The 57,671-nt window shown below is 70.0% G+C and carries 43 protein-coding genes and 1 pseudogene (1 of these 44 running past the window's edge); 30 read left to right on the plus strand and 14 right to left on the minus strand.

Translation table 11 applies throughout. From position 1 onward, the window contains the following. Window positions 1-847, plus strand: a pseudogene (locus M4D77_RS04470) (HNH endonuclease signature motif containing protein); the annotation flags it as partial. 32 nt (window positions 848-879) lie between these two features. On the opposite strand, the gene M4D77_RS04475 reads toward M4D77_RS04470, so the two are convergent. Further along, a complete protein-coding gene (locus tag M4D77_RS04475; protein WP_068972464.1) occupies window positions 880-2,007 on the minus strand; it encodes an HAD family phosphatase in 1,128 nt (375 codons plus the stop codon). Between the two features lie 180 nt (window positions 2,008-2,187). Between M4D77_RS04475 and M4D77_RS04480 the strand changes: the two genes are divergently transcribed. The 9 genes from M4D77_RS04480 to M4D77_RS04520 all read left to right on the plus strand — a co-directional run bounded on the left by M4D77_RS04480 (window position 2,188) and on the right by M4D77_RS04520 (window position 10,259). Further along, a complete protein-coding gene (locus M4D77_RS04480; protein WP_068972465.1) occupies window positions 2,188-2,442 on the plus strand; it encodes a glutaredoxin family protein in 255 nt (84 codons plus the stop codon). Window positions 2,443-2,592: 150 nt separating this feature from the next. Continuing rightward, complete coding sequence (locus tag M4D77_RS04485; RefSeq protein ID WP_055475198.1) at window positions 2,593-3,399, plus strand: redox-sensing transcriptional repressor Rex; 807 nt, start codon at window positions 2,593-2,595, stop codon at window positions 3,397-3,399. Beyond that, complete coding sequence (locus M4D77_RS04490) at window positions 3,396-4,775, plus strand: glutamyl-tRNA reductase (protein WP_226512568.1); 1,380 nt, start codon at window positions 3,396-3,398, stop codon at window positions 4,773-4,775. Before M4D77_RS04485 ends, M4D77_RS04490 begins: the two co-directional genes overlap by 4 nt. Next, window positions 4,772-5,716, plus strand: a complete 945-nt coding sequence (hemC, locus tag M4D77_RS04495; RefSeq protein WP_068972463.1) for a hydroxymethylbilane synthase — start codon at window positions 4,772-4,774, stop codon at window positions 5,714-5,716. Before M4D77_RS04490 ends, hemC begins: the two co-directional genes overlap by 4 nt. A gap of 49 nt (window positions 5,717-5,765) precedes the next feature. Next, a complete protein-coding gene (locus M4D77_RS04500; protein WP_259935635.1) occupies window positions 5,766-7,457 on the plus strand; it encodes a bifunctional uroporphyrinogen-III C-methyltransferase/uroporphyrinogen-III synthase in 1,692 nt (563 codons plus the stop codon). A gap of 17 nt (window positions 7,458-7,474) precedes the next feature. After that, window positions 7,475-8,452 carry a porphobilinogen synthase gene (gene hemB, locus M4D77_RS04505; protein ID WP_259935636.1) on the plus strand — a complete coding sequence of 326 codons (978 nt, stop codon included), beginning with the start codon at window positions 7,475-7,477 and terminating at the stop codon, window positions 8,450-8,452. Between the two features lie 48 nt (window positions 8,453-8,500). Then, complete coding sequence (locus M4D77_RS04510; RefSeq protein ID WP_259935637.1) at window positions 8,501-9,262, plus strand: hypothetical protein; 762 nt, start codon at window positions 8,501-8,503, stop codon at window positions 9,260-9,262. Next, window positions 9,259-9,684, plus strand: coding sequence for a hypothetical protein (locus M4D77_RS04515; RefSeq protein ID WP_078113010.1), 426 nt, complete (start codon window positions 9,259-9,261; stop codon window positions 9,682-9,684). The genes M4D77_RS04510 and M4D77_RS04515 overlap by 4 nt, the downstream gene beginning before the upstream one ends. 5 nt (window positions 9,685-9,689) lie before the next feature. Then, a complete protein-coding gene (locus M4D77_RS04520; protein WP_065629209.1) occupies window positions 9,690-10,259 on the plus strand; it encodes a DUF3093 domain-containing protein in 570 nt (189 codons plus the stop codon). Here M4D77_RS04520 and M4D77_RS04525 read toward each other — a convergent pair. From M4D77_RS04525 to M4D77_RS04535, 3 genes are all read right to left on the minus strand, one after another. Next, complete coding sequence (locus M4D77_RS04525) at window positions 10,241-10,945, minus strand: hypothetical protein (RefSeq protein WP_159370159.1); 705 nt, start codon at window positions 10,943-10,945, stop codon at window positions 10,241-10,243. The two genes, M4D77_RS04520 and M4D77_RS04525, sit on opposite strands and share 19 nt — an antisense overlap. Before the next feature lie 95 nt (window positions 10,946-11,040). Further along, entirely contained in the window at window positions 11,041-11,955 is a 915-nt protein-coding gene (locus M4D77_RS04530) for a manganese catalase family protein (RefSeq protein WP_165630528.1), read from the minus strand. 233 nt (window positions 11,956-12,188) lie between these two features. Beyond that, window positions 12,189-14,282 (minus strand): acyl-CoA dehydrogenase, encoded by a 2,094-nt coding sequence (locus M4D77_RS04535; protein ID WP_165630527.1) that lies wholly within the window; start codon window positions 14,280-14,282, stop codon window positions 12,189-12,191. A gap of 157 nt (window positions 14,283-14,439) precedes the next feature. On the opposite strand from M4D77_RS04535, the gene M4D77_RS04540 reads away from it, so the two are divergent. After that, window positions 14,440-15,135: a TetR family transcriptional regulator gene (locus tag M4D77_RS04540; RefSeq protein ID WP_165630526.1), complete on the plus strand. Its 696-nt coding sequence runs from the start codon at window positions 14,440-14,442 to the stop codon at window positions 15,133-15,135. 170 nt (window positions 15,136-15,305) lie between these two features. After that, window positions 15,306-16,469: an acyl-CoA dehydrogenase gene (locus M4D77_RS04545; protein ID WP_165630525.1), complete on the plus strand. Its 1,164-nt coding sequence runs from the start codon at window positions 15,306-15,308 to the stop codon at window positions 16,467-16,469. 142 nt (window positions 16,470-16,611) lie between these two features. Here M4D77_RS04545 and M4D77_RS04550 read toward each other — a convergent pair whose 3' ends face one another. Both M4D77_RS04550 and M4D77_RS04555 read right to left on the minus strand, forming a co-directional pair. Next, entirely contained in the window at window positions 16,612-17,100 is a 489-nt protein-coding gene (locus M4D77_RS04550) for a YdcF family protein (protein WP_238995077.1), read from the minus strand. A gap of 195 nt (window positions 17,101-17,295) precedes the next feature. Beyond that, on the minus strand, window positions 17,296-18,765 hold the full coding sequence (locus M4D77_RS04555; RefSeq protein ID WP_165630524.1) for an NAD-dependent succinate-semialdehyde dehydrogenase: 1,470 nt from the start codon (window positions 18,763-18,765) through the stop codon (window positions 17,296-17,298). Window positions 18,766-18,901: 136 nt separating this feature from the next. Here M4D77_RS04555 and M4D77_RS04560 point away from each other — a divergent pair, with 136 nt between their 5' ends. The 7 genes from M4D77_RS04560 (at window position 18,902) to ccsB (ending at window position 26,132) form a co-directional block, all read left to right on the plus strand. Continuing rightward, window positions 18,902-19,843, plus strand: coding sequence for an SGNH/GDSL hydrolase family protein (locus tag M4D77_RS04560; protein ID WP_165630523.1), 942 nt, complete (start codon window positions 18,902-18,904; stop codon window positions 19,841-19,843). An 83-nt stretch (window positions 19,844-19,926) separates the two neighbouring features. Further along, complete coding sequence (hemL, locus tag M4D77_RS04565) at window positions 19,927-21,276, plus strand: glutamate-1-semialdehyde 2,1-aminomutase (RefSeq protein ID WP_165630522.1); 1,350 nt, start codon at window positions 19,927-19,929, stop codon at window positions 21,274-21,276. Beyond that, window positions 21,276-21,902 (plus strand): histidine phosphatase family protein, encoded by a 627-nt coding sequence (locus M4D77_RS04570; protein ID WP_078113019.1) that lies wholly within the window; start codon window positions 21,276-21,278, stop codon window positions 21,900-21,902. The genes hemL and M4D77_RS04570 overlap by 1 nt, the downstream gene beginning before the upstream one ends. A 15-nt stretch (window positions 21,903-21,917) precedes the next feature. Further along, window positions 21,918-22,511 carry a TlpA disulfide reductase family protein gene (locus M4D77_RS04575; protein ID WP_165630521.1) on the plus strand — a complete coding sequence of 198 codons (594 nt, stop codon included), beginning with the start codon at window positions 21,918-21,920 and terminating at the stop codon, window positions 22,509-22,511. After that, the gene (locus M4D77_RS04580) at window positions 22,511-23,323 is read left to right on the plus strand and encodes a cytochrome c biogenesis CcdA family protein (protein WP_065629218.1); all 813 of its coding nucleotides are present in this window, start codon (window positions 22,511-22,513) and stop codon (window positions 23,321-23,323) included. The genes M4D77_RS04575 and M4D77_RS04580 overlap by 1 nt, the downstream gene beginning before the upstream one ends. A gap of 11 nt (window positions 23,324-23,334) precedes the next feature. After that, the gene (locus M4D77_RS04585) at window positions 23,335-25,092 is read left to right on the plus strand and encodes a cytochrome c biogenesis protein ResB (protein ID WP_205333500.1); all 1,758 of its coding nucleotides are present in this window, start codon (window positions 23,335-23,337) and stop codon (window positions 25,090-25,092) included. A 20-nt stretch (window positions 25,093-25,112) separates the two neighbouring features. Next, complete coding sequence (ccsB, locus tag M4D77_RS04590; protein WP_165630519.1) at window positions 25,113-26,132, plus strand: c-type cytochrome biogenesis protein CcsB; 1,020 nt, start codon at window positions 25,113-25,115, stop codon at window positions 26,130-26,132. A 36-nt stretch (window positions 26,133-26,168) separates the two neighbouring features. Here ccsB and M4D77_RS04595 read toward each other — a convergent pair whose 3' ends face one another. The 3 genes from M4D77_RS04595 to M4D77_RS04605 all read right to left on the minus strand — a co-directional run bounded on the left by M4D77_RS04595 (window position 26,169) and on the right by M4D77_RS04605 (window position 27,348). Next, window positions 26,169-26,645, minus strand: coding sequence for a helix-turn-helix domain-containing protein (locus M4D77_RS04595; protein ID WP_058252664.1), 477 nt, complete (start codon window positions 26,643-26,645; stop codon window positions 26,169-26,171). A gap of 123 nt (window positions 26,646-26,768) precedes the next feature. Further along, complete coding sequence (locus tag M4D77_RS04600) at window positions 26,769-26,987, minus strand: hypothetical protein (RefSeq protein ID WP_058252665.1); 219 nt, start codon at window positions 26,985-26,987, stop codon at window positions 26,769-26,771. Window positions 26,988-27,123: 136 nt separating this feature from the next. Then, a complete protein-coding gene (locus M4D77_RS04605) occupies window positions 27,124-27,348 on the minus strand; it encodes a BldC family transcriptional regulator (RefSeq protein ID WP_058252666.1) in 225 nt (74 codons plus the stop codon). A gap of 190 nt (window positions 27,349-27,538) precedes the next feature. Between M4D77_RS04605 and M4D77_RS04610 the strand changes: the two genes are divergently transcribed. The 6 genes from M4D77_RS04610 (at window position 27,539) to M4D77_RS04635 (ending at window position 33,570) form a co-directional block, all read left to right on the plus strand. Further along, a complete protein-coding gene (locus tag M4D77_RS04610) occupies window positions 27,539-27,916 on the plus strand; it encodes a DUF4229 domain-containing protein (RefSeq protein WP_058252667.1) in 378 nt (125 codons plus the stop codon). Between the two features lie 12 nt (window positions 27,917-27,928). Next, window positions 27,929-29,062: a PLP-dependent cysteine synthase family protein gene (locus tag M4D77_RS04615; RefSeq protein WP_137809713.1), complete on the plus strand. Its 1,134-nt coding sequence runs from the start codon at window positions 27,929-27,931 to the stop codon at window positions 29,060-29,062. Window positions 29,063-29,107: 45 nt separating this feature from the next. Further along, window positions 29,108-29,809 (plus strand): ABC transporter ATP-binding protein, encoded by a 702-nt coding sequence (locus M4D77_RS04620; protein WP_165630906.1) that lies wholly within the window; start codon window positions 29,108-29,110, stop codon window positions 29,807-29,809. After that, window positions 29,809-32,373 (plus strand): FtsX-like permease family protein, encoded by a 2,565-nt coding sequence (locus tag M4D77_RS04625; protein WP_259935638.1) that lies wholly within the window; start codon window positions 29,809-29,811, stop codon window positions 32,371-32,373. Before M4D77_RS04620 ends, M4D77_RS04625 begins: the two co-directional genes overlap by 1 nt. Window positions 32,374-32,465: 92 nt before the next feature. Continuing rightward, window positions 32,466-32,747 carry a hypothetical protein gene (locus M4D77_RS04630; protein ID WP_065629224.1) on the plus strand — a complete coding sequence of 94 codons (282 nt, stop codon included), beginning with the start codon at window positions 32,466-32,468 and terminating at the stop codon, window positions 32,745-32,747. After that, a complete protein-coding gene (locus tag M4D77_RS04635) occupies window positions 32,740-33,570 on the plus strand; it encodes a Clp protease N-terminal domain-containing protein (RefSeq protein WP_259935639.1) in 831 nt (276 codons plus the stop codon). The genes M4D77_RS04630 and M4D77_RS04635 overlap by 8 nt, the downstream gene beginning before the upstream one ends. Before the next feature lie 30 nt (window positions 33,571-33,600). On the opposite strand, the gene M4D77_RS04640 is transcribed toward M4D77_RS04635, so the two are convergent. After that, window positions 33,601-34,470: a 1,4-dihydroxy-2-naphthoate polyprenyltransferase gene (locus M4D77_RS04640; RefSeq protein WP_159370170.1), complete on the minus strand. Its 870-nt coding sequence runs from the start codon at window positions 34,468-34,470 to the stop codon at window positions 33,601-33,603. A 146-nt stretch (window positions 34,471-34,616) separates the two neighbouring features. On the opposite strand from M4D77_RS04640, the gene M4D77_RS04645 reads away from it, so the two are divergent. Beyond that, window positions 34,617-35,492: a type IV toxin-antitoxin system AbiEi family antitoxin domain-containing protein gene (locus tag M4D77_RS04645; RefSeq protein WP_259935650.1), complete on the plus strand. Its 876-nt coding sequence runs from the start codon at window positions 34,617-34,619 to the stop codon at window positions 35,490-35,492. A gap of 42 nt (window positions 35,493-35,534) precedes the next feature. On the opposite strand, the gene menE is transcribed toward M4D77_RS04645, so the two are convergent. From menE to M4D77_RS04665, 4 genes are read right to left on the minus strand one after another with little or no spacing between them, the layout of a single operon-like run. Further along, window positions 35,535-36,659: an o-succinylbenzoate--CoA ligase gene (menE, locus tag M4D77_RS04650; protein WP_396266526.1), complete on the minus strand. Its 1,125-nt coding sequence runs from the start codon at window positions 36,657-36,659 to the stop codon at window positions 35,535-35,537. A 38-nt stretch (window positions 36,660-36,697) separates the two neighbouring features. Further along, a complete protein-coding gene (locus M4D77_RS04655; RefSeq protein WP_259935640.1) occupies window positions 36,698-37,042 on the minus strand; it encodes a DUF3349 domain-containing protein in 345 nt (114 codons plus the stop codon). A 29-nt stretch (window positions 37,043-37,071) separates the two neighbouring features. Further along, window positions 37,072-37,353, minus strand: coding sequence for a hypothetical protein (locus M4D77_RS04660; protein WP_259935641.1), 282 nt, complete (start codon window positions 37,351-37,353; stop codon window positions 37,072-37,074). 2 nt (window positions 37,354-37,355) lie between these two features. After that, entirely contained in the window at window positions 37,356-38,651 is a 1,296-nt protein-coding gene (locus tag M4D77_RS04665; RefSeq protein WP_259935642.1) for an inorganic phosphate transporter, read from the minus strand. 143 nt (window positions 38,652-38,794) lie between these two features. Here M4D77_RS04665 and M4D77_RS04670 point away from each other — a divergent pair, with 143 nt between their 5' ends. From M4D77_RS04670 to M4D77_RS04685, 4 genes are all read left to right on the plus strand, one after another. Continuing rightward, complete coding sequence (locus M4D77_RS04670) at window positions 38,795-39,859, plus strand: LLM class F420-dependent oxidoreductase (protein WP_068970733.1); 1,065 nt, start codon at window positions 38,795-38,797, stop codon at window positions 39,857-39,859. Window positions 39,860-40,462: 603 nt separating this feature from the next. Next, a complete protein-coding gene (locus tag M4D77_RS04675) occupies window positions 40,463-55,399 on the plus strand; it encodes a non-ribosomal peptide synthetase (RefSeq protein ID WP_259935643.1) in 14,937 nt (4,978 codons plus the stop codon). Next, window positions 55,393-56,016 carry a low molecular weight phosphotyrosine protein phosphatase gene (locus M4D77_RS04680; RefSeq protein ID WP_240198862.1) on the plus strand — a complete coding sequence of 208 codons (624 nt, stop codon included), beginning with the start codon at window positions 55,393-55,395 and terminating at the stop codon, window positions 56,014-56,016. The genes M4D77_RS04675 and M4D77_RS04680 overlap by 7 nt, the downstream gene beginning before the upstream one ends. After that, a protein-coding gene (locus M4D77_RS04685) for a DUF4012 domain-containing protein (RefSeq protein WP_259935644.1) crosses the window boundary here: on the plus strand, window positions 56,013-57,671 show its 5' portion. Its footprint extends 102 nt past the window's final position; the window shows 1,659 of its 1,761 coding nt (coding positions 1-1,659); its start codon is at window positions 56,013-56,015; its stop codon lies off the right edge, out of view. The genes M4D77_RS04680 and M4D77_RS04685 overlap by 4 nt, the downstream gene beginning before the upstream one ends.

Below are 57,671 nucleotides of genomic sequence, written 5' to 3' on the forward strand. Positions count from 1 at the left end.
GTCGTGATCCATGTCGTCACCGATGCCTCCACCCTGGCCGGAGCACCCGGGGTCGGGTTCCTCGACGAACACGGCATCATCAGCGACGAACACGTCCGTGACCTCGCCGCCCGCCCGGACGCCACCCTCACCCCGGTCACCCCCGCCCGCACCCAACCCACCTACGTCGCCGGCAGCAACAATGATGACCAGCGGCGGACCGCGCAACGCCCGGCACCAGCCGAGGACACCCGCGCCGACAGCGAGAATCATTCCACCGCAACCCACTTCGGCGACTCGGCCGATGCCACCGCGCTATCGGTCGCAGTGGTCTACCCGGCAACCCATCCCGGCAACGGGTACCGGCCCACCACGTCGTGTGCTGATTTCGTACGCGTCCGGGACGGATATTGCACCGAACCCGGCTGCACCCGTTCAGCGTTCGCGTGCGATCTCGACCACGTCACCGAGTACGACCACACCGACCCCGCCCGGGGTGGGGCGACGTCGAGTGAGAACCTCAACGCAAAATGCCGTCCCGGTCACCTGTTCAAAACCCACGGGGACTGGGTCGATGTGCAATACCGCGACGACGACGGCCGCCTGGTCACCGAATACGAAACCCCCGAAGGGGTCACCCTGCCCGGCGACGCCGAAACGCTGGAAGACACCTTCGGCGAACCTTCGGCGGATCCGGTTCGAACAAGCCGCCCAAGCCCCACCCACCCCACGCGTCATCGCCCCGGCCGACAACCCGGAGCGCACCACCAGCCGACTGGACGCCAAACTGGCCCGCCGGCGACACGAACGCGCCCGCAACAAACGAGCCCGCGAAGAACTCGACCGCCTCGACCCACCGCCCTTCTGATCCGGGGAGCCAGGGCCGTCGGCGTCGAACGGTCAGCGCTGCCGCAGGAACCGCGCCGCGGCTGCGGCCCCACCGCCCGCGGCGCCGAGCACGATCGCGGTGCCGGCGCCGTACTTCGCGGCCTTTCGCGCGGTACGGAAGTCGTACATCTCCCAGCCGCGGACCTTGGCGACGTCGCGCAGGTCGGTGTCGGGGTTGATCGCCACCGCGCGGCCGACGAGCGACAGCATCGGTACGTCGTTGTGTGAATCCGAGTACGCCGTACAGCGTTTCAGGTTGAGCCCCTCGCGGATCGCGAGCGCGCGCACCGCATGGGCCTTACCGGGGCCGTGCAGGATGTCGCCGACGAGCCGCCCGGTGAAGACCCCGTCGACGCTCTCGGCGACGGTGCCCAGCGCACCGGTCAACCCCAGCCGGTCGGCGATGGTCTGCGCGAGTTCGACGGGTGTCGCGGTCACCAGCCAGACCTGCTGTCCGGCATCGAGGTGACGCTGGGCCAACGCCCGCGTACCCGGCCAGATCTTGTCCGCGATGTAGTCGTCGAAGATCTCCTCGCCGAGCTCGACGAGTTCGGAGGTCGGCTTGCCCGCGATGAACGACAACGCCTTCTCCCGGCCCTCCGCGACGTCGCGCGCGTTCTCCTTGCCGGTGATCCGGAACTTCGCCTGCGTCCACGCGAAATCCATGATGTCGCCGTAGGTGAAGTACTTCCGCGCGGCGAGACCGCGAGCGAAGTGCACGATCGACGCGCCCTGGACCAGGGTGTTGTCGACGTCGAAGAAGGCGGCGGCGGTGAGGTCGCGGCGGGGTTCGCCCGGGATCTCGGCCGTCGGGCGCGAACGCAGCGAGTCGACGGCGGCCTTCGCGCTCGCCTCACCGGCCAGGGTCTGACGGAGTTCGTGCGCGGTCTGCCGGAAGCGGCCGGTCGCGGCGGTCGCCCGCTGGGAGATCCAGGTGGTGACCCGGTTGGTCTCGTCGTCGACGAGTTCGTGGAGTTCGGCGTCCTCGTCGAAGTCGTCGGTGAACTCCACGCTCGCGGCGTGGGCCTCCCAGTCGTCGCCCGTCGGGCCGTCGCCCTGCATCGGATTCGGCGGGAGAAGTGCGGCGTCGTCGGGCGTCTCGTCGTCCTGCCGGTCTTCCGGGCCCGGGGTCTCGCCCACTGCCCACCTCCCACGCGTAGCGCCAGCACTGCTTGCCGGGTACAGCCTAGTGGTGCGCCTCGGAAACGGGCGACTGGTCTCCGGCGTTCGATCTCCACGCCCGGTGACGGACCGCACACCGTCGGCGGGGGAGGGTCACCCGGCTGATCCCGCGGGCGCTGCGCTGGGAGGATGGTCGGCATGACGGTGGAACTGTTGACCCGTGCGGGGTGCGCGGCGTGCGCGGCGGCCCGCTCCGAACTGACCCGGATCTGCGCCGACATGGGCGTGGAGTTCACCGAGGTCGACGTCGACGAGGCGGCCGAAGGGGGTCGGCCGGACGTGCGCGCCGAGTTCGGCGACCGGCTCCCGGTGGTCCTTCTCGACGGTAACGAGCACAGCTACTGGGAGGTCGACGAACCGCGTCTGCGGGCGGATCTCGCGGCGCGGCGGTGATCGGCGCCCACGTTCGACGAGACGCCTAACACAGCTCGGCCGATCCCGAGGGGCCGTGTGAACAGATTCACAGGGAAGTTATATCCTCCCTTGGTCGGGAAGAGTCGGGTCCCGGTGTCTGGTGACGCCGGCAGATGTGTGGGAGTGCGAGTGGGCGCGGAGAGTGCGAAGTCGGCCGACGCCGACCCTCCTGCGTCCGCCGTCCCTCCGGTCGACGGCCCCGCCACCGACATCCCCGGTCCCACGGTCGCCCGGTTGGCCACCTACCTGCACGTACTGCGCTCGTTCAGTCGTCGGGGCATCCTGCTGGCGTCGAGCGGCGAGCTCGCGACGGCAGCCGGGGTCAACCCGGCCATCCTGCGCAAGGACCTCTCCTACGTCGGCGCCAACGGCGTGCGCGGCGTCGGATACGACGTGGGCAGGCTGACCGCCCGGATCTCGATGACGCTGCACACCGACAGCATCCACACCGTCGCGCTCGCGGGCGCCGGCTCGCTCGGCCGTGCGCTGCTGTCGCACGCCGGCTTCGGACGCGGCTTCCGGGTCGCCGCGATGTTCGACGCCGATCCGGCCCTGACCGGCGCGGTTCTCGAGCCGGGCGGCCCGCGGGTCGCCCCGCTGACCGACATCGCCGCCGTCTGCGCACAGGTGGTCCCGGCCGTCGAGATCGCGGTGATCGCCACCGCCGACGACGACGCCCGACGCGTCTTCGATGCATTCGTGGCCGCGGGTGTCCGGCAGGTGCTCAACGTCACGCCCGTGTCGCTTCCGGCGGAGTCGGATGTTGTCGTCAGACAAGTTGATCTAGCCTTGGAACTACAGGTGTTGGCTTTCCAGGCCTCTCGCGGGCCGCGCGACGACGTCAAGGAGGCGCGCGAGGCGAAGCCGACGCGGGGGCACCGGGGAAGTGCCGGACACCAGGGAAATGTGATGGGTGAAGAAACGGTGACAGCGTGAGTGTTCTGTTGTTCGGGGTATCGCACCGCAGTGCTCCCGTCGAGGTGCTCGAGCGGTTGGCGGTCTCCGACCACGACCGCCCCAAACTGATCGACGAACTGCTCTCCTCGCGGGCGATCTCCGAAGCCATGCTCGTGTCCACGTGCAACCGCGTGGAGATCTATGCCGTCGTCGACGCCTTCCACCCGGCGCTCGAGGCGGTCGGCTCGGTCCTCGGCGACCACTCCGGCATGACCGTCAACGAGATGACCCGCCACGCCTACGTCCGTTACTCCGAGGCCGCCGTCGAGCATCTCTTCACCGTCGCGGCGGGCCTCGACTCGCTCGTCGTCGGCGAGCAGCAGATCCTCGGTCAGATCCGCAACGCCTACCTCAGCGCCGACGCCAACGACTCCGCCGGACGAGTGCTGCACGAGCTGGCGCAGCAGGCGCTGCGGGTCGGCAAGCGCGTGCACACCGAGACCGGCATCGACCGCGCGGGTGCCTCCGTGGTCTCCGTCGCGCTGCACCGTGCGAAGTCGCTGCTCGCCGATCCCGCGACGGGCGCGCATCGCCTGCGCCGCGCGGTGGTCGTCGGTGCCGGCGCCATGGGCGGTCTGGCGACCGCGCAGCTGGCCCGTGAGGGCGTGACCGAGATGGTCGTCGTCAACCGGACCGTCGACAAGGCCGACCACCTCGCGGGCAACATCGCCGCCAACCACGGCATCAGCGTCCGCGGCGTCGGGCTCGACGACCTGCCGGAGGCGATGGCCACGGCCGACGTCGTCGTCACGTGTACGGGCGCGATCGGCGCGGTCGTCGGCGTCGGGTCGGTGCACTCGGCGCTCGCGGCCCGTACCGGGGACGCAGCACCGCTCGTCATCTGCGACCTCGGGCTCCCGCGCAACGTCGACCCCGCCGCGGCCCGCCTGCCCGGCGTGCACATCGTCGACATCGAGGGACTGCGCGGCGACTCCGAGACCCAAGCCGCCGAGAATGACACCCTCGCGGCCCGGTCGATTGTCGCCGCCGAGCTCGCCGACTACCTCACGCACCAGCGTCAGGCCGAGGTCACCCCGACCGTCGCGGCCCTGCGCCAGCGCGCGGCCGACGTCGTCGAGGCCGAGATCCTGCGCCTCGAGACCCGCCTGCCCGACCTCGAGGGCGCACAGCGCGACGAGGTCGCCAAGACCGTCCGCCGCGTCGTCGACAAGCTGCTGCACGCACCGACCGTGCGCGTCAAGCAGCTCGCCTCGACCCCCAACGGGGATCACTACGCCGAGGCGCTGCGCGAGCTGTTCGAACTCAAACCCGGTGCAGCCGAAGCGGTTTCGGCTCCCGACCATCTCGGTGGCCTGCCTTCGGGCGACGCGGCCGGCGATCTGGGTGACCGATGAGCGAACCCTCCACCGCGCCGATCCGGATCGGTACGCGGGGCTCGCTGCTGGCCCGGACCCAGTCGCAGACCATCGCCGACGCCCTGACCGCCGCCGGACATCCCGCCGAACTGGTCATCATCAAGACCGCCGGTGACGCCTCGGCGGCCCCCGTCGCCGAGATCGGCGTCGGGGTGTTCACCACGGCGATCCGCGTCGCGCTGCGGAACAACGAGGTCGACGTCGCGGTGCACTCGTACAAGGACCTCCCGACCGCCCCCGAAAGTGACCTCACGATCGCGGCCGTCCCGCCGCGGGTCGATCCCCGGGATGCGCTGGTCGCACGCGACGGAATGGTGCTCGGCGAACTGCCGCCCGGCTCGGTGATCGGTACCTCGGCCCCCCGGCGAGCCGCGCAGCTTAGAGCACTGGGTCTCGGTTTGGAAATCCGCCCCCTACGAGGCAACCTAGACTCTCGGTTGGGCAAAGTCGCCAGCGGCGAACTCGACGCAGTCGTGGTCGCCCGCGCCGGACTCGTGCGGATCGGACGGACCGACGTGGTCTCCGAGGCGCTCGAACCGGTGGTCATGCTGCCGGCGCCGGCGCAGGGTGCACTCGCTGTGGAGTGCCGCTCAGACGATGCCGAACTGGTGAGAATTCTCGCCGAGTTGGACGACCAGTCCACCCGCGCGGCCATCGAGGCCGAACGGGCGGTACTCGCGGCTCTCGAAGCCGGATGTACCGCACCGGTCGGTGCGATCGCCGAGGTGGTCGAGTCGATCGACGAGGACGGGCGCATCTTCGCCGAACTGTCGTTGCGTGCGGCGGTGGCGGCCGAGGACGGGTCGGACGTGATCCGCGCTTCGGCGGTGGGTCCGGTCGATCGTGCCGTTCAGCTGGGCAAAGACCTCGCCGCCGAACTGCTGGAGCTGGGAGCGGGCGACCTCGTCAACTCTCCCTAGCAGAGAACGAACTGCAGCCCTCGCCGAGAGGGCAGGAGAGTGCGAACCCATGAGCCGTACGAAGAAGGCAAATCCCGGACGGATCCTGTTCGTGGGGTCGGGTCCAGGGGACCCAGACCTGCTCACCGTGCGGGCACGCACCGTGATCACCAACGCGACCACCGCCTACATCGACCCCGATGTACCCGGGCCGGTGGTGTCGCTGATCGGCAGTGCGCATCGCGACGAACCCGCCGCCGATACTCGCCGATCCACCAAGAAGGCCGAGAAGCCCGCTGACGACGCCGCGTCGACGCCCGCCGCACCGGCCGACGATTCGCAGGCCGCCGGTGACGAGGCCGGCGCGACCGATGCCGGGCAGACCGACGAGGAGTCGGTGGTCCGGCCGGCGCTCGGCGATCCGGCCGAGGTCGCCAAGACCCTCGTGGCCGCGGCCCGCAACGGCGACGACGTCGTGCGCGTGGTCGCCGGCGATCCGCTGACCACCGATTCGGTCCTCGCCGAGGTCAACGCCGTCGCCCGTACGACGGTCACCTTCGAGGTGCTGCCGGGCCTGCCCGCCGCATCCGTGGTCCCGAGCTACGCCGGCATGCCGCTCGGTTCCACCCACACCGAGGCCGACGTGCGCGGCGAGGTCGACTGGGCCGCGCTGGCCGCGGCCCCCGGCCCGCTGGTGCTGCACGCGACATCGGGCCACCTGGCCGAGACCGCCAGCGCGCTCACCGAGCACGGCATGGCCCCCCAGACCCCGGCCGCCATAACCATCAACGGCACCACCTGTGCGCAGCGCACCATCGAGGCCACGCTCGCGACGCTCAACGAGCAGGGCAACGCGCTCACCGGTCCGCTGATCGTCACGGTCGGCAAGGTCGTGGGTGCGCGCGGCAAGCTGTCGTGGTGGGAGTCGCGCGCCCTGTACGGCTGGACCGTCTTGGTGCCGCGGACGAAGGACCAGGCCGGCGACATGAGCGAACGCCTCGTCAGCCACGGTGCGATGCCCAAGGAAGTGCCGACCATCGCGGTCGAGCCGCCGCGGAGCCCCGCGCAGATGGAACGCGCCGTCAAGGGTCTCGTCGACGGGCGGTACCAGTGGGTGGTGTTCACCTCCACCAACGCGGTGCGCGCGGTGTGGGAGAAGTTCGCCGAGTTCGGGCTGGACGCCCGGGCGTTCTCCGGCGTCAAGATCGCCTGCGTCGGTGAGGCCACCGCCGAGAAGGTGCGCTCCTTCGGCATCAACCCCGAACTCGTGCCGTCGGGTGAGCAGAGCTCGCTCGGTCTCCTCGAGGACTTCCCGCCCTACGACGATGTCTTCGACCCGGTGAACCGAGTCCTGTTGCCGCGCGCCGACATCGCGACCGAGACACTGTCCGAGGGACTGCGCGACCGCGGCTGGGAGATCGACGACGTCACCGCGTACCGCACCGTGCGCGCCGCACCGCCGCCCGCCGAGACCCGCGAGATGATCAAGACCGGTGGTTTCGACGCGGTCTGCTTCACCTCCAGCTCGACCGTGCGCAATCTCGTGGGCATCGCCGGAAAGCCGCACGCGCGCACCATCGTCGCGTGCATCGGGCCCAAGACCGCCGAGACCGCAACGGAATTCGGCCTCCGGGTGGATGTGCAGCCGGAGAACGCATCGGTGCTCGAACTCGTCGACGCGCTCGCCGAGCACGCCGCCCGACTTCGGGCCGAGGGCGCACTTCCGCCCCCGCGCAAGAAGTCTCGCCGCTCGCGTTCCTGAGTTCCGAGGAGATCTCAATGCCACCCGTGATCCGGCCCCGGCGCCTGCGCACCACCCCGGCCATGCGCCGGCTGGTCGCCGAGACCTCGTTGGAGCCGCGACATCTGGTGCTGCCGATGTTCGTCGCCGACGGCATCGACGACCCGGTACCGATCTCGTCGATGCCGGGCGTCGTGCAGCACACGATGGATTCGCTGCGGACCGCCGCGGCCGAGGCCGTCGACGCCGGTGTCGGCGGGCTCATGCTGTTCGGGGTGCCGCGCGCCGAGGACAAGGACGCCACCGGGTCGGGTGCGGATGCCGACGACGGAATCCTCAACCGGGCTCTGCGTACCCTCGGCGACGATCTCGGGGACGCCACGGTCCTGATGGCCGATACCTGCCTCGACGAGTTCACCGATCACGGGCACTGTGGCGTCGTCGACGGTCGGGGTCGCGTCGACAACGACAAGACCCTCGCACGCTACGTGTCGATGTCCCTGGCCCAGGCGCGGGCGGGTGCGCATCTCCTCGGGCCGAGCGGGATGATGGACGGCCAGGTCGCCACGATCCGGGCCGCCCTCGACGCGGCGGGCTTCACCGACACCGGGATCCTGGCCTACGCCGCGAAGTACGCCTCGGCGTTCTATGGCCCGTTCCGCGAGGCGGTCGGCTCGTCGTTGCAGGGCGACCGGCGCACGTACCAGCAGGACGCGGCCAACCGGGTCGAGGCGCTGCGCGAGGTCCGGCTCGACCTCGAGGAGGGCGCCGACATCGTGATGGTGAAGCCGGCGATGAGTTACCTCGACATCGTGCGCGACGTCGCCGACATGAGTGACGTGCCGGTCGCGGCCTATCAGATCAGCGGCGAGTACTCGATGATCTCCGCCGCCGCCGAACGCGGGTGGATCGATCGCGACGCGGCGATCCTGGAATCGCTGACCGCCATCCGACGGGCCGGTGCGTCGATCGTCCTGACCTACTGGGCGGCCGAGGTGGCGCAGCGCCTGTCCTGACCTGAGCGTGTAGGGCTCATCGTGCTGCCCGTTCACTAGGCTGGTCCCATGTCCGCACCGTACGACCCCGCGTCCGACCCCGGCGCGCCGTCGCGACCGAAGATCCCCGACTCCGTCTCCATCGCCGTCGAGCTGTGGGTGGTGGTGATCGTCGGGCAGATCGTGGCGATGTTCGCGCAGACCGGCACCTTCGTCGACATGATCCGCGATCAGGTGAGTTCTGCTCCGCAGGAAGGGGTCCCGCCCGAGCAGATCGACTTCATGACCTCGTCGGGGTTCGTGGTCGGTGTGCTGGTCGTGACGTCGCTGTTCCTCACCGCGATCACGGCCTTGGTCGTCTGGTTCACCCGTAAGGGCTACAACTGGGCGCGGATCGTGCTGTCGGCGATGGGTGTCTACGTCGTGGTCAGCCTGCTCTTCTCGCTGTTCGGTGGCGACACGTCGCCGGCGTGGGCGATGGTCCCGCAGGTGATCAGCGGCGTCGCGGCGCTGGGTGCGACCGTGCTCCTCATGCGCGGGGACTCGGAAAAGTACTGCCGGGAGATGGCCGCGGCGCGGAAGCCGCAGCCGGTCCACCCGCCGTCACCCCCGTACCCATACGGCCAGAACCCGTATGGCCAGAACCCGTACGGCCAGAACCCGTACGGCCAGAACCCGTACGGCCAGAACAGGCCGTATGGTGACAGCGATCATCGCGGCGCGCCCGGCCCGTACTCCGACGACGCCCGATCCGAGCCCGTTCACCTCGGCAAGCCGCATCCGGAGAACCGGGGCACCGACACCCAGAACGAAGGACCGAAGAACCAGTGACAAGTCCTGATCCGGCGCTGCGTCCGAAACTCGTCGTCTGGGCCTACCGGTGCTGGCTGACCTCCGGCGCACTGCTGATCGCGCTCGGTGCACTGGTCATCGTCGTGTCGGCGGCCAGCGACACCGGGACCGTCACGTCCGGGGTGCTCGGCGCCATGGTCGCCGTCGTGGGTGTCGGGTACATCCTGCTGGGCAGCAAGGCCTACACCGGCGATGCGCGGTGGCGGTCGTCGCTGGCGGCGCTGACCCTGGTCGTCGTGGCCATGCTGCTGTTCCTGAGCCTGGGGATGAACTTCTTCGCGTTCCCGTTGCTCGCTGGCCTCGTCGGTCTGTTCGGGTCCCTGCTGGCCTACCGTCCGCCCGCCGAGACCTGGTACACCGGCAAGGAGCCGGAACCCAAGACGCCGCGGTCGCGCAAGTAGGGCACATGACCGACGACGATCCCGAAGGTCACGACTCCGACCCCGTCGAGCCGGCGGGTGAGGTGCTGTTCGCCGAGTCCGGCGGCAGCTGGTGGGTGGTGCTGATCGGTCCGGTCCTGGTGGGTGCGGTCCTCGCGATGGAGATCGCCGGGCCCGGTCAGGTGCACTGGCCGGTGCTGGCGATCTTCTTCGTGCTGCTGCTGGGGTTCTCGCTCGTGCAGGTGTCGGCAGCCCGTCGGCATGTCAGCGTCGAGCTCACCGAGACCACGCTCCGCCAGGGAGCCGTCACGACGCCGCTGGCCGACATCGCGAAGATCTTCCCGCCCAATCACAGCCACACCCCCGAGGACTGGGAGAGTGCGTCCGCGTTGGGCGAGCTGCACGGTGTGCCGCGCCGCCGCAAGGGGATCGGCGTGCAGCTGACCTCCGGGCGGATCGCGCAGGCATGGGCCCGCGATGTCGAGCGGTTGCGCAGCGAGCTCACGCAGGCGCACGAGGCCGTCCGGCTGGGGCTGCCGCCTCGGGGGACGTCGACGACGGAACCGTCCTCGGAGGATCAGGACACGACGGAGTGACGTCCCGCCCGGCTGTCGCGATAGGCGCGGCGTCGTAGATCCCCGAGCCACGACGGGGCGAACTCGACGCCCTCGGGCCGGTGCAGGATGGGGTCGAAATCCACGTCGAGTCCGGTGAGGACGTGGTCGAGTTCGATCCGGACGACCGGCACGAACCGTCCGGCGCCGGCCTCCAGGACGATGACGATCGGTTGGTTGCGGCGGAGACGGGCGGCCAGGTCCTCGATCGACAGGCCCGACGAGTCCGACGGTTCGAGGATGCGCGCCCGAATCCAGTACAGGTCACCGTCGTACCGGTACGGCGTCAGGCTCGACACCGCGGTGGCCCAGTGCGTCGTCGGCAGCGGGACGGGTAGTCGGCCGTCGAGCGGCGCCGGGCCGGCGAGCAGGAGATCCCAAGCGCCGGTGGCGTTGGTCGACGGCGACACCCCGCCGCCGCCGACGGTGCCGGGGTCGGTCGACGGGAAGCGGATGGCCAGGCCGACGATGTCCGGTAGGCCGCCGGGTGTGCCGATGCCCTTGGAGACCCGCACCGACACCGGGCCGCTGTGAAAGGGCAGTGGGTGGTCGGCCGACAGCGCGGCCGTGCCACCACACAGCAGACCGTCGGGGTGGAACACCCGGGCGTGTCTGAGGGCGGCCAGCCAGCGGAACGGGGTCGTGATGAGGTCGGGTAGTGCGCTCATGAGAACTCCGGTTGTCGGGTGGGCGCACGCGTGCCCGGAGGCGTCCCCGACATCGGGTCCACCGCCGGGCAGCGTGCACTGCACATGCTGTCGGTCTAGCCGGACGGGTCCGGATCGACGACGTCCTTGATCTTGCCCATGACACCCTTCTCGGTGCCGAACTGCGGCTTCTGCGGGGTGCCCATCGCGCCGTCGTAGGTCGCGTAGAGCTTCGGGTCCGGCGGCGGCCCCGACTGCCGATCGCCCAGCGGCTGCGGGTCGGCGAGGAACTTGAACTGGTGCGCGCCGTCTGGGGTGGGGCCGCTGGCCCAGCCGCCCTTGTCCGAGTCCTCGCCGTCGGACAGGTGCCACAGCGTGCTCGCGTGCTCGCTGAACTCCTCGTCGAAGAGGTCGTCGGGAGCGATCGTGCCCTCCAGGCCGTCCTCCTTGAGCTCCTCGATCCCCTTCAGCCAGAGGTTCTGATGGAAGGTGTCGCGGGCGAGGTTGAATTGCAGCATCGCCTTGACGCCCGGGTCGTCGGTCATGTGCCACAGGCGGGCCGTCTGGACGCGTCCCTGCGCCTCGGCGGTGACGTTGGCGTGGAAGTCCGTGAGCAGGTTGCCGCTGTGCGTGATGTATCCGGCGTTCCACGGCACACCGTTGCTGTCGGCGAGACGGGGGCCGCCGCCGGAGAAGATGGCCTGGGTGGGATCGGTGCCGCCGAGGACGGCGGCGACCACCGGGTCACCGAGGGCGTTCTCGGTCGAGTTGGTGACCGGCGCGCCTTCGAGCAGACGTGCGACCATGGTGGCGATCATCTCCACGTGACCGATCTCCTCGGTCGCGATGTCCATGATCATGTCCTTGTACTTGCCCTTCATGCGGCAGTTCCAGCCCTGCATGAGGTACTGCATCGTCACCGTCATCTCGCCATAGGCGCCGCCGAGCAACTCCTGGAGCTTGCGGGCGTAGATGGGGTCGGGCTTCTCGGGTTTGACGTCGAACTGCATGTAGTCGGTGTGGCGGAACATGGTTCTCTTTCCGAATCGGCTTGTGGCACGCTGTCGCAGCGCAGATGGACAAGTCGGGCGCGGGCGATTCCCGGACGCGGGCCCGCGCGATCTCGTCGGTGCGTCGCAGCGTGGTCTCCACAGCGGCGTCGGCGGCAGTATGCCCGTGGTGCGCAGGCCCAAACACCAATGCCGAAACGACAACGCGGCCACCGTCTGTTCGACGGTGGCCGCGATGGTCTCGAGAGCGGGGCTCAGCCGTTCTGGAGCATGGGTGCGCGCAGCAACGCTTCCGGGACGCCGAAGGCGTCGACGAGCGACCGGGCATGCGGTCGCAGTTCCTGGCAGAGCTCGTTCACGCCGCGGCGGATCGCCTTGGCGCGCTCCACCGAGATGTGCCGGTGCATCATGAACCAGGACAGGTCGTCCTCCAGTGCCGAGTAGACGAACAGGTCGCACACCTTGCCCAGAAGCTCTGCCGCCGAACGGGAATCGCAGTTCTCGATCGCCTCGACAAAGGCCTCGAGTACCACGCGTTCGATGTGCGCGTGCCCGACCTTCAGCAGGTGGTCCTGCGCGTTGTTGAACACCTCGAAGGCGTCGTTGTCGTCGTCGAGCGCGCGGCGTAGTCGTTGCGCGCACGTCCGGACGAGGTGGTCCTCGCGGTTGCGGAACAACCGGATCTGGGTGCTGCGGTCGGTGAGCGCCGACTTCTCGGTGTCCTCGTCGGAACCGTCGAGCAGGGTCTGCACGACCTGCCGGACCGCGGTCTTCTCGGCCACCACGTCGCGGGCCATGCCCGCGATGAAGCGCACCCAGCCGCCCGCCGAAAGGCCCTGGACGTCTTCGGAGTACGCGGACAGCAGTTCCTTGGCGATGAGCTGCGTCATGATCGTGTTGTCGCCCTCGAAGGTGGTGAAGACGTCGATGTCGCCCCGCATGATCGACAGCTGGTTCTCGTCGAGATAGCCTGCGCCGCCGCAGGCTTCACGGCTGACGTTGATCGCGTGGGAGGCGTGCCACGTGGCGTAGGCCTTGAGGCCGGCGGCCTGCCCCTCGAGCTGGCGCTGCCGTCCGGCGTCGGAGTCGTCGGGTGCGACCGACTGGACCTCGTGCAGTTCGTCGACGATCTCGTTCTGCGCGAATCCGATTGCGTACGACTTCGCGATGAGCGGCAACAGCTTTCGCTGGTGACCGAGGTAGTCCATCACGGTGATCTCGTCGGTGCCCTCGGGCGCCTCGAACTGCTTGCGGATCAATCCGTAGCGGGTCGAGAGTGCCAGCGCCTTGCGGCCGGCGGCACCCGCGGTCGCCGCCACGCTGACGCGGCCGCGGATGAGGGTGCCCAGCATGGTGAAGAAGCGGCGGTTGGTGTTCTCGATCGGCGAGCTGTAGCTGCCGTCTTCGGCGACGTCGGCGTAGCGGTTGAGCAGGTTCTCCGCGGGGATGCGGACGTTGTCGAACATGATCCGGCCGTTGTCGACGCCGGCGAGTCCGCCCTTGTACCCGCAGTCGCTGGTGGTGACGCCGGGCAGGTCGGAGCCGTCCTCGTCCCGGATCGGCACCACGAAACAGTGCACGCCACGGCCTTCGGGCTCCTCGTCGGGCCCGCCGGTGACGAGCTGGGCGAACACCGCGGCGTACCGGGCGTGCGCGGCGGCGCCGCCGATGTAGTCCTTGCGGGACGACGGGGTGGGGGAGTTGATCACGAACTCGCGGGCCTCGCGGTCGTAGGTCGCCGTGGTCTCGATGGCCTGCACGTTCGAACCGTGCCCGGTCTCGGTCATCGCGAAGCACCCGAGGACGCTCAGGTCGATGATGCCGGGCACGTACTTCTCGTGATGCCGTGCGGTGCCGAGGTTTTCGACGGCGCCGCCGAAGAGGCCCCATTGCACGCCGGCCTTGACCATGAGGGACAGGTCCGCGTAGCCGAGCATCTCGATGGCGGTGATCGACGCGCCGATGTCACCGCTGCCGCCGTGGTCCTCGGCGAAACCGGCGGCCGCGAAACCCTGCGAGGCGAGCTCGCGCATCACCTCGAGGGTGTGGGCGCGCGCCTCGTCGAGCGTCCGGGACGGGTCGGGCAGGAGGTCGGCGCGGTTCGAGTTCTCCCGCACCGTCTCCCTCGTCGCCCGCCAGCGACCGTCGAGAACGAACCGCAGATTGTCGACGAGCAGTGCCCGCTCGTCCGCGGACAGTTCGTCGTCGGCGGAGACGTCGGTCGGGGCGACCGGGTCGTCGACGGTCGGTTCGGTCGCGATGGGTGTCGGACTCGTCGTCGACGGGGTCTTCTCCGTCGAGCTCTTCTCAGCCGGGGTCTTCTCGGTGGGAGCGGTGGGGGTTGCCATGGCTCCACCGTACGTAGTGACCACGCGTCGGACCCAGCTTTTGTGGCGGTCGCTACTGACGAGTAATGCGCACCGATCCGTTACGCAGGTCGGCGCCGAACTCCTCCTTCGGGACGGCCCGAGGGTCTCGTCGCCTCCATGTGGTGATACTTGACCCATGTCAGTCGCGGACACCGATCCGACCGCCTTTCGCACGCGCGTCGTCGCCGAGTCCATCCGTCTGTTCAGCGAGCACGGCTACGAGTCGACGACCGTCGAGCAGCTCGCGGCCGCCGCCGGGATGTCCCGTCGCACGTTCTTCCGGCAGTTCGGGTCGAAGGAGGACGTGATCTTCGCCGACCACGAGTCGCTGCTCGCGCAGGTCGGCGACCGGCTCGCGGCCTCCGACGAGGATCCGTGGCTGGCGGTATGTGCGGCGGCCGAGCTGGTCTTCGCCCACTTCGTCCGGGATCGCGAACTCGCGGTGCGGCGCGCACAGGTGGTGCAGGAGGTGCCCGCGCTGCGGGATCGGGAGCTGGTGACGACGTACCGCTACCAGGGTGCGTTCGAGGAGTTCCTGCGCGCACGGTTGCCCGGCGAGTCGCCGGTGCGGGTGGTTGCCTACGTCGCGGCGGTCACGGGCACCCACAACTTCCTGCTGCGGCAGATGATCCGCGGCGACGCCGAAGCCACCCCCGAACGACTGCGGGACGAGCTGCACCGAGTGGCGATGGCACTCGGTGCCGGGGGCGCCGGCGGCGCATCGGTCCCGGGCGGCGGGTCGCGCGGACAGGTCACCGTGGTTGCCTATCCGGCCGGGATGTCTCGCTCGGAAGTCGCACGTCGGGTGGCCGAAGAGCTGGGGGAGGACTGACCCGGCGGAGGGCTGCGGGACATCGGCGCCGGTTTCGGGGACAATCGGCGGGGACGGGGATTGCATCGATTGACATGGCACTCAGTGCCGTGCTGAACTGGTTGTCAACATCTGCCGGCACCCCCTGTGCCGGGAACGAACAGGCACTCGCTGTGCCGTGAGGAGTTGTCATGGGCTACGGAAATCCCGACTTCAACGTCTTCGAGCTCCCGGAAGAGCACATCGCGCTGCGCGAGGCGATCCGTGCGCTCTCCGAGAAGGAGATCGAGCCGCACGCGGCTGACGTCGACGAGAACTCGCGTTTCCCGGAGGAGGCGCTGAACGCCCTCAACGCATCGGGTTTCAACGCCATCCACGTCCCCGAGCAGTTCGGTGGCCAGGGCGGCGACTCGATCGCAGCCTGCATCGTCATCGAGGAAGTGGCCCGCGTGGACGCCTCGGCGTCGCTGATCCCGGCCGTCAACAAGCTCGGCACCATGGGCCTGATCCTCAACGGCTCGGACGAGCTCAAGCAGCAGGTGCTCCCGGGCATCGCCTCCGGTGAGGCCATGGCCTCCTACGCGCTGTCCGAGCGCGAGGCCGGTTCCGACGCCGCAGGCATGAAGACCCGCGCCCGCAAGGACGGCAACAACTGGGTCCTCAACGGCTCCAAGTGCTGGATCACCAACGGCGGCAAGTCGACCTGGTACACCGTCATGGCCGTGACCGACCCGGAGAAGAAGGCCAACGGCATCTCCGCGTTCATGGTCCACAAGGACGACCCCGGCTTCACCGTCGGCCCGCTGGAGAAGAAGCTCGGCATCAAGGGTTCGCCCACCGCCGAGCTGTACTTCGAGGACTGCACCATCCCGCTCGACCGCATCATCGGCGACGAGGGCACCGGCTTCAAGACCGCCCTGCAGACCCTCGACCACACCCGCCCGACCATCGGCGCGCAGGCCGTCGGCATCGCGCAGGGTGCGCTCGACAAGGCGATCGAATACGTCAAGGACCGCAAGCAGTTCGGCAAGCCGATCAGCTCGTTCCAGGGCGTCGAGTTCATGATCGCCGACATGGCGATGAAGGTCGAGGCCGCTCGCCTCATGGTCTACACCTCGGCCGCTCGCGCCGAGCGCGGCGAGAAGAACCTGGGCTTCATCTCCTCGGCGTCGAAGTGCTTCGCCTCCGACGTCGCCATGGAGGTCACCACCGACGCCGTCCAGCTCTTCGGCGGTGCCGGTTACACCCGCGACTTCCCGGTCGAGCGCATGATGCGCGACGCCAAGATCACCCAGATCTACGAGGGCACCAACCAGATCCAGCGCGTCGTCATGAGCCGCGCGCTCCTGCGCTGATCGCCCCTGAAGCAACACGATCTCGCCCCGTCGGCTTCGGCCGGCGGGGCGAGCTGCGTTCTCGCGGTGCCGTTTCCGTCCCGCTGATGGGATCGAATCAGCGGGATGGAAATGGCGACGCGAGAAGGGTATTCGCGAGGTGCTAGGCGTACGCCGACCGGAACTCGATGCGCGCGCCCTGTTGCCGGGCCGCGTCGCGGAAGTTCTTCATCGCGCGTTCCATGTGGAAGCCGTTGGTCACGATGATCGCGCCGTTGGCGCCCATGTGCTTCAGCATCCGCACCGTGTTCTGGGCGTTCTGCACCGTGGAGGTGGAGGCGCCCTCGTTGACCATCTGCCACATGGGAATTCCACGTCGGATGAGCCCGAGGTTCATGAACTGGGCCTCGGTGACGGGCAGCCAGTGGGTGTCGCCCCCGGAGACGATCATGCGGTTGAACGGGTGCTTCTTGCCGAGGTTCGCCGCGACGTCGAGACGACGCTTGAGGACATCCGGAGTTTGCCCGAGAACGCCGAACTTGGCGCCGAGTACGACGATGTACCGGGTCCCCGGACTCTGCCAGAGGAAGTTGCTGTTCGGGGTGCCGAGTTCGGAGCTACCGAGGTCGACGCTGCCGAAATCGGTACTGATCGCGGCGTTCTCGACCTACGCCACCGGTTCGGACGGTGCGACGGCGACCGCCACCGAGGCGGCAGTTGCGATTGCGGCCGCGGCTGCCGCGGTCGTGAGGGTTCTACGACGCATGGTGACCGAGTGTAGGGATCAGTACGGTCGTACAGGTATCGGATCGATAACACCTGTATCACTAGTCACATACGTAACACGCTAGGTGAGCGCGATGTACTTCACCGAGAGGTACTCGTCGATGCCCTCGCTGCCGCCCTCGCGTCCGATCCCGGACTGCTTGATGCCGCCGAACGGTGCTGCGGCGTCGGAGATCACGCCGCGGTTGACCCCGACCATGCCGGAGTCCAGGGCGCCCGCGACGCGCATGCAGCGCTCGAGGTCGCGGCTGTAGAAGTACGACGCCAGGCCGTACTCGGTCGAGTTGGCGGCCTCGATGCCCGCGGACTCGACGTCGAAGGTGCTGATCACCGCGACGGGTCCGAAGATCTCCTCGCGCGTCACCGGCGCGTACGGATCGACGTTGTCGAGAACCGTTGCGGGATAGAAGAAACCCCGACCTTCCGGACGTTCGCCGCCCAGTCGCACACGGGCACCGTCGGCGACGGCCTGCTCGACCGCGTCGGCAACCTTGTCCCGCTGGTCGGCGTTCACCAGCGGCCCCAGGGTCACCCCGTCGTCGTACCCCGGTCCCATCCGGACCTCCGACATCTTCGCCACCAGCTTCTCGGTGAATTCCTCGGCGACACCGGACTGCACCAGGAACCGATTCGCGGCGGTGCAGGCCTCGCCCCCGTTGCGCATCTTGGCGGCGAACGCGCCCTCGACCGCGGCGTCGACGTCGGCGTCGTCGAAGACCAGGAACGGGGCGTTGCCGCCGAGCTCCATCGACGTGCGCAGGACGCGGTCGGCGGCCTGACCGAGCAAACTGCGACCCACCGGCGTCGACCCGGTGAAGCTGATCTTGCGGATGCGATCGTCGGTGATCAACGTCGACGACACGTCGCCGCTCGACGTGGTGGGCAACACCGACAGCACGCCGGGCGGCAAACCGGCTTCGGCGAAGGCCTCGGCCAGTGCCAGCATCGTCAGCGGCGTCTCGCGGGCCGGCTTCACGAGCATCACGTTGCCCGCGGCGAGCGCGGGCCCGATCTTGCGCGTCCCCATCGCGAGCGGGAAGTTCCACGGTGTGATCGCCAGGCACGGCCCGACGGGCTGGTGGGCCACCAGGATGCGCCCGTTGCCGGCCGGCGACGGACTGAACCGACCGCCGATCCGGACGGCCTCCTCGGCGAACCACCGCAAGAACTCGAGTCCGTACGTCGTCTCCGCCCGGCTGTCGGGGAGGGCGCGGCCCAGCTCGAGGGTCATCAGCATGGCGATGTCGTCGGCGCGATCGGTGAGCAACTGGAAGGTCCGACGGAGGATTTCGCCGCGCTCCCGGGGCGCGGTGGCCGCCCAGTCCGCCGACGCGGCGACGGCGGAATCGAGAGCGCGGCGGGCATCGGCAACCCCCGCGTCGGCGACCGAGACGAGCGACTCCTCGGTCGCGGCGTCGTAGACCTCGAAGGTCCCGCCGTCGGCTGCGGGTGTGGACCGGCCGTCGATCCAGAGCCCGGTGGGCACGCCGTCGAGCACGGCCTGCGGGTCGAGAATCTCCTTGTCGCTCATGCGCATTCACATCCTCGTGACTCGGCTGCGGGACCCCGCACGATGCGGCGATCCCCCTCGGCGAACCACGCTACTCGCGTGGGCGGGCGGCCGGTCGGTGGTTGCCGACGGGCTTCACCGGACGCAGGATGGCGGCATGACGGCACGCAGGTTCGACGATCGACGTCCACGGCGGCTCATCCGGTCCGGGCTCGTGCTGCTCGCGGCGGGAGCGGTCCTCGCCGGCTGTGCCCAGTCGACGCAGAACGACGCCCAGTCGACGGAAACACCTGCCCAGTCGACGCGAACGACTGCACAGTCGACGGAGAACAGTGCACAGTCGACGGAGTACGTGAACCTCGGCGACAGCTTCAGCGCCGGGACCGGCGTGCGGCCACTGGAGGAGGACTCGCCGATCTACTGCCTGCGGTCGTCGAGGAACTACGCGCACGTCGTCGCGGCGGACGAGGACTTCGACCTCACCGACGTCAGCTGCGCGGGCGCCGACACCGCCGACTTCCGCGAGTCGCAGCACCAGGGCGTGCCGCCCCAGCTCGACGCCCTCGACGGCGACACCGACGTGGTCACGATGATGATCGGCGGCAACGACGAGGAGACGTACGGTCGCGCGATCCGGCTCTGCGGCGAACTGGCCGACGCCGACCGCACCGGCTCGCCGTGCACGGACCGTTACGGACGGGCGCTGATCGAGCCGGTCGCCACCGACATCTATCCCGCCGTGCGCCAGGCCCTGCGCGACGTCCGGGACCGCGCGCCGAACGCGCGCGTCCTGCTCGTCGGCTATCCCTGGCTGGTCCCGCCGACCGCCGGCTGCTATCCCGAGATGCGACTCGCCGCCGGGGACGTATCGATGATCCGCGAGCTCCAGACCGCGCTCAACACGTACGGGCGGCGCGCGGCCGAGGACGAGGGCGTCGAGTTCGTCGACATGTCACAGGTGTCCGAGGGTCACGACGCGTGTGCCGGCGCGCAGCGCTGGATCGAGCCGATGACCACCTCGGGACCCGGCGCGGTGCATCCCAACGAGGCGGGTCAGGCGGCGATCGCCGAGCAGGTGCGCACCGCGCTCGCGAGCTGACCGGGTCCGGTTCGAGCCGGGTCGCACCCCCTCCGACCAGCGAGGATTTGGGTCACCCGGTGCCGTTTGGAACACTGTAGGCCGTGACCCCTTCCGCTGCTGCCACGCCCGCTCCCGGCACGGCCGCCTCCGCCGCGCTGTTCACCCGCGCGACGCAGGCCATCCCGGGCGGCGTCAACTCCCCGGTGCGCGCGTTCTCCGCGGTCGGCGGGACCCCTCGCTTCATCGCCTCGGCGTCCGGATGCCGGCTGACCGACGCCGATGGCAACGACTACGTCGACCTCGTGAGCTCTTGGGGTCCGATGATCCTGGGGCACGCGCACCCGGCCGTCGTCGAGGCGGTGCGTGAGGCGGCCACCGGCGGCCTGTCTTTCGGCGCCCCGACCGAGGCCGAGATCGAACTCGCCGAGGAGATCATCGGCCGCGTCGACCCCGTCGAGCGCGTCCGGCTGGTGAACTCCGGCACCGAGGCGACGATGTCGGCGATCCGGCTGGCCCGCGGCTACACGGGCCGGTCCAAGATCATCAAGTTCGCCGGCTGCTACCACGGTCACGTCGACGCGCTGCTGGCCGCGGCCGGCTCCGGCGTCGCCACGCTCGGCCTGCCGACGAGCCCCGGCGTCACCGGTGCGTCGGCACACGACACCCTCGTGCTGCCCTACAACGACCTCACCGCCGTCGCCGACGCCTTCGCCGAGTTCGGCGACGACATCGCCGCCGTCATCACCGAGGCCGCGGCCGGGAACATGGGCGCGGTCGCGCCGGTCGAGGGATTCAACGCCGGACTCCGCGACCTGACGCGCCGCCACGGCGCGCTGCTGATCATGGACGAGGTCATGACCGGGTTCCGGGTGAGCCCGAGTGGCTGGTACGGACTCGAGGGCGTGGCCGGTGACCTCTACACCTTCGGCAAGGTCATGAGCGGAGGTCTGCCCGCGGCGGCGTTCGGCGGCCGTGCGGACGTCATGGAACGTCTCGCGCCGACCGGGCCGGTGTACCAGGCGGGCACGCTGTCGGGGAATCCCGTCGCCGTCGCCGCCGGCCTCGCCACCCTGCGCAACGCCGACGTCGAGGTCTACCGCACGCTCGACGCGAACGCCGACCGGCTCGCGACCGTGCTGCACGAGGCCCTCTCCGCGGCCGGGGTGGCCCACCGCGTGCAGAAGGCGGGCAGCCTGCTGAGTGTGTTCTTCACTACCGACCCGGAGATCCCGATCTTCGACTACGACGGCGTCGCCGCCACCGAGACCTGGCGGTTTGCGCCATTCTTCCACGCCCTGCTCGAGCGTGGCGTGTACGCGCCGCCGAGCGCCTACGAAGCCTGGTTTGTGTCCGCGGCGCTGGACGAGGATGCTTTCTCGCAGATCGCCGATGCGCTGCCCGCGGCAGCGCAGGCGGCCGCGACCGCAGCCACCCCGGGGGACAACGCCTGATGCACACGATCGTCCACATGATGCGCCACGGAGAGGTCGACAACCCCGACGGCATCCTGTACGGCCGTCTCCCCGGCTTCCGCCTCTCCGGCGACGGCCAGGCGCAGGCCCGTAAGGTCGCCGACACCCTCGCCGACCACGACGTCAAGGCCGTGTTCGCCTCGCCGCTGCAGCGCGCGCAGGAGACCGCCACCCCGATCGCCGCCGCGCACGGCATCCCGATCCTCACCAACGACGACCTCATCGAAGCCGACAACGTCTTCGAGGGTCTCAAGGTCTCCGTCGGCGACGGTGCGCTGAGCAAGCCCCGGCACTGGCCCAAACTCCGCGACCCGTTCACGCCGTCGTGGGGCGAGCCCTACATCCAGCTCGCGCACCGCATGCTGGCCGCGGCGAACAAGGCCCGCGACGCCGCCCGCGGTCACGAAGCCGTCTGCGTCAGCCACCAACTGCCCGTGTACACGTTGCGCCGGTTCCTCGAAGGTCAGCGCCTCTGGCACGACCCGCGTCGCCGCCAGTGCTCGCTGGCCTCGCTGACCAGCCTCATCTACGACGACGACGCCCTCGTCGACATCATCTACTCCGAGCCGGCCGGGTCCTCGGACCCACTGGCCACCGGTGCGTGAAGAAAGCCTGACGTAGTGCGCAAGTTCCTCCTGCCGACGATGTTGTCGGCCCTGATCCTGCTGGTCGCCGGATGCAGCACCGGCGACGACGCGGTCGCGCAGGGGAACACCTTCCAGTTCGTGTCACCGGGCGGGCAGACCGTCATCACCTACGCGCCCGACGAGCGCAAGCCGATCGCCGAACTCGCCGGCGAGGACCTCGTCACCGAGCAGCCGCTGTCGCTGTCCGACGAGCGGTTCGCGGACAAGGTCGTCGTCGTCAACGTGTGGGGTTCATGGTGCGGACCCTGCCGCGGTGAGGCCGACGACCTCGAGCGCGTCTACGAACGCAATCGCGCCGACGGGGTGGAATTCCTCGGCATCAACCTGCGCGACGACCGGGAGTCCGCCAAGGACTTCGTGCTCGACCGCAAGGTCGGGTTCCCGTCGATCTACGACTTCCCGGGGATGTCACTGGCCGCTCTGACCACGCCCACCTCGGTGGTGCCGACGACGATCGTCCTCGATCGTGAGCACCGTCCGGCGGCGGTGTTCCTCAAGGCGGTCTCCGACAACGAGCTCGACGAGGTCGTCAAGCGCGTCGCGGCCGAGCCGGCGGGGTCGATGTGATGGACCCCACCACCCTGGTGCTCGCCTCCTCGATCGGCGACACCTTCGCCGACACCGTCTCCAGCGGACCGCTGCTGCTCGCCTTCGCCGCCTGCCTGCTCGCCGGGCTCGTGTCCTTCGCCTCCCCGTGCGTCGTGCCCCTCGTCCCGGGCTACCTGTCCTACCTCGCGGGTCTCGTCGGGGCCGAGGCGCCCGCGGTGAAGGTGGGGGAGAGCGCCAAGAGCGGCCGGTCGCGGGTCGCGCTGGCCGCCGGCCTGTTCGTCCTCGGCTTCACCGTCGTCTTCGTCGCCGCCACCGCCACCGTCCTCGGCGTGACCAGTACCTTCGTGTTGAATCGCGAACTGCTGCAACGCATCGGCGGGGTCGTGACCATCGCCATGGGACTGGTGTTCATCGGTCTCATCCCGGCGTTGCAGCGGGAGGTCCGCTTCGAGCCGCGGCGGGTCTCCAACATCGTCGGGGCGCCGCTGCTCGGAGCGGTCTTCGCACTCGGCTGGACGCCGTGCCTCGGGCCGACCCTCGCGGCGGTGATCGCGACCGTCAGCGGGACCGAGGGGTCGACGGCGGCCAAGGGCGTGACCCTCATCGTCGCGTACTGCCTCGGCCTGGGCCTGCCCTTCGTGATCCTGGCGTTCTCCTCGGCCTGGGCCCTGCGCAGTCTCGGCTGGCTCCGCCGGAACGCCCGCACGATCCAGGTGATCGGGGGCGTCCTGCTGATCGGGGTCGGCGTCGCCCTCCTGACCGGCTGGTGGGACCAGTTCATCGTCTGGGTCCAGGTCCGCTTCGTCACCGACACCCAACTACCGATCTGAGTGCTGTCCTGATGACCGATGTGACCGACCGCCCGCAGGTGGACACCCCCGAGCCGGCCCCGAAGCCCCACTGGGCCCGCCGCCGGGTGCTGTGGCCGCTGCGCAACCTGTGGCGTTCGCTGACCTCGATGCGGACCGCGCTGATCCTGCTGTTCCTGCTCGCCCTCGCCGCGATCCCGGGTGCCCTGCTCCCGCAGCGCGAGCTCAACGAGCAGAAGACCCTGGAGTACATCGCCGCCCGCGGTCAGCTCGGCGTGTGGATGGACCGCCTGCAGCTCTTCGACGTCTTCTCCAGCGCCTGGTTCACCGCGATCTACGTCCTGCTCTTCATCTCCCTCGTCGGCTGCCTGACGCCGCGCATGGTCGAGCACTTCCACAGCCTGCGCGCGAAACCCGTTGCCGCACCGCGCAACCTGTCGCGCTTGCCGCGGCACGTGACCCACACCGTCGACGGGGATCCGGAGACGGTCGCCCGACGGATCGACGGCCGGTTGCGCGGGTGGCGTCGCGAGGTCGTGGTCCGCGAGCCGAGCAAGGCGTATCCGGACGGGTGCGTCGAGGTCTCGGCGGAGAAGGGCTACCTGCGCGAGTTCGGCAACCTGGTGTTCCACTTCGCGCTGCTGGCGCTGCTGGTGTCGATCGCGCTGGGCAAGATGTACGGCTACGAGGGCACCCGCAGCCTCGTCGCCGACGGCGAACAGGGACTGTGCAACACCTCGACCGCGGTCTACGACTCGTTCCGCGCCGGCAACCTGGTCGACGGCACCGACCTGTCGCCGTTCTGCTTCCGCGTCGACGACTTCTCGGCGACCTTCCTGCCCAGCGGTCAGCCCGACATGTACGACGCCACCATCCGGTACGCCGCGGGCAGTGACGGCAGCGTGGGCAACCTCGGCGATCCCGCCGGCTGGGACACCGCGTCGGTGCGCGTCAACGAACCGCTTCGCGTCGCGGGCGACCGGGTCTACGTCCTCGGCAACGGTTTCGCGCCGACGTTCACGGTGACCTTCCCCAACGGGGAGAAGCGCACGCAGACCACCCCGTTCGTGCCGGACGAGCTCCAGACGATGCTCTCCTCGGGCGCGGCCCGTTTCGACACCCCGGCGGGTCTGTACCCCGACGCCGACGACCGCCGGAAGAACCAGATCGCGCTGGAGGGCCTGTTCGCGCCCACCGCGTCGTTCCACGGCTCGCTGCTGACGTCGTCGTCGCCGACCCCCGACGACCCCTTCGTCGCGATCCGGATCTTCAAGGGCGACACCGGTCTGGACACCGGCAGACCGCAGAACGTCTACTCGCTCGATCAGGACCTCGTCGAACAGGGCCGCCTCCAACGTCAGGCGCAGGTCAACCTCGCGGTCGGCCAGAGCCACACCCTCGCCGACGGCACGACGGTGACCTTCGACGGCTACGAGCGGTGGGTGTCGGTCCAGGTCTCGCACGACCCCGCCCAGATCTGGGTGCTGGTGAGCTCGATCGTCATGCTCGGCGGTCTGCTGGTGTCGCTGCTGATCCGCCGCCGCCGCATCTGGGCCCGCCTGGTCCCGGTGCCGGCTGCGAGCGCTCATGCCGACGGCGATGGCCAGGACACCGATGGCCCGGACACCGATGGCCCGGACACTGGGCAACGACGTACTGTAGTAGAAATCGCCGGGCTGGCGCGTACCGATCAGGCCGGTTGGGGTGAGGGCTTCGACGAGCAGGCGGCCGAGCTGGTGGCCGACGACGCCGACGGACCTGCCTCGCGGCGGACGACCCGGCGGCTCTAGCGGCCGGCGAAAGGAAGCACATGAACACCGACGCTCCGGCGATGCCGATCGACGAGACCCTCGCGCGGTACTCGGACCTGCTCTACGGCACGGCCATGACGGTCTACGTCGTCGCGGTCATCTTGTTCCTGGGCGCCCTCGCCGCGGTCCGCGGCCGACGCCTCGAGCAGAAGCAGCTGGTCAACGCCGGGGCGAACGGAACCGACACGCGGGTGCCCGGGCGGGTCGACGAGTCGTCGCGCCGGACCCTGGGCGAGAAGCTCGGCAACATGGCGCTCCCGGTCGTCGTCGTCGGCCTCGCCGCGCACATCGGTTCGATCGTGCTCCGCGGCATCGCGACCGACCGTGCGCCCTGGGGCAACATGTACGAGTTCATCTCGATGACGTGTGCCGCGGGCGTGCTCGCCGCCCTGATCATCCTGCGCAAGCGCGAGCACCGCCCGCTGCTCTCGTTCGTGCTGTTGCCCGTCATCCTGCTGATGTTCATCGCCGGTCGCTGGCTCTACACCCAGGCCGCACCCGTCGTCCCGGCCCTGAAGTCCTACTGGCTCGCCGTGCACGTCTCGATCATCTCGGTGTCCTCGGGCATCCTGCTGGTGTCCGGTGTGGCTAGCATCCTCTACCTGATCAAGATGCGGTGGGCTCCGACCTCGTCCGACGACTCCGCCACAACCGCGACCCGTCCGGGTCTGGGCGGCGCAGTCCGTCGGGTCGTCGAACATCTGCCGTCCGTCGAGCAACTCGACCGCCTGGCCTACAAGTGCGTCGTGATCGGCTTCCCGCTGTTCGGCCTCGGGGTGATCTGCGGTGCCATCTGGGCCGAGGCGGCCTGGGGCCGATTCTGGGGCTGGGACCCCAAGGAGACGGTGTCCTTCATCGCCTGGGTGATCTACGCGGCCTATCTGCACGCACGCGCGACGGCGGGCTGGCGCAGCAATGCCGCGGCCTGGATCAACGTCGCCGGATTCGTGGCGATGCTGTTCAACCTGTTCATCATCAACCTGGTCGTCTCGGGGCTGCACTCCTACGCCGGTCTGTGAGTACCGCCCGGTCGTGAGGCCCGCCGGCGGAAACCGTCAGCCGGACGCCTCGCTCGGGGAGTTCTCCTCCGCCCGCTTGGCGATCGCCTGGGCTTTGACCAGTTTGAGCAGGTCGATGAGTGCGTCGATGGTGTCCGGGCACAGCGAACCCATGTCGATGCCGGACAGGTGGCTCCCGGTGACCTGGAGCATCTCGACGTAATTCTGTTGCTGCCGAACGCGTTCGAGGTCTTCGTCGGGGTTGGACAGGAAATAGGTGACGCTGACGTCGAAGGCGCGAGCGATGGCCTCGACGGTGCGGAACGACGGCGTGCGGGCCTTGCCGGTGCGTAGCTGGGAGATGTACGCGTCGGACAGCGAGTAGCCGAGACGGTTGGCCTTCTCGGCGATCTTCTTGCCGGTATATCGGATGCCGTTCTCGTCACGGCTGTGTTCGAAGAGGTATCCGATCTTCTCGGCGAAGCTCAGGTCGTCATCGGTCGACGCCCCTCGCGGAGATCGTCCCGGGTTCAACGGCGCCTTCTCTCGGTCCGGCCATCGGGGAGTCGATGGTGAAGTGGACAATACCCTACCCACGGGTATGTTCCGCAGAGACGTTCTGAACCTGGTCTCAGCTTTTCGGCCGCGCGTCACGCCTCAGATCTCATCACCGTCGGTGCCGTTGGTGCCGCGGGTGCGATTGTCCAGGTCGCGCAGGAAATCGGGGTCGTCGTCGGGGCCGAGCGGGCCGCGGGGACGGGATCGACGCGGGCCGGGCGAAGGGGTGTCGCCGGACTCGTCGGAGTGGGGTCCGAAGGCGCGCCACATGAGGAAACCGATGGCCAGCAGACCCAGAACGGCGAACAGATAGATCATGACAACCTCCCGACGACCAGCGTACGTGAGACGCCTGAGAGGTCAGGGCGAAAGCCGACCTGACCCGCACTTCTCCACCGATCGGATGAGGTCCGGCCGGGCGTCGGGTCGTCGGGAGAACTACAGGGCCGTCGGGTCAGTGGGCGCGGCGGTTGAGCAAGGCGACGACGTCCTCCTCGCGGAAGCGTCGGTGGCCGCCCGGGGTGCGGATCGAGCCGAGGATGCCGGAGCTCGCCCAGCGGGCGACCGTCTTGGGATTCACGTTGAACATCGCGGCGACCTGGCCGGGGGTCAACGTGTGCTGGCTGGCCAGTCCCGGGGTGATGTAGGTCGTGGGCGGTGCGGTCTCGATGCTGGTCATGATTCCCCCTGTGCGTGTTGGAGTGCTCGGTCGGTGCGCCGAGATGGCGAAGCGGCTCTGCACGGTGGTGGACGAGTTCCTTATGAATACACGCAAATCGCCCAGGTACTCGAACCGTCAGTGGGAGGTAAAGAGCATGCAAAGGCCCGCGACCTGCGGGAGCGCCGAGACCGCCCAGTACGCTGAGGGGGTGAGTGAAACGCCCGACCCCACCCCCGGCAAGAAGGCCACGCCCGACGCGGCCACCCGCGAAACCACGGCCGGCGACGCCACGCCGCAGGCGGGTGGACGCCCGATGACCCTGGCGTTCGCCCTGTTCGCGTACACGTTCGCGCGTCTGCTGCTCGTCACCGCGGTCGTGGTGATCATCATGGTCGGCGGCAACCTGGTCGGCGTCGAGGTGCCGTTCCTCGTGGCGGCGGTGTTCGGGGTGCTGATCGCGCTCCCGCTCGGCATGGTCCTCTTCAAGACCCTGCGTCTGAAGGTCAACAGCGAGATCGCGGCACTGGAGGCCGGTCGCCGTTCCAAGCACGACGACCTGCAGGCTCGGCTCCGCGGCGAGAAGTGAGTTCGGCGACCCGTGGAACCCACGCGAGTCGTCGACCGTCGCGCTGATCGGGCCTGGACCCAGAACGCCGTCCGCCTCATCGAGGCCGACGGCCGGCGCAGTGCCGACACCCATCTCCTCCGCGTCGCGCTGCCCGCATGGTCGCGCTGGACCGTCGCCGACGGCGACACGAGCCGCGAGGTCGGCGTGGACCTCTATGTCAAGGACGAGTCGACCCATCCGACGGGGTCGCTGAAGCACCGGCTCGCGCGTTCACTGTTCCTCTATGCGCTGTGCAACGGGTGGGTCGTCGAGGGCACGCCGGTGATCGAGGCGTCGTCGGGGTCGACGGCGGTCAGCGAGGCCTACTTCGCCGAACTGATCGGGGTCCCGTTCATCGCGGTGATGACGCGGAGCACCTCGCCCGCGAAGACGGCACTCATCGAACGCCACGGCGGGCGGTGCCATTTCGTCGACCACCCCGGCGAGGTCTATGCCGAGGCGCTGCGTCTCGAGGCCGAACTCGGCGGCCACTTCATCGACCAGTTCACGATGGCCGAGCGTGCGACCGACTGGCGCGGCAACAACAACATCGCCGAGTCGATCTTCGCCCAACTGGCCGAGGAAGAGCATCCGATCCCCACCTGGATCGTCGTGGGGGCGGGTACCGGTGGTACGTCGGCGACCCTCGGACGGTATGTGCGCTACCGGCGCCACGACACCTGGCTGGCCGTCGTCGACCCGGAGAACTCGGTGTTCCTGCCGGCCTACGCGTCGGCGGACGGCACGCTGACCGCCCAGACCGGTTCGCGCATCGAAGGCATCGGCCGGCCGCGGGTCGAGCCGTCGTTCATCTCGCAGGTCATCGACCGCATGATCGGGGTGCCCGATGCGGCGTCGATCGCGACCGCCCGCCGCGTGAGCGACCTCCTCGGTCGTCGGGTCGGTGGCTCCACCGGCACCAACATGTGGGGGGCCTTCTCGCTCGTCGCCGAGATGGTCGCCGCGCGCACGCCCGGCAGCATCGTCACCCTGCTGTGTGACTCCGGGGATCGGTACGCGACGACCTACTTCGACGACGACTGGCTCGCCGCCGGTTCGTTCGACCTCGGCCCCGCCGAGACGGTGCTCGACCAGTTCCTCGCCACCGGTCGCTGGACTACCTGAGAGCCGGGCCGGCCGCCGCGGGTGGGTTACGATCCGGGAGTGTCGATGGAACCCGGGCGGACGCCCGGCACCGGAAGTGCCCTGGTGGAAGCAGTCGATCTGGTGCGCGAGTACCAGATGGGCGAGGAACGGGTTCGCGCCCTCGACGGTCTGAACCTGTCCATCGACGGCGGTCAGTTCGTCTCGGTGGTCGGCCCGTCGGGAGCGGGCAAGAGCACCCTGCTGCACGTACTCGGAGCTCTCGACACCCCGACGTCGGGCCGGATCAGCATCGACGGCGTCGACCTCGGGGCACTCGACGACACCGCCGCCTCCGAGTTCCGGCGCAACCGCGTCGGGTTCATCTTCCAGTTCTTCAACCTCGTGCCGACGATGTCGGCGTGGGAGAACGTCGCGCTGCCGCGACTGCTCGACAACCAGTCGCTCCGCAAGGCGAAACCCCGTGCCGTGGACCTGCTCCGGCGGGTCGGACTCGGCGATCGAATCGACCATCGGCCCTCGGAGCTGTCCGGCGGCCAGATGCAGCGCGTCGCGATCGCCCGCTCGCTCATCATGGACCCGACGATCCTGCTCGCCGACGAACCGACCGGCAACCTGGACTCCAAGACGGGTGAGGCGGTACTCGAACTGCTCTTCGAGGTCGCGCACGACACCCCCGACCGGCTGGTGGTGATGGTGACCCACGACCCGAAGGCCGCCGCGGTCGCCGATACCACCATCACGGTCCGCGACGGGAAGATCGCCTAGTGGCGGGACGGGGTTCTCGGGCCGCCGCCCTAGCCGCCGGTCTCACCCGCATCCGCCTGCTGAATCTGCGCGAGATCCGTACCCACCGGCTGCGCCTGCTCACCTCGCTGGCGGTGGTGGTCGTGTCGTCGGCGTTGCTGATCGCGGTGCTCGGCACCTACGGGTCGGCGTCGGAATCGGTGCGGGACTTCAACAACGCGGTGTCGGGGGTCGCCGACATCGAGGTCGCCGGTATCACCGACACCGGCGTCGACGAGTCGCTGGCCGGCGAGATCCGTCGCGACGTCGACGCGGCGGCGGCCGTCGTGCCGATGATCCGCGGGTCGGTCGTCGTCGACGGTTCGGCCGTGCCGCTGCTCGGCTCCGATCAGCGCGTCACCCAGCTCTCGGGCAGTCTGCGCGGCGCCCTGCAGCAGGGGCAGGCCGGGACCGGTCCGGGGACCGTCGACCTGGACCGACTGCGCACCGGCGTGTTCGTCGGCCCGGGACTCGGGCTCGACCGCGGAGACCGATTGACCGTCAACGGGATCGAGGTCGAGGTCCTCGAGGTCGTCGGCAACGAGCAGGCCGCCGGTCTCAACAACGGCCGCTTTCTCTTCGCCTACGTCGACCTCGCGCAGCGGCTCGTCGGACTCGAGGGCCGGCTCGACTCGATCCTCATCGTGACCGAGCCCGGCGCCGATCTGTCCGCCGTGCGCTCGCAGTTGCAGGGCATCGTGGACGGCCGTGCGGTGGTGGTCGATCCGGACTTCCGCGCCAAGCAGGCCGAGGTCGCGAGTTCGGTGACCCGCGATGCGACCCTGCTGGTCTCGCTCGTGTCGCTGGTGATCGCCGCCTTCCTGGTGTTCAACACGATGAACATGGCGGTGGCGTCGCGGCGGAGGTCGCTGGCGATGATCCGAGCGTTGGGGGCCAAGCGGTCTCACCTCGTCGGGGACATGCTCGGCGAGGCCGCGCTGATGGGTTTCGTCGGCGGCGTACTCGGCATCCCCCTTGGAATCCTGGCCGGGCGGGCGGTGATCAGCAGCCTGCCCGAACCCCCGGCCGATTCCGTCGGCACCGTCATCAACTATCACCTGCCCGGATACGCGCCCGCGGCGGCGGTGATCGCCTGCGTGGTCGCGTGTGTCGCGGCGACGACGCTGGCCGCGCGGGCGGTGTTCGCGGTCTCGCCGGTGGAGGCGATGGCTCCGGTCGAGGTGTCGGACTCCGCCGCGCGGCGTGGTCCCGCGGTGGTGATCGCCGCGGTGCTCGGGGTCGCCGGCCTGATCGCGTCGTGGGTGGTCGTGGCAACCGTGCCGGGCCGCCCGGCCATCGTCGCCGGCGTCTTCTATCTGGTCGGCGCGCTGCTGCTGTGCTTCGCGCTGTCGAAACCGTTGGCCTGGGCGGTGGTTCGGGTGGCGCGCTGGTTCGGAGGCCCCGGACAGCTCGCCTCGGTGAACACCGAGCGCGCCCCGCGGCGCGCGTGGGCGACGCTGATGACGGTCGCGGTGGCCATCGCGGTCGGCATGGGGACGTCGGGAGCGCTGGACAACCTCGTCTCGTCGATGTCGAAATCGCTCGACGGACTGGGGGATCCGGACTTCTACGTGTCGTCGACGTCGGCCGCGAGCCTGCCCCTGGGTCCGATCCTGCCGCCCTCGGTGGCCGAACGCGTTGCGGCGGTTCCTGGGGTCACCGAGGTCGTCGGTGGTCAGTGGGCCGCGGTCAACATCGGCGAGAGCAAGGCAAATGTGCAAGGGCTCGAGCCGGGTTCGCGCGCACCGTTCATGCGCAAAGCGTCGCCGGAAGCGGTGGCGAGCGTCCTCGCCGGCGACGGCATCCTGATGTCGAGCGTCTTGGCCCGCGCATTGGGCGTGGGCACGGGCGACACGGTGGAACTCGCGACCCCCAACGGTCCGCGGCAGACGGTCGTGCGTGACACCGTCGACTACGTCTCCCTCGACTCCGGTGTGGCGGCCATGTCGCAGGAGTTGCTGGGGGAGTGGTTCGACCGCTACGGCGACACCTACCTTCAGGTGATCACCTCGCCCGATGCCGACCCGGAGCAGGTCCGCCGGGACCTCGAGGCGCTCGTCGACGGCGTCCCGACGACGGGCAACAAGCCCATCAGTGTCTACAGCGGTGCCGAGGCCCTCGCGGCCACCCAGGCCACTGTCGAGCAGGCGGGCGCGTTCGCGGTCGCCATCCAGTGGATCGTCGCCGGTGCGGCCGCGATCGCACTGCTCAACACGCTGCTGCTGTCGGTCCTCGAACGACGCCGCGAGCTGGGCGTCCTGCGGGCGATGGGGGCCTCCCGCCGGTTCGTCTCGCGGACGGTGCTCGCCGAGGCGGGAGCGGTCGCCCTGGTCGGGTCGGTCCTCGGCGTCGTCCTCGGTGCCGCCATGCATCTGCTCAGCAACCAGATCCTGACCATCACGACGTCCCTGACGGTGCTGTACTCGCCACGGCCGTCGGCCCTGCTCTTCGTGACCATCGCCGTGGCTCTCTGCCTGATCGGTGCCTTCGTCCCCGCGGTCCGGGCCGGGCGGATGAACATCAGCGAGTCGATCCAGAACGAGTAGTCCGGTCGCGGATGCGCGATCGAACCAGGTGTGCCATGCCCCGCTCGTCAACTATTCTTGACACGACCATGATGTCAACATAACCTGACATCATGCACGACGACCACAGCACCGACACCGCACCCGACGCACCGAGCGCCGAGCTGGCCGGAGACGCCGCGAGCGGCGATCCGGCGAGGGGCCTGGCCGCGGTACGCGCCCTGCGCACCCTGGCCGACCGACTCGAGGACGTGCAGGTGGCCAACGCCCGTGCCCACGGGTGGAGCTGGCAGGCGATCGCAGAAGTGCTGCAGATCAGCCGACAGGCCGTGCATCAGAAGCACTCACAACGTGAGGCCCGCGCGAGTGGGCCAGAAGGAGACACAGATGTTTGAGCGAATCAGTCGCGATGACAAGATGCTGCTGGCTTTCGCCACGCAGGAGGCCGGCGACCTGGGTCACCGGCAACTCGGCAACGACCACCTGATCCTGGGCATGCTCTGCAACGCCCGCAGCCCGTTGTTCGCGCTGCTGGCCGACCAGGGGCTAGCGCTGACGTCGGCCCGGGAGGTGGTTCGGAAGTATCACGACGAGCACGCGGAACGGTCCGACGCCGCGGAGACCGCCGACGACGAGTCGGCTCGCGAACGCTATGAGGAGGATCGAGAAGCCCTGCGCAGCATCGGGATCGACCTCGACAAGGTCCGGGACGCGGTGCGCGGGCGCTTCGGTGAGGACCTGTCCGACGGCTGGGGCGAGCGTGCCCAGCGCGGCCCTCGAGGACGTGGTCACGGGCGTCGGGGGCACCGGCACCATGGTCGCGGTCGCGGACCCCGGCCGGATTGCGGCCCACAGGGTCTCGGGCCAGAGGGTTTCGGGCCGGGTGGTTTGGGGCCGGAGGGTTTCGGGCCGGGAAGTTTCGGACCGGGCGGACCGTTCGGCGGCGAGGGGCCCTGGGAGCCGGGGCGCGGCCGGCGCGGACCGCGGGGCCGGGGCGCCCGTCCGCGTTTCGCGGACGACACCCGGACGGTGTTCGGCCGGGCCATGGAGATCGCGCGGGAACGGGGTGACCGCCGCCTCCGCGCGGAGTACCTGTTGCTGGGGATCATCGACACCGCCGACGACGCGTCGCGGGCGTTGATCGAGTCCGCCACCACGGCCGACGAACTCCGCGCCGCGGTCGTGGCGAGCCTGCCCGACGTCGAGGCGCAGGTCTGATCGTCGGCGCAGGTCTGGCGTCGAGGTCCGTCAGGTGAGCGCGAGCGAGACCGCCGTGACGACCGCCCAGGCGAGCATCGCCTTGCCGGTCGTCCCGATCGACGGGATCAGTCCCGGTCCGGCCGCCCCGGTTCGGACCGGGGCGTAGGCCTGCCACAGCAGTGGGAACGTCACCAGTCCGAGCAGCGCCCAGGGGGTCGCGAACGCCAGGACCACGCTCATCGCGAGCGGAGTCAGGAGAAGCACGGCGAACAGGATCCGGGTCCGGGCGTCACCGAGGCGCACGGCGAGGGTGATCTTGCCGGATTCGGTGTCGCTGGGGATGTCTCGGAGGTTGTTGACGACCAGCACGCTGCTCGAGATCGCGCCGATCGCGATCGCGCCGGCCAGTCCGACCCAGTCGACGCGGCCGGCGGAGACGAACTGGGTGCCGAGGACGGCCACGAGCCCGAAGAAGGTGAACACCGCGACCTCGCCCCAGCCGGCGTAGCCGTATGGGCGCTTGCCGCCGGTGTAGAACCAGGCGCCGGCGATGCAGATCGCGCCGACCAGCACGAGCCACCACGCCGTCGCGATGGCGAGGACGAGCCCGCAGACCGCGCCGATCCCGAAGCACAGGAACGCGGCGGTCTTCACGGCCTTCGGCGAGGCGGCGCCCGACCCGACCAGGCGCATCGGACCGACCCGGTCGTCGTCGGTCCCCCGCACGCCGTCGGAGTAGTCGTTGGCGAAGTTCACGCCGATGATGAACGCGACGGCCACCGCCAGCGCGAGTACGGACTTCCACCACGTGACGTCGCCGGAGTGCGCCGCCGCGCCGACACCGACCACGACCGGCGCGATCGCGTTGGGGAGCGTGCGCGGACGAGCGCCCTGGATCCACTGCGAGGGGGTAGCCACGGGGTTCATCGTGTCACGGCCGCGCGCGCGAGCCGGCGGCTGCCCGGCAGGTGTAGAACTTCGTGGCGCCTGGCGCGACGACACACTACATCTGCGGGGGACGTCGAGCGATGGAACCGGTTGCGGCGCAGGTGCGTATGAAGGTCATGCATCTTCCGCCGGACTTTCGGGCGTTCGCCCTCGACCAGGACGGCGTGTTCACCGTTGCCGATGCCCGCGGACACGGCATCAACCGGTCGGCGGTGCACCGTCGGGTGCGGGCCGGCGAGTGGGTATCGGTGCATCCTCGTGTCTATCGGCTCGCCGACCACCCCGAGACCGACAGGACGCGAATCCGGACCGCGACGCTGGCCGTCGGCACTCACGGGGTCCTCTCGGGACTCGCTGCCGCATGGTGGCATGGGATCGTCGAAGCCCCACCCGCCTTGCCCACGGTCACCGCTCTTCGCGGCCGCCACGGTCATCCGGTGACGGGAGTCCGGATTCTCAACCGCGCTCTCGCCGACGCCGACGTGCTGACCCGGGACGGGCTACCGGTCACCGGGGTCGCGTTGTCGGTTTTGGAGGGTGCGGTAGAGGGCGGCGGCGAGGTCATCGATGCTGCGCTGCAGCAGCGGCGCACCACGGTCGAGCGTCTCGTCGAGGCCTACGAGCGGCGGCGCCGGTGCGTCGGCGCGGCGGACATGGGTCCGATGGTCCAACTGCTGGAATCGGGTGCGCGGTCGGCCGCCGAGCGGCTCGCTGTCACGATCCTCCGGACCGCGGGTATCGAAGGGTGGGTGGCGAACCATCCGACCTGTGGGTACGAGATCGACTTCGCCTTCCTCGACCGGATGGTGGCGGTGGAGATCGACGGGTTCGCCTTCCACCGTGACGCGAAGACGTTTCAGCGTGACCGCACCCGACGCAATGCGCTCATCGCGGCGGGTTGGACGGTGCTGAACTACACCTGGGGTGACCTCCGCGACCGAGCGGAGTACGTCGCGACGTCGATCTCCCAGGCACTTGCGACCGCCGCCTGAACTGCAGTTGTCGCACATCGTTGCGCCAGGCGCGACGACACACTACATCTGCGCACCGAAGCGGGCCCGTAACGCGCGACGGTCGTACTTGCCGGGTCCGCGGAGGGGGAGGGCGTCGAGTTCGACGACCCGCCGGGGGGCCGCGTACTTGTCGAGCCGCTCGGTGACCGAATCGCGAATGCGGTTGACGTCGAGGCGTTCTCCGGGACGGACGACGACGAATGCGGTGACCGCCTCGCCGAGCCGGTCGTCGGGGAGTCCGACGACGACGCATTCGGCGACCGCCGGGTCGTCGGCGATCACGGCCTCGACGACCTGCGGTACGACGGTCAGGCCGCCGGTCGAGATGGCCTCGTCGGCGCGGCCGACGATCGAGAGCAGTCCGGCGTCGTCGACGCGGCCGAGGTCGTCGGTGCGGAACCAGCCCGGCTCGGCGAAGGCCGGATGGTCGGGCAGATTGCGATAGCCGGAGGCGACGACCGGACCGCCGAGCAGTACGCGCCCCACCCCGTCGGGTGCCGGATCGGCGATGCGGACCGCGACGCCGTCGAGTGGTCGCCCGTCGTAGACGCACCCTCCGGCGGTCTCGCTCATCCCGTATGTCGCGACGACCGGGAGACCTTCGTCGACCGCTCTGTCCCACAACGGTTTCGGGGTGGCCGCACCGCCGACGAGGATGGCGTCGAGCTCCCGCGAGGCGGCGGTCGCGGCGGGCTGGTCGAGAACCTTGACGAGCTGGGTGGGCACCAGCGAGGTGTATCGCCGCGGACCCTCGAAGTCGCGTACGGCGCGGGCGTAGACCTCGGGATCGAAACCGGCCCGCATGTTCAGGACCACGGGCGTCTGCCCGGCGGTCAGCGCCCGGAGCAGGACCTGCAGGCCGGCGATGTGGTGCGGGGCCAGCGCCAGCAGCCAGTTGCCCGGCCCGCCCAGATGATCGGCGGTGGCCCGCGACGACGCGGCGAGGCTCCCGGGAGAGTGTTGCGCGCCCTTGGGGGTGCCCGTCGACCCCGACGTCGAGACGACGAGGGACACGGGGTCGTCGATGGGTGCGCCCACCTGCAGCGCCGAGGCGAGTTCGGCTGCGGCGCGGGCGTCGTCGGGCACGGGCAGGAAGGCCGAGGAACCGTCGAGGATCGCCCGGAGGTCGTCGACGTGGTCGAGCACGGCGGCGGTCGACGGCAGCGGCAGGGTTCGCAGGGTCCTCAGGACGGGTCTCCGTCCGCCGGACGGCCCCCATCGGGGTCGGGGTCGTCGCTGAACGGCCATCCGCGGGCGACGAGGTGTGCGCGTACCCACGCGATGTCGTCCTCGTGCGGCAGTTCATGGGTGTAGTGGGTGATCTTCACCGCCGCGTCGATCCGCGATATCGGTTCGGGTGGCGGCGGGGACTCGCGGGCCAGCTCCGCCGACACCTGGCTCACCTCGTCGTCGGTCAGCTGCCGGCGCAGCAGCGCCACGAGCGGTATGTAGTCGTTGTGCGGGACGCCGTCGGGGTAGCCGGCGCGCAACCACTCCACGACCTTCTGCAGAAGTGTCGGGCGGTCCACGGGGTGTCTCCGATCAGAAGCGGGGACGATCACTTGTAGCCGAACGGGAAGATCTTGACGCCGGTGTAGTAGAAGATCGTCTGCCGGGTGATCCAGAGGATCCCGACGACGATCACCAGGATGACGACGCCGAAGATGAGGTACGCCACGGGCTTCAGCGCGGGATGCGGATCGGAGGTCGTTCCGTCGGCGGCGACGGAACCCTCGGCGAGGGACCGCAGACGCAACCCGACTGCGAACAGCGCGGGCAGTCCCGCTCCCAGTACCAGTCCGACGATGAGGACCTTGCCGATGGCCTCGAGCGTCTCCATTCTCACGCACTCCTCTCCGGGTCGTGCTGGACGATGATCTCGGCCGGGATGACCGGCGGCAGCGGGAGGGTCGTGTCGTCCGTCTCGGTGGCGACCGCTTCCTCCCACTCCTCGCCCGCGAGGGCCTCGCCCTCCCAGGCGTCGTTGACGTTCTCGTGGTCGACCTTGTTCTCCTGCGCGCGCCAGTACATGTAGCCCGACGCGACGACCAGGATCGCGAAGATGATGAGGGCCCCGGTGACGTCGCCGAACAGGTGCGCGAGGAAGTAGCAGGCGGCACCGACCGCGCCGGCGGCGGGCAGGGTCGTCACCCAGGCGACGGCCATCCGGCCGGCGACCGACCAGCGGACCTGGGCGCCTTTGCGGCCGACCCCCGAACCCAGGATGGAGCCGGTCGCGACCTGGGTGGTCGAGAGCGCCATGCCCGCGGCACTCGAGGTGAGGATGATGGCGGCCGACGACGCCTCGGCGGCCATGCCCTGCGGCGAGGTGATCTCGACGAGTCCCTTGCCGAGGGTGCGGATGATCCGCCAGCCGCCCAGGTAGGTGCCGATCGCGATGGCGGCGGCGCAGCTGAACACCACCCAGAAGGGGAGTCCGTGGCTGACGCTCGACGCCTCGAGGTGTCCGGTGGCGATGAGGGCCATCGCGATGACACCCATCGTCTTCTGGGCGTCTCCGGTGCCGTGGGCCAGCGAGACCAACGATGCGGTGGCGACCTGCCCGTAGCGGAAGCCGTCCTCCTTCTGCCGGTCGGCGATCCGGCGGGTGATCGCGAAGACCAGCCAGGTTCCGCACGCCGCGACCAGACAGGCGATGACCGGTGCGGCCAGCGCGGGAATGAGGATCTTGGAGGTGATCCCGGACCAGTTGATCCCGCTGACACCGATCGCGGCCAGGCCCGAACCGATCAGCCCGCCGAACAGGGCGTGGGACGAACTCGAGGGCAGCCCGAACAGCCAGGTGAAGAGATTCCACAGGATGCCGCCGATCAGGCCCGCGAAGATGATGAGCAGCGCCGTCGTCGCCGACAATCCGGCCACCAGCTCCCCGGCGTCGGGTCCCGAGGTCTGCTGGATGTTCAGCACGTCCTTGGTGATGGTCGCCGCGACCTCCACGGACAGGAAGGCGCCGACCAGGTTGAGCACCGCCGACAGCCCGACCGCGACCTTCGGCTTCAGGGCGCCGGTGGCGATCGACGTCGCCATCGCGTTGCCGGTGTCGTGGAAGCCGTTGGTGAAATCGAAGCCGAGGGCTGTGACCACCAACAGCACCAGGATCAGCATCTCGCCGCTCATGGTGACGATTGTGGGACCTACCGCCCTCATTTACCTAAACATCGGGCACAGTTCCGGTGCGCGGGGTCCCCGACCGGGGTGGACCTATCGAACGTTCAACAGACCCTCGGAAACCGGTCGCCGCTGTGGAAGAATCCGTCGGCATGACATCGATGAAGCTGGGCATGCCGATCAACTACGCGGGTGACTTCCGCGAGACCATCAACAACCTCGCGGACTTCGAAGCCGCGGGCGTGCAGCGCATCGCGGTTCCGGAGGCCTACAGCTTCGACGCCGTCTCGCAGCTGGGGTACATCGCGGCCAAGACCGAGACGATGGAACTGCAGACCGCGATCCTGCCCATGTACTCGCGGACGCCCACCAACCTGGCGATGACCGCGGCCGGCCTCGACTACATCAGCGGCGGTCGCGCGGTGCTCGGTATCGGCGCATCCGGTCCGCAGGTGATCGAGGGATTCCACGGCGTCAAGTACGACTACCCGCTGGGACGCGCCCGCGAGCACGCCGAGATCTGCCGGATGGTCTGGCGCCGCGAGAAGCTGAACTACCAGGGCAAGCACTACACGTTGCCGCTCGACGAGGAGCACGGCGGCTCGGGACTGGGCAAGTCCCTGAAGATCATCAATCACCCCGTACGCGACAACATCCCGCTGCTCCTGGCCGCCATCGGACCGAAGAACATCGAGTTGGCCGCCGAGATGTTCGACGAGCTCCAGCCGATCCTCTTCCACCCGGAGCAGATCGACGCCGCCTTCGGCGAGTCGCTCGCGGCGGGCAAGGCCAAGCGCGATCCGTCGCTGGGGGATCTGGGCATCGTCGTCCAGGCCACCGCACGCATCTCCGACGACGCCGAGCAGATCGACAACGCCAAGCAGCTCGTGCGCCATCATGCCGCCCTGTACATCGGCGGAATGGGCGCCCGCGGGAAGAACTTCTACAACCAGCTCGCCATCCGCTACGGCTACACCGACGAGGCGAAGCTGATCCAGGACCTCTACCTCGACGGCAAAAAGATGGAGGCCGCGGCCGCGGTCCCCGAGGACCTCGTCACGTCGATGTCGCTGATCGGTTCCAAGGCCCAGGTGGCCGAGCGGGTCGCAGCGTTCCGGGAGGCCGGTGTCACGTGCATCCTGGCCTCGCCCACCGCGCCGACCCACGCCGAGCGCGTCACCGAGGTCGAGCACCTGCGCGACATCTTCGGGGGCTGATCGCGCGATCGGCGATTGTTGTCCGGAAAACGACGGCCCGTGTACGCACGGCCGTCGTTTTCCTTTCTCGGTCATTTGCACCTCGGGTGCAATTCCGAGACATTTCACTACACTTCGACGATGTTCTGCCGACCGTGAATTCGGGTGTGCATTCACGGTGTTTCCGAATCCCGTCGCAGGTCGCGCGAAATACCATTCCGTTCACATCGATGAGCGTCAGTAACGGCGTTCCCCCGAGTTGTGAGGCGACAACCCGTCCCATAGGCTCTTGTCATCCGCTCGGCGCGCATCGGTTTCACGCCGAGCGGCCGTTGCGATGACAGTGTCGGGAAATGGCCGTTCGCCCCGGTGACGCGTCGATGATGAGAATCACCACGCGACCGACGGCAACGGATCGGCGTGACAAGAGGACGGCACATGGTGAGTGGTGAGGCAAGGCGTTGAATTCGACGACGCCCGTGTTTCGATCTCGCGGCCGACGCACGCCTTTTTCATGCACGTCGGGGTGTGGCATGGCATTTCTGGGACCGGGGGGATCAGACGGTCGGCCCGCCCCGTGAGCCCCGTTCTCCCCGGCCGCACGCGTAAAGGCCGGGTCGTCGTATGAGCGATTCGTCCAAGCGCGAGTTCGTGGCCCCGTCGGGTCCCTCCGACCCCGACGCCCCGCGTCGTTTCACCCTCAGCGCGGCCCAGCGATCGCTGTGGTTCACCCAGCAGGCGGCGCTCGATGTGCCGATCAACGTCGCCCAGTACGTCGAGATCGACGGTCCCATCGACGCCGAACTCTTCGTGCGGGCGACCAGCACGGTGGTGCAGCGCGCGCAGTTCACCCAGCTCCGGTTCGTCGACACCGAGGACGGGCTGGTCGGCGTGTACGACCCCGCCCTGCACTACTGGGCCGACATCATCGATCTCCGTGACCGGCCGGACCCGCGCGCCGTCGCCGAGGAGATGATGGCGCAGGACTATTCGCGACCCCTCGACCCCCGGGTGGACCGGACCGCACGCGGGTGCCTGTTCCGGCTGTCCGACGACAAGGCGCTGGTCTACAACCGCGGTCATCACCTGCTCTCGGACGGGATGGGCGGCAAGGACCGGATGGTCGAGGCCCTCGCGGCCTATCACGCGGCGGTCACCGGCGAGCCCGCGCCGCCCCAGAAGCCGGTCGACCTGGACCTTCCGGCCCGCGCCGACGCCGAGTACCGCCAGTCGAAGCGCTTCGCCACCGACCGCGCGTATTGGCGGGAGAACATGGCGGGCGTCGGGATCGCCGCGACCCTGGCGCACCGCCCGGGGCGTCCCGCAGCCGTTGCCAGGCGCGTCGCCTCCGCAGTGCCCGCCGACACGATGGCGCGGTTGCGTGCGGCGGCACAACACGGTTCGACGATCCTGCCCAGCGTTCTCGTCGCCGCCTTCGCGGCCTATCTGGGCCGCGCGGCCGCGCAAGGCGACGAAGTGATCTTCCAGTTCCCGGTCGCCGCGCGGACGACCGCGGCGCTGCGTGCCACCCCGCTCCCGGTCGCCAACATCGTGCCGCTGCGCACCGGGGTCACCGGATCGGGCAGCGTCGCCGACGCGCTCGCGTCCACCCAGGCCGCGCTCATGGGCGCACTGCGACATCAGCGCTACCGCGGCGAGGACATCTGGGCCGACCTCGCCGCCGACGAGTCCTCCGGGGCGACACCCCGCACGGCGGCTCAGGAACGCTCCGGGCCGATGCTCAACCTGATGCTGTTCGACCGCGAATTCCCCTGCGGCGAAGCCCGAGCCACGTTTCACATCCTGACCGTCGGCCCAGCCGACGACCTGACGATCAACATCTACCCGGTACCCGGCGAGGATCAGGATTCCTCGCTGATGATCGGCGTCGAGGCGAACCCCAACCGATACGACGACGCGGAGGTCGCCGAACACCACGGGCAGTTCCTGTCGATGCTAGACACGTTCGCCGATGCGCTCCTCCGGGCGCCGGACACCCGCGTCGACGACCTGCCGCTGCGTTTCTCCGACACCCCGGCCGGTGAGGCGCGTGCGCTGCCGGCGAACGAGGCGCCGGACGCGGGCACCGTCTGGACGGCCCTCACCGACGTCGCGCTGCGGCACCGGCATGAACCCGCCGTCGAGGTCTCTGGAACATCCTCGGACGCATCGCTGCTGACCTTCGAGCAGCTGCACGCGCGGGCTCGCGACCTCGGCGCCCGGTTGCGCACGCTCGGAGCGCGACCCGGCTCGGCGGTCGGCGTCCTGGTCGGGCCAAACGCGGACCGGGTGCTGTCGTGGTGGGCCGTCGCGGCGACGGGGGCCGCCGTGATCCTGCTCGATCCCGCAGCACCGCACTCGGTGTCGCCGGATGTCCCGGGGGTGTCCGGCGTGCTGGTGATCGCCGACGACGATGCGGACGTGCCGGCCGGCGTCCGCGCGGAGGACGTGCACACCCTGTCCGGACTGACCGGCGTCGCGCCGTCGGCGGAGCCCGCGTCGTCCCGTCCGGAGGACACCGCCTGCTTCGCCGTCGGCGCCGAGGGTGTCGTCGCACTCCCGCAGCGGGCCGTGTCCGTGCTCATCGTTGACGGCCTGTTCGCGCCGGAAACAATCGGCCACAACGTATCCGACGCGGGACAAGGACAGCTGGCGGTCACGGCGCCGACGGCCTCCTGGGCGGCCCACCTCGAGATCGTCGCCGGTGCCGCCCACGGGTTGCGGCTCGTCGAGACCGACGCCGCCGGCGTGACGCACCGGATCGTGCCCTCCGGGCTGCTTGTCGACGACCCGCAGCACGGCGCCGGGACGACGGTGCTGATCGTCGACGCCGGCGCCGCGCCGGCACCGGCCGTCCGATACGCCGCGGGCCGCGATGTGCGGACCGCCTACAGCCCTCGGGGCGTGCTGGGCCCCTACACCGCAGCGAACCGGGTCCGTTCCGACCAGCCGATCGACCGGCCCCTCCCGAGTGGACACCCGCGCGACGGCGTCGGCATCGCGATCCTCGACCACCGTCTACGACCCCTCCCGCCCGGCATCACCGGTGACGTGTACGTCGTGGGAAGCGTTGTGCCACAGTACTTCGCCGGAGACGGAATGCGTACTTCGACGACGCTCGTCGCCTGTCCGTGGCATCCCGGCCGGCGCATGCTGGTCACCGGCGACCGCGGGCACCTCGAACCGGGGACGGGACTTCTCGTCGTCGATCACCGTGCCGGCGAGATCGTCGAGATCGACGGCATCCGAGTCGATCTCGCGCTGCTCGAACGTGCCGCCGCAGAGGTCCCCGGTGTTGCGGCCGCGACCGCGACCGTACTCGGCGACGGCGACGGCGACGGGCTCGCGCTCGGACTCGTGCCCGCCCGTTCCGCGTCGTCGGAGGCGACCGAACCCCTTGATTCGCAACGGATTCGGGCGGCGGCTCGGCGCCGGGTCAACGCGGAACTCCCGGCGGTGCTGTGGCTTCGCCGGGTCACGATCCTGGATGCGGTACCGCTCGACGGGTTCGGCGGCGTCGACCGGTCTGCCGCCGCCGGGCTGATCGCCGCGGCGCCCGAAACGCCCGCCGCGCGCCGCCGTCCGTCGACGCCGATCGAACGCGCCGTTGCCGACGCGGTGACGTCCGTCCTCGGCGTGCCCGACCCGTCCCTGGACGACGAACTGGTCCAGCTCGGCGCCACGTCACTGGGATTCATGCAACTGGCCACGCACCTCGGTGACACCTTGCAGGTCGTCGTCAGCATGCGCGATCTCGGTGATGTCACGACCCTCGCCGAACTCGCCGCCGTCCTCGAGGCCTCCGCGCCGCGCCGCGCCGCGCCGGGTGATCCCGCGGGCACCGTCCGCTACCGGCCGACCCGCGCGCAGCAGGAGATCTGGCTGCTCAATCGCGCCGACCGGCAGGCGACCGTTTATCACCTGCCGGTGCATGTCGTTCTCGCCGAGGGTATCTCGGCCGACGTCGTCCGCGCCGCACTCATCGACGTCGCGGCGCGGCACGAGGCGCTGCGGACCGTGTACCCCGACACCGGCGGGGAGCCGGTCGCGGTCGTCCGCGGAGTCGACGAGGCGAGTGTGGCCGCGCCGATGACCGCGGCCACCCTCGACGCGACCGGCATCGACCTCGCCGTCGCGGCCCCCTTCGACCTGACGGTGGACCTGCCGTGGCGTGCGGTCGTCGACGAGACCGGCGAACGGACCGAGCTCGTACTCGTCGCCCACCACATCGCGATCGACGAGTGGTCGCTGCACACCGTCGTCGACGACTTCGCGCATGCACTGCGTGCTCGTCTCGACGGTGCGACTCCGGTGTGGACCGAGGACGCGGTGGCCTTCAGTGCCGCGCTGTCCGCGCGGTCGGCCGCGGTGGATGCGGCGGCCGAGGTCCATTGGGCGAAGACATTGCGGGAGGCCCCTTCTCGCATCGTGCTGCCGGAGCCGGCGCAACCGGTGCCGGCGGGACTCACCTCCGGTCCGGCGACCGTCCTGCGTCGTGACGTCGACCGTGGGGCCCGGGACCGTGCCGCTGCTCGTGCACGCGACTACGGGACGACGCTCAACACGATGCTGTGCGTGGCGCTCTCGGCCGTACTGGCCGAGTACTCGGATTCCGACGACTTCGTGTTGTCGGTGCCGGTCTCAGGACGATTCACCACCGAGGAACTACGCCCGGTCGGCATGTTCGTCGAGACGGTACCGGTGCGGATCACCGGGGTGCGGCGCCGCAGCGTTGCGGAGGCCCTCGCCCGCGTGGGCGCGGACCTGACGGCGGCGATCACCCACGCCGACGCGGCACCGACGGGGCTCGCCGATGTCATCTTCGCCTATCACGCCTCCCGGCCCGACGTCGCCGACCCGGCGGTGTTCGCCGAGGTCCAGACCTTGTCCGCCGGCCAGGCGCGAACCGCGTTGGAATTAACCGTCTTCGACGAACCGGACGGGTTGTCGATAGCGCTGACCGTCGCCGAACGCCGGGTCGACCCGATGGCTGCCGGCCACCTGCTCGACCGTTTCGTCGAGACGGTCGCCGCGCTCGGTGTCGCGACGCCCGACTCGGTCGTCGCGGGGTGCATCCCGGTTGCCGCCGCCAGGGTGCTCTCCGACCGCAGCCGCCGGACCACTCCCGTCGACCCGATCGATGCCCTGCGACGCCGTGCGCAGGCGAAGCCGGACGCCGCCGCCGTCATCGCCGACGACACCGCCCTGACCTATCGGGAACTGCTCGGTCGCGCCGAGTCCCTCGCGAACACGTTGCGGGAGAACGGGGTACGACCGGGCGACCGAGTCGCGCTGTCGCTGCCCCGGAGCGCCGAGGCCGTGATCGCGATCGTCGCGGTGCTCTTGGCCGACGCGGTGTACGTGCCCATCGAACCCGACGATCCGCCGTCGAGGACGGAGCTGATCGTCGACGCCACCGCTCCCGTCGCGGTCATCGAAGCCGGGCCGGCGGTGCGCGCCGTCGCGACGGGCGAACGTGCACAACCGGTTCCGGGTGGCGCCTACGTGATCCACACCTCCGGCTCCACCGGTGTCCCGAAAGCCGTCCTGGTGACCCGCGCGAATCTGGCGGCCATGCTCGGCGCCGCGCTGGACACGATCGCCGCGTCCGACGACGACGTGTGGAGCTGGGTTCACTCCTACGCGTTCGACTTCTCCGTCTGGGAGATCCTGGGGCCGTTGGCCTCCGGTGGTGCCGTCGTCGTGCTGGAGCGCGCCACTGTGCTCGACCCGCGCTTGCTGGCGGCGGCGATCGACCGGTACGGGGTCACCGTCTGCTCGCAGACCCCGACGGCGTTCGGCAACCTCATCGACCCGACGGTGGCGGCCGTCGCCCCGGACGCCGGATCAACCGCGTTGCGCGCCGTCGTCTTCGGTGGCGAACCGTTGTCGCCGGGGCTGTTACGGGAGTGGTCGGCCGCGCATCCGGACGTTCGGTTGGTCAACATGTACGGCATCACCGAGACGACCGTGCACCTCACGGCGGTCGACGTCGACGTCGACGACGCCCGCAGCGACATCGGTGTCCCGCTGGACGGCGTCTCGACGGTGATCCTGGGGCGAGACCTACGCCCGGTTCCGGTGGGCGCCATCGGCGAACTGTACGTGAGCGGCGACCAGGTCACGCTCGGCTATCACAACGCCCCGGCCACGACCGCCTCGCGGTTCGTCGCCGACCCGCGCGGCATTGGCCGCCGGATGTACCGCACCGGCGACCGCGTACGCGAGATCACCGGCGGCCGCATGGTCTATCTCGGCCGCAGTGACGACCAGGTCCAGATCCGCGGGCACCGCATCGAACTCGGTGAGATCGCGTCGGTGCTGCGCGAGCACCCCGGCGTCGGTGACGCGCGCGTGCTCCTCGACCCGGGTAGCCGCCGCGGCGAGGAACGGCTGCTCGCATTCGTCACCGAGGACGGCCTCGCCGACTTCGATGTGCTGGACGCCCTCTCCGCGGAGCAGATCCTCGTGTCCTGTGCGAACAGGCTGCCGGCGCACATGATCCCGGCGCGACTCGCGATCGTCGACGGCTGGCCGATGACCCCGACCGGCAAACTCGACCGCCACCGGCTCACGGGTCTGCTGCCCGAGGTGCCGACGGGACCGACCCGAGCACTGACACCGGCCGAGCAGACCGTCGCCGACGCCATGCGCGCCGTGATCGGCACGGACGCCGTGCTCGCCGCGGACACCAACTTCTTCGCGGCCGGAGGAACCTCACTGTCGGCAGCGCGACTCGCGGCCACGCTGACGGGCACGGGCGACCATGTCTCCGTCGCCGATGTGTTCGCCCACCCGACGGTGGCCGCACTCGCCGCCCACATCGAGTCCGCGGCGAGTGCGGGACGCGCGATCGCCGACGGCTCCCGGAGCGGTCTCGCCGACTTCGCAGCCACTGACGGGGTGGATCTGCCGCTCACCCCCGAGCAGATGGATCTGTGGCTCCGGTGGCGCACCGAACCGGACTTCACCGGGTATCTGATGCCGCTCGCCCTCCCGATCGACGCCGGCCCCGTCGAGCTGCGCCGTGCCCTGCTCGCGATCGTGACGCGGCACGACGCGTTGTGCACTGTGTTCCCGTCGGGTCCCGACGGCCCGGTGCAGCGTCGCCGATCCGACTCCCATGTCGCCGGCGAACTGAGAGCGCAACTGGCGCAGACGGTCTCGGTCGCAGACGTCGACTCGGTCGACGCCGCTCTGCGTACGCTGCACACGCCGATCGACCTGGCCGCCGAACTGCCTTGGCGGGTACGGATCTGCGCGGTGGGCGGGCAGACCTGGCTTCTCGTCGTCGCACACCACATCGCGGTCGACGGCGAGTCGTTCGGCATCCTGTTCGCAGAGCTGCGATCCGCCCTGTCCGGGACCCTCCCGGCGCCCGCCGATGTCGACTACCAGGAGTACTCGGCGTGGCGAGCCGGGTCGCTGGCCGCCCGGCGGACCGAGCTCGTCGCGCACTGGGTCTCGGCGTTCGATCGGGCCGTCGAACCATTGCGCCTGCCCGAACTGAACCCGGCGGCCCCACATCCGTCCGCGCCGGAACGAGCGGTGGTGCACCGTGCGCACCGGGCGCTCGATCGCACCAAGACCGGAGCACTCGACGAACTGGCGGTGGCCAGACACAGCACTCCGTTCATCGTCGTGCACACCGCGCTCGCGGCGGTGTTGACAAGGCAATCCGACGCCGAGGTGGTCACGATCGGCACCGCCCTGTCCGGGCGGATCGACCCGCGCCTGGTCTCCGTGCCGGGGCTGTTCGCCCGTGCCGTACCCCTGCACACCCCGATCGACGTCGACCTGCCGTTCGTCGACCTCCTGGCCTCGGTCACCGCGGTCGACCTCGGCGCGTTCGCGCACGCCGACCTCCCGCTCACCGAGATCACCGAGATCGCCGATCCCGGTCGGGTCAAGGCGGGCACCCCGCTGTTCGAGGTCTCCCTCGGCGCCGTCCCGGACGAGCTGGTGGCGGCGAGTCCGGCTGCGGCAGCGAGCGTCCCGTCGGACGCGAGTGCCTTCGGGGGAGTGCCGCTGTTCGGTGTGGACGTGTCGATGTACCGCCGGGACGGCGCGCTGCATCTGATGATGACGTGCACGGATGCGGTGGCGAGCGCCCCGAGACTGGACGCGCTGTGCGACCTCGTCGTCGAGACGATCCGGCGCGGGGTCCGCGAGCCGAACCGGACGGTCGCGGCGCTGCTCGCCCCGTCGGACTCGACGTCGGTGCCGGAAGCCGCGCCGCAGAATCGGAGTCGCGAGTTCGAGACGCTCGACGAGCTGCTGACCGGTGGGCTCGCTGACGATCCGGATGCGATCGCGGTCGTCGACCGACGCCATCCGGTGCCCGGGCCGGGTGTCTCGCTCACCAATTCCGACCTCGACCGCCTCGCGTCGTTCATGGCTCGCACGCTCATCGACGCGGGAATCGGTCCGGGGGACGTGGTGGTCGCCCTGCTGCCGCGCTCGGTCTTCGGCGTGCTCGCCACGGTCGCGGTCGCCCGCGCAGGAGCGGCGTTCGTGAACGTCGACCCAGCCGACCCCGCGGGGCGCCGGCAGATGATCATCGAGCGGTGCCGACCGCGTGCCGTTGTCACCCTCGCGGCGACCGCGGAATCCGTGACCGGCGGCATCCCGGTGCTCGCCCTTGACGAGTTGCTCGCCCGACATACCGATTCCGTTGCGAATGCGGCGGATTCGCTGCCGTTCGCCGCCGCCGAGCGGGTGCGCCCGCTGTCGGTGGACGACGTCGCCTACATCACCTTCACCTCGGGGACGACCGGACTGCCCAAGGGTGTGCAGGTGACCCATCGGGGCCTCACGGACTGGGCGCGCGACACCGTGGCCCGATTGCGGCTCGACTCGTCGGACGCGGTGTTGCACACGTATGCAACCGGATTCGACGCCCACCTGATGGGGCTCGTGCCCCCGCGGGTCGCCGGCGCCACGATCGTCGTGTGCCCGCCCGATGTCATGGCCGCGGACGAGCTCGCCGAGTTCGTCGACGCCGAACGGGTCAGCGTCCTGCTGACCACCCCGTCGGTGCTCGCGACCCTGCGGCCCGACGAACTCCCCGGTGTTCGTCACGTGGCGGTCGGCGGTGAACCCCTCGGCGCCGGGCTGGTCCGGGAGTGGACGGCCGGCCACACGCTGAGCAACGAGTACGGCCCGACCGAGGCGACCGTGGCGGTGAGCAGCGCGCGGTACACGGCGACTCCGGGCGGACCGATTCACATGGGCGCGCCGCTGGTGGGTGTGGGGATGTATGTGCTCGACCGTGCGCTGCGACGGGTGCCCGACCACACCGTCGGCGAACTGTACCTTTCCGGGAACTGCCTTGCCCGTGGGTATCTCGACGACCCGGCGACGACGGCCGGGGCGTTCGTCCCCGATCCGTTCAGCACCGACCCGTTCAGCGCCGGCGGGCGGATGTACCGGACCGGTGACCTCGTCCACCGTCGTCCCGACGGCACGTTCGTGATCCACGGTCGCACCGACGATCAGGTGAAGATCCGCGGCGTGCGGTTGGAGCCGGGTGAGGTCGATGCGGCGCTGTCGGGGCTGCCCGGCGTGGCGACCTCGGTGACCGCGACGCGGACCACCCCGGCGGGCGAGAAGATCCTCGTGTCGTGGGTCGTGGTCGACGGAGACGATGCGGAAGTGGCCGACCTGCCTCGTCAGCTCGCGCACCTGTTGCCGCGCAGCATGATCCCGAGTGCGATCGTCGGTGTCCCGGCGTTGCCGTTCGGACGCAACGGGAAGATCGACGTGGCGGCGCTGCCCGATCCCGATTTCGCCGGTGCGGCAGCGGGTTCGGATGTCCGCCCCGGGCGGCCGCCGTCGGGGGCCACCGAGGAACTGGTGACCGCGGTGTGGGCGGAGGTCCTCGACCGTCCCGTTCAGTCGCTGGACGCCGATTCCGATTTCTTCACCGAGGGTGGTACCTCGCTGTCGGCCACGCAGGTGACGTCGAGGCTGACGGCGGCGACCGGTGCGGACATCGGGGTCCGCGAGATCTTCGAAGCACGCACGGTCGCGGGAGTCGCGCGACGTGTCGACGAACTGCTGGCCGGGCCGGGTGATACCGGCGCCGGAAGCGGAGTGGAGTCCGGCGCGGCACCCACCCGACTCCCGGTGCCGGAGTTCCTGCCGCTCGCATATCCGCAGCGCCGCATGTGGATTCACCATCAGTTCGATCCGCGTTCGACGGCCTACCATGTTCCGCTCGTGTTGCGGATGAGTGGCCGTGTCGACCTCGCCCGCCTGCGGAAGGCGGTCGACGAGGTGGTCGCGGCTCATGCCGTCCTCCGGACGGTCCACCCGGATTCGCCGTCGGGTCCACGGCAGCGCCGGATCGAGCACCGGAGTCCGGTGCTACGGCATCACCTCGTCGACGCCGCGGCGGGTCCCGAGGGTCTCCGTCGTGACGTCGAGGACTTCCTGCGACGGCCGTTCGATCTGGAGTCCGAGACCGGGTTCCGGGCCGCGGTCTTCGAGCTCGACTCGGCGGAGGATCCGCACACCCATCTGGCGGTGGTCCTGCATCACGTCGCGATCGACGGGTGGTCGATCCGGGTGCTGCTCACGGACCTGCTCCGTGCCTACGACGGCCAGCGGCTCTCGGTCCCCGCCGACGAGGCGTTCACCTATGCCGACTTCACGCAGTGGCAGATCGCGCGCCTTGGCGACCCGTCCGATCCGCGCAGCAGATACGCACGGCAACTGCGTTTCTGGACGTCGACGCTCGCCGATGCCCCCGGCCCGCTCCGGTTGCCGGGAATCGCGGACACCGGCGGTCGGCCGCGCGACGCTGCGACCGGGCGGTTGTCGGCGTCGATCGTCGGCACGGATTCACTGCACCAGACCGCGAAAGCGATGTCGGCGAGTGTGTTCCAGGTGGCGCACGCCGCGCTCGCGACGGTGTTGGGCCGGTGGACCGGTGAGTGGGACCTGCTGATCGGCGTACCGGTGCACGGCCGGCATGCGCCGGAGTGGGAGTCGGTGGTCGGCATGTTCGTCAACACCGTGGCCCTGCGGACACGGCTGCATCCGGGGCTCCCGATCCGCGACGCCGTCGTGCGGGCTCGCGATGCCGCCCTGGCCGCCCAACCGCACAGTGAGGTCCCCTATGAGGACGTCGCCCGCACGGTCCGTCCCGACGGCCGGGAGGCCGGGGACCCGCTGATCTCGGTACTGCTGGTCAACCAGGACGTCGTGCCCCAGTCCTCCGGCGAGGTCGTGCTCGGCGGAGCGTCGGCGGGTGGCCCGGGTCCCGAGGCGGATGCCGTGATTGCCACGCTGGTCCCGGAGTACACCGCGACCGTGGACGCCAAGTTCGACGTCGAGGTCGTTCTCGCCGAACGCGACGACGAGTTGCACATCACGGTGGTGCACTCCGCCGCCGTCCCGACCGTGGTCGCGCAGGCACTTCTCGACGACTTCCGCCGATCCGTCCTCGCGGCGGCAGCCGATGCCGATCAGCCGTTCCCGGAGGTCGACGGCCCGGCCGTCGACGTCATTGCGGCCGAACGGGTATCGGGCACCGCGGTCGTGCCGGATGGTGCCGGGGCGCCGTCGCATGCGGTGTCCTCGGCCCCACTCGTCGCGGCGATCGCCGACGCGATGGCCGAGGTGCTGGAGGCCTCACCGGGTTCGGTGGGGGACGCCGACGACTTCTTCACGATGGGCGGTACCTCGCTCTCGGCCACACGGGTGACCTCCGCGCTGGGGCGCCGGCTCGGCGTCCGCGTGCCCACCCGGTTGCTCTTCGAGAACCCCACCCCGGTCGCGCTCGCACGGGCGGTGACCGAACTCCCCGCGGAGGGGACGGATGCGGGAGGCGGTTCGCCGACCGGCGCGTCGGAGGCCGACCTCGGCGACCTCCCACTCGCCCCGACGCAGCGCCGGATGTGGGTGGCCGCGCAGATGCTCGGAGCGGTGCCGATCTACGCCGTGCCCGCGGTGGTGCCCGTGCCGCCCGGAACCGACGAGTCTGCGGTCATCGGCGCGGTCGAGGCCCTCGTCGACCGCCATCCCGCGCTCCGTACCCGGTATCTCGCGACGCCTGACGGTCCCCGGCAGCGTGTTCTCGACGCCTGGCGCCCGTCCCTGCGGCGGGTGGGTGCGGCCGAGCTCACGACGCCCGCGGGGATCGGGATGCTCGGGGAGGCCTTCGATCTCACCGGTGAGCCACCGGTCCGGGTGTGGCTGGTCACCGGCGACGATCAGGTGGCCCCGGTGGCGGTCGTGGTGATCGCGCACCACATCACCATGGACGGTGAATCCGCCGGCATCGTGCAGCGTGAGCTCGCGTCGCTGCTGGCGGGTCTCGACCTCGGCCCGGCGCCGACGGGTTTCGCGGCGGTCGCCCGGCAGATGGCGGCCGACGACGAGCGATCCCGGGTTGCCCTGGTGGACTTCTGGCGGCGCGCGCTCGAGGGGCACAGCGGCGAGCTCGACCTCGCCCAGCGCCGCCCCGTCGTTCGGGACCTGCGGACCTCGACGACCGAGTATCTGCTGGACGATGCGGTCGGACAGGCGATTCCGGCGGCCGCGCGCCGGGCGTCGGCGAGCGAGTTCCACATCCTGCACGCGGCGCTGGTGCTGGCCCTCGCGGTGCAGTCGGGGTCCGATGACATCGCGCTGGCCACGCCCGCCTCGATGCGCCGCGACTCCGACACCGCCGGCACGGTCGGCATGCTCATCTCCACCGTCGTGTTACGCACCCGGATTCGCCCCGGCATGACCGTCGGCGAGCTGATCACGGCGGTCCGCGACGACGACCTGGCGGCGCTCGATCATGCTGCGATCGCCTTCGACGATGTGGTCGCCCTGATCGATCCGCCGCGCGTCCCCGGGCGGCATCCGCTGGTACAGGTGGCGTTCTCGATGGCCGATCCGGAGATGCCCGGGCCCGACCCGGTAGACACCGGCGCGCCGACGTGGATGTCGCCGCGCAGCGAGTTCGACATCCACGTCGAGGCGGTGCCCGACGCCGGCGGCTGGCGGTTGCGCGTCCACCACGGCCGGGAACTGTTCGACGAGGGCACGATCCGCGCTCTCGGCGAGCGAGTGGTCGCCGCGGTCGCCGCCGTCGTGGGGGAGCCGTCACGTCGCCTCGCGGCCATCGAGCCGCTGACCGGCGCCGAACGACGCTTCGTCGCCGACCGAGCGCGGGCGTCATCGACCACGGGGGCCGAACCGCTGCTGGCCGAGCTCTTCACGTCGGCTGTCGAGGCGTACGGCGACCGTCCCGGCATCGCCGACGAGCACCGGTCCCTGACCTACCGCGAATTCGACGGGTGGGTCTCGGTGACCGCCCGCGCGATGCGACGTCGAGGGCTCGGTGCCGGCGACGCGGTGGCCGTCGTGGTGCCGCGGTCGATCGAGTCGGTCGTCGCGATCTGGGCGGTCAGCCGGATCGGCGCGGTGTGCGTACCGGTCGACGTCACCTACCCGACGGCCCGGATCGACCACGTGGTCGCCGGCGCGTCCGCGAGTGTGATCACGCCCGCCGACATCCCCGCCCAACCGACGGAACCGGTTGTGTCCGAACCGGTCACATCGGTGTCGCGCGACGCGCTGGCCTACGTCATCACCACGTCGGGTACCACCGGGACCCCGAACATCGTCGGGGTCACCCATCGCGGTGTACACCGCGTGGCCTCGCTCGGCGACGTCGAACCAGACGACCGCGTCGGGATGGCCATCAGTCCGGGATTCGACGCCACGTTCCACGACATGCTGTTGCCACTCGCCGCCGGCGCGACCCTCGTGGTGGTCCCGGCCGGGATCACCGGCGGGGACGACCTCGCCCGGTTCCTCGACCGCACCGGGGTCAGCGTCTTCACGGCGACGCCTTCGGTCGTCCGCACACTGCGACCGGCGGCGATCGGTGCGCTGCGCCTGGTGTACATCGGCGGCGAGGCACTCTCGGCCGATCTGGCCGCGGTGTGGTCGGAGCATGCCCAGGTTCTCAACATCTACGGCCCCACCGAGACGACGGTGACCGTGTCCACCAGTGCATTCCGGCGCGGCGACCCGATCCGACTGGGGCATCCGCGCCCGGGCATCGGCGCCGAGGTGCTCGACGCCCAGCTGCGCCACGTCCCGCCGGGTGTCGTCGGCGAGTTGTACATCGGCGGAACCGGGGTCGCCCGTGGCTATCTCGGTGATCCGGCGCTCACCGCTGCGACGTTCGTCGCCGGCGCCGACGGCGTGCGCCGCTACCGCACCGGGGACCTGGTGCGGTGGGATCGCGACACCGGCGAGCTGGTCTACGTCGGCCGGGCGGACCGTCAGGTCAAGATCCGGGGTCAGCGAGTGGAACCCGCCGAGATCGACGCGGTGATCGTGCGGGCGGGCGCCGAGCGCTCGGTGACCGTCCTGCGGCCGGGTCCGGTCGGACCAGCGCTCGTGTCCTATGTGGTGGCACCGTCGGTGCCGGCCACCGAGCTCCGGGCCGCGTGCCGATCGTCGCTGCCGCGGCACATGGTGCCGAGCCGGATCGTCGTACTCGACGACCTGCCGCTCAGCGGCGCGGGCAAGATCGACGTACGCCGACTGCCCGAACCGGTCTGGTCGGAGTCCGTGCGCGAACCGGGAACCGCCACCGAGGCAGCGGTTCTCGACGCCTTCCGGGCCGTGCTGGGCGACGCGGCGGCCGGTCCGCACGCGGGCGCAGACGGTGCCGGGACACCCATCGGCATGGACGACGACTTCTTCGCCGCCGGTGGGCATTCGCTCGCCCTGCTGCAGTTGCGGGACGAACTGGCCCGCCGGACGGGCCGGGTCGTCGACGCGGCGGAACTCTTCGGTCATCGCACCCCGGCCGAGATCGCCCGGCTGCTCGACGACCCGGAAGGCGGCGTCAGCGGCCGACGCGTCGTGCCGCTGTCGCCCGGCACCGGCCGACGACCCGAGGTCTGGTGTGTGCACACCGCGACCGGGATCGTCGAACCGTTCCGGGCGCTGGGCGAGTCCCTGCCGTCGGCGTCGGTGTTCGGCCTGCAACTGCCCGAACTCGTACTCGCCGAGCGGGATCTTCCGACGACGATCGAGGGCATCGCGGCACTGCACGTCGAGGCCATCCGGGCGACCCAGCCGCAGGGACCGTACCGGGTCGTCGGCTGGTCCGTCGGCGGCATCGTCGCCCATGAGATCGCGCGCCGGCTCGTCGAACTCGGCGAAGAGGTCGCGCTGCTGGTGCTGCTCGACGCGCGGACGCCGGCCGAACTGACCACTGTGGACGACGCGGAGCTGCGAGCCGCCGATCACCCCCTGCGTGCCCTGGCCGAGCAGCACGACCCCGACGCACTGCGGCGGTTCGAGGACCGGACGAGGGGCCTGGCCGCGGCGGCGCGCTCCTACGACCTGCGTCCGGTGGCCGCCGGTAAGGTGCTCTACGTTGCGGCGCAGGACAACCCGGACCCGGACGCCTGGAGGCGTGCGGTCGATCCGGCCGGACGGGCCGTCGTCGACGTGCTGCACGCCGGCACGACGCACGCAGAGCTGGGGCATCCGGACGTATTGGCGCGGGTTGCCCGCAGAATCGAGGAGGAATGGTGACCGGATCCGAAGCGGCGACGCCGCAGATGTCGATCCTGTTCGTGTGCACGGGCAACATCTGTCGTTCACCGATCGGCGAACGCGTGCTGACCGGCCTCGCCGGCCGGGCGGGTGTCCCCGTGACGTCGTCGAGCGCCGGTGTCGGAGCGCTCAACGGGCAGCCCATCCATCCGCACGCCTCCGCCGTCCTGGTCGAGAACGGTTACGACGCATCGGGGTTCGAGTCCCGGTATCTGCGTCCGCCGATGCTCACCGAGGCCGACCTCGTGCTGTGCATGAGCCGCGAACACCGTGCCGCCGCGCAGCAGATGGCCCCGGCACGCTGGAAGCGGGTCTTCACGCTGACCGAGTTCGCCGCGCTCTGCGACCTCGGCGCGCTGCCGGAGATCATCGCCGGGCGTGGACGTCTCGATCCGAACTCGGACCTGCTCGACATCGTCGACCCGATGGGCCGTCCGCGCGAGGACTTCGACCGGGTCTTCGCCGAGGTCGAACCGAAGGTCGAGGCGTTGGTCACGTGGCTGGCGGCGCCGGGAGCGAAGCGAGCGGGCCAATCGTCCGCCGAGCAGGCCTCCGCCACTCGAGCGGGCCGGCACGCGACGGGGGAGAGCCGATGATCCGGCGGCTGGCGGCCAACCGCGTCGTCCAGGTCGTCGCGGTGGTGCTGCTGCTCGTCGCCGCCGCGCTGATCTGGCTGGCGTACTCGGCATTCCAGGTCAGAGACGACCTGGAATCGGTGCGCGCGGATGCGAGCAGGGCCCGGGCGTTGATGCTCGACGGCGATCAGGCCGGCGCCCGTCAGGCGGCCGAGGCGGCGTCGGTGCGGGCCGAGGACGCCCAGGACCGTGCGAACGGTTTCCTGTGGTCGGCGGCTGCGGCGGTGCCGGTCGTCGGATCGCCGCTGAAATCGGTGCAGCAGATGAGCGATGCCGTTGCGGCGCTGTCGGCCGACGTGCTGGTGCCGGCTGCCGACCTCGCCACCGTGCTCGACCCGAATCGCCTGCGCACCGGCAACACCGTGAACCTGGCACTGCTGCGGGATGCGCAGCCGGCGCTGAAGTCGGTCGCGGAGGAGTCGGCGGCGGTGGCCGCCCAGGTCTCGGCGATCGAACCGAGTTGGCTGGGCGTCGTGGCTGATGCCCGGGCTCAGCTCGCCGAGCAGGTCGAGGCTGCCGACTCGACGGTGCAGGCGACGAGCATCGCGGCCGAACTCGTCCCGTCGATGCTCGGCGCCGACGGTCCGCGCAACTACTTCATGGCGTTCCAGACACCGTCCGAGGCTCGTGGCACCGGCGGCCTCGTCGGTGGTTTCGCGGTACTGAACGCGACCGGGGGCCGGGTGACCATCCCCGAGCTCGGTGCGAATTCGGAGTTCCGCGACCCGGCCACCCCGCAGATCAACCTCGGCCCCGAGTACGACGCGATCTACTCCTACTACCGCCCTTACACCGACTTCCGGAACGGCAACCTCAGCGCCCACTTCCCCGACGCCGCGCAGATCTGGCTGGCGAACTGGCGCGCCCAGACCGACCGCCAACTCGACGGGGCGATCGCGCTGGATCCGATCGCGCTGAAGTATGTTCTCGAGGTCGTCGGCCCGGTGTCGGTGGGGCGGGAGAAGATCACCGCCGACAACGTCGTCCCGATCACGCTGTCGACGGCCTACCAGCGCTTCGCCGACGACAACGCCGCGCGAAAGGACTACCTGCAGGCCATCTCTCAGGCCGTGGTGAACAAACTCGTCACGTCCGGCGGCAGCACGCGGGATCTGCTCGAGGCGCTCGGCCGTGGCGTGCACGAGCGGCGGATCATGGTGTACAGCACCGATGCCGAGGATCAGAAGATCCTCGAGTCGACGAAGCTGGGTCACCAGATCTCCGACACGTCGTCGCCCTATCTGCAGGTCGCCATCGGCAATGCGTCCGGAACGAAGCTGGACTATTACCTGCGGCGCGAGATCAGCTACACCTCGGGCGGGTGCGAGGGTGACACCAGAGAGTCGACGATCACGGTGAAGCTCACCAACACCCTCGACACCACGGACACCACCGACTACGTCGCCGGCAACCTCGGGACCGAACTGTCGGTGAAGAAGGGCACCAACCTCGCCAACGTCGAGTTCCTGGCGACGAAGGGCGCGGTCCTCAAGGAGATGACCCTCGGCGAGGGCGGGGCCTTCTACGTCGAGCAGGCCCTGCACGGTCGGCCGTACTACTCGACCCGCGTGGGCATCGCACCGGGCGAGACCGCCACCATCGTGCTGAAGATCGAC

The organism is Gordonia sp. p3-SID1431 (assembly GCF_025143765.1).
Taxonomy (GTDB): domain Bacteria; phylum Actinomycetota; class Actinomycetes; order Mycobacteriales; family Mycobacteriaceae; genus Gordonia; species Gordonia hongkongensis.

Excerpts from the sequence above, each read along its gene's own strand:
- M4D77_RS04480 (WP_068972465.1), top strand. The coding sequence starts at position 2,188 with ATGACGGTGGAACTGTTGACCCGTGCGGGGTGCGCGGCGTGCGCGGCG.
- hemC (WP_068972463.1), top strand. The coding sequence starts at position 4,772 with ATGAGCGAACCCTCCACCGCGCCGATCCGGATCGGTACGCGGGGCTCG.
- M4D77_RS04500 (WP_259935635.1), top strand. The coding sequence starts at position 5,766 with ATGAGCCGTACGAAGAAGGCAAATCCCGGACGGATCCTGTTCGTGGGG.
- hemB (WP_259935636.1), top strand. The coding sequence starts at position 7,475 with ATGCCACCCGTGATCCGGCCCCGGCGCCTGCGCACCACCCCGGCCATG.
- M4D77_RS04510 (WP_259935637.1), top strand. The coding sequence starts at position 8,501 with ATGTCCGCACCGTACGACCCCGCGTCCGACCCCGGCGCGCCGTCGCGA.
- M4D77_RS04520 (WP_065629209.1), top strand. The coding sequence starts at position 9,690 with ATGACCGACGACGATCCCGAAGGTCACGACTCCGACCCCGTCGAGCCG.
- M4D77_RS04525 (WP_159370159.1), bottom strand. The coding sequence starts at position 10,945 with ATGAGCGCACTACCCGACCTCATCACGACCCCGTTCCGCTGGCTGGCC.
- M4D77_RS04530 (WP_165630528.1), bottom strand. The coding sequence starts at position 11,955 with ATGTTCCGCCACACCGACTACATGCAGTTCGACGTCAAACCCGAGAAG.
- M4D77_RS04535 (WP_165630527.1), bottom strand. The coding sequence starts at position 14,282 with ATGGCAACCCCCACCGCTCCCACCGAGAAGACCCCGGCTGAGAAGAGC.
- M4D77_RS04540 (WP_165630526.1), top strand. The coding sequence starts at position 14,440 with ATGTCAGTCGCGGACACCGATCCGACCGCCTTTCGCACGCGCGTCGTC.
- M4D77_RS04545 (WP_165630525.1), top strand. The coding sequence starts at position 15,306 with ATGGGCTACGGAAATCCCGACTTCAACGTCTTCGAGCTCCCGGAAGAG.
- M4D77_RS04555 (WP_165630524.1), bottom strand. The coding sequence starts at position 18,765 with ATGAGCGACAAGGAGATTCTCGACCCGCAGGCCGTGCTCGACGGCGTG.
- M4D77_RS04560 (WP_165630523.1), top strand. The coding sequence starts at position 18,902 with ATGACGGCACGCAGGTTCGACGATCGACGTCCACGGCGGCTCATCCGG.
- M4D77_RS04570 (WP_078113019.1), top strand. The coding sequence starts at position 21,276 with ATGCACACGATCGTCCACATGATGCGCCACGGAGAGGTCGACAACCCC.
- M4D77_RS04580 (WP_065629218.1), top strand. The coding sequence starts at position 22,511 with ATGGACCCCACCACCCTGGTGCTCGCCTCCTCGATCGGCGACACCTTC.
- M4D77_RS04585 (WP_205333500.1), top strand. The coding sequence starts at position 23,335 with ATGACCGATGTGACCGACCGCCCGCAGGTGGACACCCCCGAGCCGGCC.
- ccsB (WP_165630519.1), top strand. The coding sequence starts at position 25,113 with ATGAACACCGACGCTCCGGCGATGCCGATCGACGAGACCCTCGCGCGG.
- M4D77_RS04600 (WP_058252665.1), bottom strand. The coding sequence starts at position 26,987 with ATGATCTATCTGTTCGCCGTTCTGGGTCTGCTGGCCATCGGTTTCCTC.
- M4D77_RS04605 (WP_058252666.1), bottom strand. The coding sequence starts at position 27,348 with ATGACCAGCATCGAGACCGCACCGCCCACGACCTACATCACCCCGGGA.
- M4D77_RS04620 (WP_165630906.1), top strand. The coding sequence starts at position 29,108 with ATGGAACCCGGGCGGACGCCCGGCACCGGAAGTGCCCTGGTGGAAGCA.
- M4D77_RS04630 (WP_065629224.1), top strand. The coding sequence starts at position 32,466 with ATGCACGACGACCACAGCACCGACACCGCACCCGACGCACCGAGCGCC.
- M4D77_RS04635 (WP_259935639.1), top strand. The coding sequence starts at position 32,740 with ATGTTTGAGCGAATCAGTCGCGATGACAAGATGCTGCTGGCTTTCGCC.
- M4D77_RS04645 (WP_259935650.1), top strand. The coding sequence starts at position 34,617 with ATGCATCTTCCGCCGGACTTTCGGGCGTTCGCCCTCGACCAGGACGGC.
- M4D77_RS04660 (WP_259935641.1), bottom strand. The coding sequence starts at position 37,353 with ATGGAGACGCTCGAGGCCATCGGCAAGGTCCTCATCGTCGGACTGGTA.
- M4D77_RS04665 (WP_259935642.1), bottom strand. The coding sequence starts at position 38,651 with ATGAGCGGCGAGATGCTGATCCTGGTGCTGTTGGTGGTCACAGCCCTC.
- M4D77_RS04670 (WP_068970733.1), top strand. The coding sequence starts at position 38,795 with ATGACATCGATGAAGCTGGGCATGCCGATCAACTACGCGGGTGACTTC.
- M4D77_RS04675 (WP_259935643.1), top strand. The coding sequence starts at position 40,463 with ATGAGCGATTCGTCCAAGCGCGAGTTCGTGGCCCCGTCGGGTCCCTCC.
- M4D77_RS04680 (WP_240198862.1), top strand. The coding sequence starts at position 55,393 with ATGGTGACCGGATCCGAAGCGGCGACGCCGCAGATGTCGATCCTGTTC.